The following is a 49,844-nucleotide window of genomic DNA, read 5'->3' as shown; positions in this document are numbered from 1 at the left end:
TCCGTCCAGGGGTTGGGGTGGCCGCGGGTCCAAACCAGTAATCTCCTTGCCGCGGCGCCCCCCGAAACCCCCCCCGCCCGGGCCCGGGACGCCAGGGCCCGTGAACTCGCCCGCCGGTACGGCGTCGGGCAGATCGTCGCCTGCCAGGAACGCGACCTCGAACGCGCGGCGGGACTGCGGCGCCACCTCGCGCTGCCCGGCCCCCGGCCCGACGAGGTGGAGCCCTTCCGCGACAAGTGGACGATGAAACGCCGGGCACGCCGGGCCGGAATCCCGGTCGCGGAGCACGCCCTGGTGACGAGCCCGGCCCGGCTGCGCGCCTTCGCCCGCCGCCACGGTCTGCCCGTGGTGGTCAAACCACGCCGCGGCGCGGGTTCGGCGGGGCTCCGCATCCTGGCCGACGACCGGCAGGTCGACGCCTTCGCCGCCTCCGGGGCGTGCGCGCACCGCGAACCCGCCTGGCTCGCGGAGTCCTTCGTCCCCGGCGCCATGTGTCACATAGACGGTCTGGTGACCGGGGGCAGGATCCGTTCGATATGGGCGTTCCAGTACCTGTACACGCTGGCCGCCTTCCGCGAGGACCACAAGGCCCGCCTCGACCTCCCGCTCGACCCCGACGACCCGCTCGCCCACCGGCTGATCGACTTCGGGCGCGGGACACTGCGGGCCCTTCGCGGACCGGAGCACTTCGCCTTCCACATCGAGGTGTTCCGCACCCCGCGGGACGACCTCGTGCTGTGCGAGGCGGCCTGCCGCGCGCCGGGGGCGGCCCTCAGGGACGTGCACCGGGCCATGTTCGGCTTCGACCCGGCGGAGGCCGCCGTCCGGGCCCAGCTCGGTCTGCCCCCGCCCCTTCCCCTGACCGCTGACACACCGGAAGACGCCCCCCTGCGCCCCCGTGTTCTGGCGGGCCAGATGCTCCTGATGAAGCGTCCCGGAACCGTACGCGGTCTGCCCGGGGGACTGGACACGGCTCCTGGCCTCTTCTGGCACCGGACCTATGTCCAGGTCGGCCGACGGATGACCGCGCCGACGTACTCGGCCGACGTGCTCGCCGCCTTCGTCGTCAGTGGCCCCACGCGCGCGGACTGCGAGCGCCGCATGCACGATCTGGACCTCCGCTACCGCGCCGGACTGGAGATCGACTCCGAAGAGGAACGACGTGAGCAGAGCGCTTCCTGACCGGCCGGCGAGCACCCAGCCGCCCGTACCTGCCCAGCCGCCCGTACCTGCCTCCTCGGCGCTGCGCCGGCCCGGCTTCCGGTTGCTGTTGGCCGCGGTGCTGGTGAACAACACCGGCGGCGAGATCACGTTGCTGGGGTATCCGCTGGTCGCCGTGGCGCTGCTGCACGCCACCCCCGGCCAGGTGGCTCTCCTGGCCGCCGCCGGCACGCTCGCGTTCCTGGTGATCGGCCTGCCGGCCGGCGTCTGGGTGGACCGCCTGGAGCGCCGCCGCGTCCTGATCGCCGCGGACATCAGCCGGTTCGCGCTGCTGGCCACGGTGCCCGTGGCGTGGTGGCTGGGCCGGCTCGGCATGGCGCAACTCGTGGCGGTGGCCTTCCTGACCGGGGTCTGCCGGGTGTTCTTCGACGTGGCGGCCCAGAGCTTCGTCCCGGGACTCGTCGGCCCGCAGGCCCTGATGTCGGCCAACGCCGCGCTGACCGGGGCGAATTCGGGCTCCCAGATCGCGGGACGGGCGCTGGGAGGGTTCCTGATCCAGGCGCTGACGGGACCCGTCGCCATGGGCGTGAACGCGCTGACCGCGCTCTGGTCGGCCGGCTGCGTCCTGTTCGTACGCGGTGGTGGCCGGCCACCGTCCGCGGCGCGAGCCGATGTCATTCCGCTGCACCGAGGGGTACGGGACGGACTGCGCCATGTCGTCCGGGACCCGGTGCTGGGGCCCGCCGCGCTTTCGAGCAGCCTGGGAAATCTGTTCATCAGCATCACCGTGACGATGCTGCCCGTGGTGCTGATCAGCGAGGTGGGCCTGTCCGAGGCGGACGTCGGCCTCTTCTTCGCCGTCGCGGGCGTCGGCTCCGTACTGGGCGCGATCGTCACCCCGGTGCTGACCCGCGGATTCGGACACGGACGGGTGCTGTGGCTGTCCGCCGCGCTCTGCGCCCCGCTGTACCTTCTGCTGCCCCTGGCCGGCCACGGCGCCCGGCTCGCGGTCGCCGCGCTGGCGTTCCTCGTGATGAACCTGCGGAACATGATCGGCAACATCATCCTGGTCAGCTACCGGCAGCGGGTGACGCCCGACGAGCTGCTCGGCCGGGTCAACGCCACCATGCGCTTCGCCCTGTGGGGGATGCTGCCGGTCGGCTCGGCGCTGTCCGGGCTGATCGCCACGTCCGCCGGCCCCAGGGCCGCGCTCTGGGTGGCCGCGGCCGGCACGTCACTGGCGTGGATACCCGTCGCCCTGTCCCCGATCGCCACCATGCGAGAACTGCCGCCACCACCGTCCCGCTGATCCCTCAGCGGCCATCCGGAGGACCGACCCGCCATGACCGTTCAGCACGACACCCGCACGCGTCCCGAACTCGCCGCCGCCCTGCGGGAGTCCGTCTATCTGCCCACCATGACCCTGGGCGCCTATCAGCGCCGGATCGCGGAGGCCGGCCCGCTCCTGCCGTCCCTCCTGGACTTCGAACGCCCGGGCGCCGACGCGGCCCTTCGCGCCCTGGCGGACACGGTCACCGAGTTCGACTCGGACGGCACCGGACGCGGCGACTCCTACCGCAGGGCGCAGCGCACCACGATGGTCCGCTGGACCGGGATGCGGCAGATCCTGCGCCTGGCCTCGCCGCCTGCGTCCTCTCACGCCGGCACGGTGCTCGACGTCCTGGGCGGGGACGGCACGATCGCCAGAGCGGTGAGCCGGGCGGCGGACGCGACGCTGGGGCACATGAGCGTCCTGACCGGTGACGTGTCCGGAACGATGGTGGAGCGCGCCCTGGAACAAGGGCTCCCGGCCGTGCGGCAGTCGGCCGACTTCCTCTTCCTGCGTGACGGAGCGGTGGACGCCACGCTCCTCGCCTACGGAACCCACCACATCGCCCCCCGGGACCGGCCGGCGGCCGTTGCCGAGGCCGTCCGGGTGACCCGTGCCGGCGGCCGGGTCCTGCTCCACGACTTCGACGAGTCCAGCCCGATGGCCCGCTTCTTCACCGAGGTGGTCCACCCGTGCTCGACAGCCGGCCACGACTACCGGCACTTCTCGCGCCCTTCGCTGACCGCGCTGTTCGACGGCGCGGGGATCCCGGCGAGCGTCCACGACCTCTACGATCCCCTGACGGTCACCGCGGACTCCGAGGAGCGGGCCCGCCAGGACATGTGCGACCACCTCCGGGACATGTACGGCATCCGCGCGTTCTTCGACGGGCACGAGGACATCCGGGACGCCTGGAACTCCTTGGTGCGGTACTTCGACCACACCGACTACCTCGCCGCGACCCGGCTCCGGGACCCGGAGTCCGTCCCGAGCGCGCCGGTCATCCGCCGGAGGGGGAACCGTTACGTGGCCGAGGTGCCCCGCGTCGCGCTGCTGGCCGTGGGCCGCACACCGCCCCGGACGTGACCGGAGCGGTTCGGGCTCTCCCCGATCATGACCGGAACCCTTCGGCCCGCCCCAGTCATCACCGGAGCAGTTCGGCCACACCCTGCGGACCGCGCCCGTCACCTTCCGTCACGCATGGGCGCCCGCACCGCGTACAGCCGCATGCTTCGGGGCGGATTCCGCCCCTTTGCGGGTCACTCCCGGTGGCTTCGCCGCCGCGCCGCGTCCCGCGGCCGTGTCGGGAAACGGACGTGCCGTACTGGAGGGCTGCTCGATATCCCTTCCCGCGGAACGGATCATGTGGCTAGCATCCAGTCGATCAGTGGCGCGGATTGGTGTTTCCCGGGGCAGTCACCGGAGATGAAGTCCGCGATTCTCAAGGTCGAGAGTCCCCGACGGGGATTCGGGGGAGCGGAGAGAAGAGACGTCGTGCCACCCAAGGTGAACATCGGAGTCTTTTCGCTCAGTTGGCCCATATTCCTGCAACTGACCCTCACCTATTGCATGGGGCTCGTCGACATCTGGGCACTCGGCCGGATATCCGATGCCGCCGCCGCTTCCGTCGGCTCCGTCAACACGGTCACCACATTCGTGCTCATGATGTTCTCCTTCATGGGACAGGGCGGCAGCCTCGTCTATTCCAGAATGATCGGACAGGGGAAACTCGAACGGGTCCGGGAGTGCTATTCGGTCGCCTTGATCCTGCACGTACTGCTGGGCGTGATCGCGAGCGTCGTCCTGCTCGTCGAGGGAGAGGCGATAGCTCAACTGCTCGGCCTGCACGGACAGCTTCTGAGCCACGGGACCACCTTTTTGCACATCGTGGGCGGAAGCTGCGCCCTCCACTCGCTCATGGCGATGCTCAGCGGCGTCATGGCGGCGAACGGATTCACCCGAGGCGGCATGTTCGCCGCCGTTCTCACGAACATCACGAACATCGCCCTGATCTACGTGCTGGTCCTGTCCTCGGCGGGACCCGGCTGGGGGGTACGCGGGATCGCGCTGTCCACGGCCCTGGCCACCGCGGCCGGTCTCCTCTTCAGCGCCTGGCTGGTCTTCTTCCGCATCCGCGTCCGATTTCGCCGGCCGTCCAGCCGACGGCAATGGCGTGAACAGGGCCTGCTGCTCATCACGTTCACCCTTCCCACCATGTTGGAGCCGGCCTTCTGGCAGGCCGCCCAGATCACCACCACCCGCATCATCACGGCCGTGGGCCCCGATGAACTGGCCGCCCGCATGTACACGCTGAGCATCACCAACATGATCGGCATGTTCGGCTCCGCCCTCTCGCAGGGGCTGCAGATCACCGTCGGCCATCTCGCCGGCGCCGGAGACATGGACCGGATCCGACGCGTCACCCGAACCACCCGACTGGCGGGCGTGGCGATCGCGGCCGCCCTCGCGCTCGTCGCCGGCCTCTCGGGCGGCTGGATCATGGACCAGTTCACGGACTCCGCGCAGGTCGCCGAGTCCGGACGGCTGCTCCTGTGGTGCGGGCTGCTCTACCTCCCGGGTTCCTCCCTGATCATGACCACGGCGAGCACCCTGCGCGCCGTCGGCCATGTCACCTATCCGGCCGCCGTCGGAATCCTCGTCCTGTGGGGGGTCTTCATCCCCCTGGCGTACGTCCTCTCGCTGCCCCTGGGCCTCGCCATCGGCGGCATCATGATCGCCATGGCGGTCGACGAGAACCTCCGGGCCCTTCTGCTCGGCATCCGCTGGCGGCGCGTCTCCGCGCGGCGGAAGGACCACCGCGGCGTGGAGCGGGCACAGCCGGCTCCCGTTGCGGAGAGCTGACAATCCGCTGTCACCACCATTGCGTCACGGGGGAGAATCGCATGAAAGCCAGTCTGGTCATTCCCACCTACAACTCCAGGGATCTCGTCGCCCCCTGCCTGATGTCCCTGAACCATCAACGGCTCGAAGAGAACGACACATTCGAGGTCGTCCTGGTCGACGACGGTTCCACGGACGGTACGGGAGAACTCGTCGACTCGCTGCCCCTCACTTATCCGATCCGGCGGATCCGTCTGCCGCGTACCGAAAGCTCCTGCCGTTCCGCCGCGCGAAACGCCGGAATCCGGGCGGCGGACGGAGAACTGATCGTCTTCGCCGACGGCGACCAGATCATCGACCCGTCGTTCATCCAGGAACACATACGGTGCCACCGTGACCGCGGCGATGTCGTCGCCATCGGATTCCGGGACTACCTGGAGCCGGGAACGGTCGATCTCGCCCTTCTCGAAAAAGACTTCACCCCGCAAGCCCTGCCCCCGGTCGCTGACCGCGACGAGCGGGCCCAGGTCACCGACGCCCTGTCGCAGAACATGGGAAATCTCGCCACGGGATGGCACTTCCTGTACGGCTGCAACGTCTCCGTGCGCAAGGAACACCTGCTGGCCGTGGGCGGGTTCGACGAGGCCATCAAAAGGTGGAGCTTCGAGGACGTCGAACTCGGCTATCGCCTCCACCGGCACGGCCTGACCCTCGTCCACAACCTGTACTCCCGCGTCTACCACCAGTTCCACCCGGAATCCGACCAGGAACGCTACGACGACTGGCGCGAGAACTTCGCCTACTTCACCGCGAAGCACCCGGAGCTCGAGGTGAGAAACCAGTGGGTGCTCGACGCCTACTTCGATCCGCACCGCGGGAGCCGCCCGAGCTGGTTCGAGGCCTACCTCCGCTTCGAGTTCGCCTGCCGCGCGATCGCGGGACGGCTGCCGCTCGGGCGCTCGTACGAACTCCTCGTCGTCGACACCGACGGCCTGGACACCGCTGAGGCGGAGATCGCCCGGGCCGGGACGGCGGGCGACCTGATCGTCGTCGACACCACGGACGACCGGGACCTGCCGACAGCCGTGCAGATGATGCGGACGGGACACGAACTGCTCTACTTCAAGCAGCCCGGCCCGGACCTGCTCAAGCAGACGGCGGGCTCCTTCGGGTGCGCGGCGCTCCTCGAACACGCGGCCGGAGCGTGACGATGACGACGACAACCCACCCGGCCGAGCCGTTCACCGGGGACAGCACCGGCATCCACCGGCTCGTCGGGGACGTGCTGCGCCATCGGATCCCGGCGTACGCGTGCTCCACCACCCTGGCCAACCAGGCCCTGGCGACCCTGGTCGCCCGGCAGCCGCAGCGGCTCGGCCCCGGGGCTGCGGGCTCCGTCTTCGCCGCGGACCCCCGCCGATCGGCCGGTGACCCGGTGCCCTTCCTGCCCAAGTCACGCCTGCTGACCCCCGACGAACAGCGCACGGCCGTCGAACGCTTCGCCCGTGCCGTGGCCGACGGCGCGCTGACGAGCGGACCCGCCGCGGCCGAGTTCGAGGACGCCCTGGCGGAATTCCTCGCCGTGCCGCACGCGGTGGCGACCAGCAGCGGCACGGACGCCCTGATCATCGCCCTGCGGGCCGTCGGAGTCGGCCCCGGCGACGAGGTCATCCTGCCCGCGAACAGCTTCGCGGCCACCGAGAACGCCGTCTGGGCCTGTGCGGCCACACCGGTCCTCGTGGACATCGACCCGGTACGCCTCACCCTCGATCCGGCGTTGGTCGAGGCCGCCATCACCCCAAGAACCCGAGCGGTTCTGCCCGTCCACCTCTACGGCCGCCTCGCCGACATGGCGGCACTCGCCGAGATCACCGGGCAGCACGGCGTGCACCTCGTGGAGGACGCGTGCCAGGCCATCGGCGTCACCGGCGTCGGACAGCACTCGGACGCCGCCGTGCTCAGCTTCAACCCGTACAAGAACTTCGGCCTGACCGGCAAGGCCGGCGCCGTGGTGATGCGTGACGGTGAACTCGCCGGAGCGGCCCGAAGACTGGCCTACCACGGCTTCGATCCCGAGCGGAAGAACGTCAAGCAGGAGACGTTCGGCCTGAACGCGAAAATCGACAACTCCACCGCCTCGGTCGCGCTGGGGCTGCTTCCCCGCCTGACCCTGAACAACTACCGCAGAGCCTTCCTGGCCAGGCGCTACCTCGACGGCCTGGCAGACCTCGCCGCGGACGGCGCGGCCGACCTGCCCGACTTCACACCCGACCACGCCTGGCACCTGTTCAGCGTACGGACGACCGCCGGAACGGCGGCCAGGGACGAGATCCGCCGGCACCTGCACACCACGGGCGCGGTGGAGACGGACATCTACTACCCCGTGCTCACCCACCAGCAGCAGACGCCGGTGCACCGCAAGCACTTCGCACACCTGACGCTGCCCCTGACCGAACAGGCGCACGCGACGGTCTTCCACCTGCCCCTGCACAACCAGATGTCCCTGTCCGAGCAGGACCGCGTGATCGAAGCCCTCCATGACGCATTCCGTGCCATCGCGCACTGACATCCCCCCGCTGCCCGCACTCGCCACTGTGCGGACCGTGGCCTTCTGCGACTTCGACGAGACCTACCTGGCGCACGAGAACACACCCGACCAGCAGCACTCCCGCCGGACGCTGGAGGACTATCTGGCCCGCGCCGGCGCGCGGCACGGGCTGCTCTTCGGCTGGGTGACCGGCAGCTCGCTGACCTCGGTACTGCACAAGGCCCGCGGCCACCGCCTGCGCTTCCTGCCGCACTTCATGGCCTGCTCACTGGGCACCGAGCTGTACGTGGCCGGCGACGCCGGGATGGTTCCGGAGCCGGGCTGGACCCAACGGCTCCCCGCCGCCGAACACATCAGGGGCCTGGCCCAGGAAGCCGTCCGGCAACTGCACGCCTTGGACGTGCCGCTGATCCCGCAGACCTGCCGAGCCCCGGACAGCCGCGTGGTCAGCTACTACTACGCCACGCGGGACCCCGAACGCGACGCCCGCCGGCTCGCCCTGATCGGACACATCGCGGACAGGTCACTCCTCGAGGTGAATCTGAGCCGCTGCAACCCGGCCGCCGGAGACCCCGAGGACTGCTACGACGTCGATTTCCTCCCCCGCGGCTGCGGCAAACGGAAGATCGTCGAACACATCTGCCGCCTGCACGGAGTGAACACGGCCCAGGCGTTCGCCTTCGGCGACAGCGGCAACGACCTGGAGATGCTCGCCTCCGTCGGGCGGGGCCTTCTGGTCGGGAACTGCACCGACGAGGCCCGCAGCCGCTATCCCCGCGTGTCCGGCAGCCGCCACACCGACGCGATCCTGTTCGAGTTAGAGGGAGCCCTGAAGTGATGCGAGTGGGAATCATCGGCGCCGGCGGCATCGGCCACATGCACGCCCGGGCGGTGGCGGCGAGCGACACCGCTTCACTGGCCGGCGTGTTCGATGTCGACCCCGCCAAGGCGCGGGCCCTGGCGCACGCCTCGGGAACGACGACGTTCGCCTCACCCGGCGACCTGTACGCGGCAGCCGACGGTGTCGTCATCGCCTCACCGAACCGCACCCACGCCGGCTACGCGCACGAGGCGATCGCATCCGGCCTGAGCGTGTTGTGCGAGAAACCCATGGCGATCTCCCTGGCCCAGGCCGTCGGCATGCGCACTCTCGCCACGGACGCGCCGGGGATCTGCGCGATGGGATTCAACTACCGCCACCTGCACGTGATCCGGGAAGCCCGCCGGCACATCGACGAGGGGACACTGGGCCGGATCCTGCACGTCGACGTCGCCTTCAAGCGGGCCAGCGCGCTCACACGCAAGCACTTCACGTGGCGCGACAGCGCGGAAGAACGCCTCACCAGCGGGGCACTCGGCGACCTGGGGGTCCACCTGATCGACCTGCTCCACTTCCTCTTCCAGCGGGCCGTCGATCCCGCCGCCTGCCAGGTCGCACTCCGGACGAAGGTCGCCCACAAGGGAAGCCGGGCCGTCGAGGTCGACGACCACACCTTCGTCAGCGGACGCCTCCGGACGGGGCCGTCCTTCACCCTGACCGCCTCGAAGGCATCGCAGCCCCACGAGACCGGTCTCACCCTGGCCCTCACCGGGACACGGGGCGAACTCACCCACGACTCCAAGGACGGGCCGGTCCTCCAGCTTCGGACCGGCGTCGACTGGGAACAGATCAAGCTCCTGGGGACCAGCAGGCTCGAGGACCCGCCCGGAGAGGTGACCGGCTGGGCGGACTCCTTCCTCGACCAGCTCCACGAGTGGACACGCGCCGCGAACGCGGCCCCAGGCCCCCGGACCCTGGCGGACTTCGAGGACGGCCACCGGGCCCAGCAGGTGCTGCAGGAGCTGCTGAGGATCGGAGAAGGCGGTTGACCTCACGGCCCCAAGGACACCGCCCCACACTGGAGGACGTGGCCCGGCGCTCCGGCGCGTCACGCTCCACCGTGTCCCGTGTGATCAATGGCTCGCCCCGGGTCAGCCCGGCCGTCGTCGCACGGGTCCGCAGCGCGGTCGCCGAACTCGGCTTCGTGCCCAACCAGGCCGCCCGAAGCCTGGTCACCCGGCGCAACGACGCGATCGCCGTCGTGGTGACCGAACCCCAGAACCGGCTCTTCGTCGACCCGTTCTTCGACCGACACCTGCGCGGTATCCGGCGGGAACTCGTCGAACAGGGAGCCCAGTTGGTGCTCCTGCTCATCGAAGAGCCGGACGACTACCCCCGGGTGGGCAACTTCCTGGCCGGCCGCCACGTGGACGGCGCACTGCTCTTCTCGCTGCGCGTCGACGACCCGCTGCCCGAGACGGTCGACCGGATGGGCCTGCCCGCCGTCTTCGGAGGCCGGCCCCTGCCCGGCCCGCGGGACCAGGGGCACGCCTACACCTACGTCGACGCCGACAACCGCGGCGGCGCCGCCGAAGCCGTCCGCCACCTGGTCGCCCAGGGACGCGGACACATCGCGACCATCACCGGCCCGCTCGACCAGGCCGCCGCGATCGACCGCCTCGACGGATACCGCGACGTACTGCCCGACAGCCCGCCCCACCTGATCACTGAAGGCGACTTCACCGTCCAGGGCGGAGCGGACGCCATGCGACGGCTGCTGGACCGCAACCCGGGCCTGGACGCGGTCTTCGCGGCATCGGACCTGATGGCCCGCGGAGCGTTGCGCACACTGCGGGAACACGGTCGCACCGTGCCCGACGACGTCGCCGTCATCGGCTTCGACGACCTGCCCCTGCCCGAGGAGAAGGACGAACCACTTCTGACGACCGTGCACCAGGACATCGAGGGGATGGGCCGCCTGATGGCACGCCTGCTGTTCCGGCGGATCCAGGAAACCGGCGACACGCGCGCCGGCAGCACCGACTCGGTCATCACCCCGACCCGCCTGATCCTGCGGGAGACGGCCTGAGCGACCGCGGCCGGCGCGGGGGCCTGCCAGGCGGGGTCGACGTCACCCGCGGGTGAGGACGCCACCGGCCGGGCGCCCCGCCGAGGTCAGTCGCACAGGGCCGCCACCACCAGGCTGTCGAAGACCAGGGTGCCGTCCTGGGTGGCGGTCACACGGACCGCCGTGTCCTCGGCAGCGTCCCGCTGGGGGAGCGGGGTCGCGGCGATGTGGCACGCGATGTCCAGCTCCACGGGGTGGTGGAAGGCGCTGCGCACCTCGATGGGAAGAACCCGGTACGGGGCGCAGACCGCCTGAGCCGCCTGGCGGGCGGCCTCGAGGAGCAGCATGGCGGGCACGTGGTCCACGGGATGGTCGAAGAGGGCCGGGTGACTGGGGTCGACCCGCAACTGCCAGGTGTGGCCGTCCCGGCCGGAGCGCGCGGCCGGGACGCCGAGCACCACGTCCCGCACGTCCAGGCGCCCCACGACGGGCGGCGGCAGGGCCTCGGGCAGCCGGGGCAGACCCGTCGGCGGCCCGAGACGCTCCCCGCGCAGCCGGGCGTACGCGGCGGGCGAGAGGACGTCGAGGCTGATGCGTCCGGCACCGACGAAGGCGTCGTCGTCGCGCAGCAGTTCGGCCTCCACGGTCATGACCGTCGCCGCGTGCGCACTCGCATGGGAGTCCGGCTCCGCACCCGCGCCGGGAGCCGAGTCCGGGTCGGGGGAGCGGGCCACCTCCAGCCGGATCTCGGCCGGCCGGCTGCCCAGGAGGAGCGCGGCCGGGGCGACCTCGATGTCGAGCTCGCCGATGATCCACTGGTGGCCGCGAGGGATCCCGTAGTAGGTCTGGCCGACCAGCAAGGACGCCTGTCTCAGGGATTCGGCCGCGAGCAGGGGGTCGTACCAGGTACCGGCGATCGGCGTGTAGAAGGCGTGGCCCCGGGGCCACTGGGCGCCGAGGAAGAAGGTGTCGGTGCCTGTCCGCTGCCAGTCGGTGATCAGCACGTCGGCGATGGCGCTGCGGTCGACGAGGTGACGGGGTGCGGTGCGCAGGTAGGAGAGTTCGCCCTGACCGGAACCGTGGTCCGGTGCCAGGAACGCGCGCGAGGGTTGGATCAAAGACACGCGGGTCTGCCCTTCTCGTGGCCGGTGGTGGGGCGGGCGTCGGCGGCCCGTGTCAGGCGACCAGTTCGGCGAAGCGTCCGGCGTGGAAGACCAGCGGGCCCTCGGTGTCGGTGACGGCGCCCTCGACGGCGTCGGCGATGACCAGTTCGTGGTCGCCGGCCTGGTGGATGGTGGCGATACGGCAGTCCAGCCAGGCCAGACCGTCCGCGGGTATGGGGTGACCGGCTCGGGTGGAGTCCCACTCGCCGCCGCCGAAGCGGTCGGCGCCCTTGGTGGCGAACGTCCGGCACAACTGCGCGTGCTGCCCGCCCAGGATGGTCACGGCGAAGCTTCCCGCCTCCCGGATCGCCGGCCAGGTGGTCGACGTGGACGCCGCGCACAGGGCGATCAACGGCGGGTCGAGGGAGACGGAGGTGAAGGAATTGACGGCCATGCCCACGGGGCCCGTCTCCGTCTGCGCGGTGATCAGGACGACCCCGGTGGTGAACCGGCCCAGGATGTCGCGAAAGGAACGCTGCTCCAGCATGTGATCTCCAAAGGTTGTCTGGTGGCCGGGCAGGGTCGGCGCGGGGGCGGAACTCGCCGCCCCCGCACCGTGTGACTGTCCCCGCACCGGGTGACTCGCCCCGCGCCGGGCGATCCGCCCCGCGCCGCGGGCGATGATCAGCGGCCGGCGCGGCTCGCGATGGCCCAGTCCACCGCTTCCTGGGGACGCGACGCGGAGCCGGTGATCTGCGGGGACACATACCGGGCCAGCAGTTCGAGGCTGAGGTTGGTCTTCTCGTACGAGGTCCAGTCGGCCACGTAGACCAGGAGCTTGCCGAAGCCGCCGGTCGCCTCCTGCATGCGCCGGATGCCCTGCACGACGTCCTCGACGGAACCGACGAGCGCGCCGCCGGCCTCGACCCGGGCCTCGAGCGCCCGCTCGCGCGGGGTGTCCGGGCTGATGACCTCGCGGCCGGCCGCCTTGCCGAAGTACTCGAACAGCCAGCGGTCGTAGCCCTCGCGGACATCGGCGAAGGCCTGGGCGCGCGTCTCCGCGACGTGGACCGGAAGCGCGATGCGCCAGTCCTCGCGCCGCAGGGTCCGGCCGTGCTCGTCCGCGGACTCCTCGGCGTACTTCCACTGCTGCGCCAGGCCTATGTGGTCCGGGGCGCCCGGCGTCATCAGCGCGAAGGGCAGCGCGAACGACGTCATGCTCAGGCCGTACTTGCCGACCAGGCGCGGGCTGGAGGAGGAGGTGCCGCTGGTGGCCATGGCCACCTCGATGCCGTCGGGGTTGAAACGGGGCAACTGGAGCTTCGCGTCCTGGAGTTCGTACCAGTCGGTCTTCTGCGTGATCCGGGAGTCGCCGTTGACGAGCTCCAGGACGGTCGGCAGCGCCTCGTCGAGGCGCCGGCGCTGGACGTCGGGCGCGAGGCCGAACATCTTGGCGTCGAAGGGGACGCCGGGGCCGACACCGAGGATGTAGCGGCCGCGGCTGAGGTGGTCGAGGTGGACGGCGCGGCTGGCGACATGGAAGGGGTGGTGCCCGGACAGCGGTACGACGCCGTGCGCCAGCTTGATCTGGCTGGTGCGCTGGGAGGCCGCGGCGATCATCGTCTCGGGGGCGCCGACCAGGCCCCAGCCCAGGGTGTGGTGTTCGCCGAACCACGCCTCGTCGAAGTTCAGGCGGTCCGCGTGCTCGACCAGGTCGAGGTTGCGGCGGACGGCGAGGTGCGGGTCCTGGCCGGTCTCGTGGACGGGGGACAGGAAGAGACCGATACGGCTGTGCACAGCATTCCTCCGAGGAGATATGAAGACGGATCTGAAGGTGAATCCGGATCTGAATCCGGTTCTGGTGCGGTTCTGGTGCGGGTCCGGCTGAAGGTGTGGGTGCGAAGACCCACGGAAGGCAGCCGGCTACGGCTGGGTTTGGGGCTGCGGGGCGACCCGGTAGACGGAGTCCTTGAGGCCGCGGACCTTCTCGTAGTCGGCGTCGAGCTGCGCCTCGTCGCGCGCCGTGAGGTAGACGCGCATGGAACTCGTGAGCAGGTCGGTGGTGGGGCGGATCCGGGAGCCGGGAGCCAGCTTCAGGCCGGCCAGGAACACGCTGTCGAGCCCGCGGATCTCGTCCACCGCCGCGCTGTCGACGCTCTCGACGACACCGTCCTGTTCGGTGGGGGTGTTGTAGACGACGCCGGGCCGCAGCCGGGTGTAGACGCGGCCGCCGTACTCCCGGCGGAACTCCTCCGGCCGGACGTACGCCCGGGCGGCGAGCCCCGCCTGGTTGTGGCCGAGGCACACGTCGTGGAAACCGGCGTGGATGTTGCCGTTGAGGCGGGTGCCGATCTCGACCAGCGCCGGGCCCTGCTCGGTCATGATGACCTCGGCGTGCGCGGGCCCCCAGCGGACGTCGAGAGCGGCCAGCACCTCGCGTACGTACGCCACCAGGGCCGGCACCGGACCGGCGTCCGGAGCGAGGAGGATGTCCCGGTTGTAGATGTTCTTGCCCGAGGGCAGGAGCGTCTTCTCGTACTGCCACACACCGCAGGCGTAGTGCTCGCCGTCACTGCTGACCGTGTCGACGATGTACTCGATGCCCTTGAGGTACGACTGGACAAGGATCTCGTTGTTGGCCGCGCCGAAGATGTCCTGCGAGGCCAGCCCGGCCGAGGCGGCGGCCGCCACTTCTTCGGCGTTGTCGCAGATGTACACGCCGTCCGAGGCCGCCGAACTGAGCGGCTTGACGACGACCGGGTACGCGCCCCGCTCCTCGGCCCAGCGGACCAGCTCCCGTACGTCGCCGCTCTTGAACTGGTCGGCGCACCGCACACCGGCTCGCCGCAGCGCCTCGATCATCTCGTACTTGTCCCGGCGGGCCGCCGAGAGACGGGTGCCGTTGGACGGGACGCCGAGCGCCTCGCTGAGACGGTCCGCCAGCGGTACGGCACCCTCCTGGCCGGCGACCACACAGGCCGGGGCGTACGGACGGAGCCGTTCCAGCAGCGCCTTCTCGTCGCCCTCGACGATGTTCTCCTCGTACTCCGACAGGCCGGGCGCGAGCATCGACGGGATGAGTTCCGGGGTGCTCTGCACGTGGACGACCCGTGCACCGGTCTCGGTGAAGGCCGCGGGGTAGAAGTTTCCGGCGGAGTAGCCGTCGACCACCACGACGGTGGGCCGCTGACTGCTGGTCTGGCTCATGGGCGTCCTTCTTCTGACGCGACGCGTGGTCGCTCGATCACCAGGGGGAGTGCACAGCGAGGGTGAGGAGGGCGCGGGGCTGTGAGGCCGCTGGGTGTAGGGGCCGTGAGATGTGCGGGCCGCTTGGTGTGCGGGGCCGCTGGTGTGCGGTGCGTACGGGTATGACGGGGTGCTACGCGCGCGGTGAATCCGCGATGAAGCGGGCCAGACGCGCGATGCCCTCGCGAATCGCCTCCGGCGCGAGGTTGCTGAAGCCGAGCCGGATCTGCCGTTCGCCGCCACCACCGATGTGGAACATGCTCATCGGCGCCCAGCTCACGCCGTAGTCACGGGCGCAGCGCTCCATCTCCGCCAGTCCGGCCTCGAACCCCACCTCCACGGTGAGGAAGAAGCCGCCGCGCGGGGTGTTCCAGCGCACCTGGTGCTCGGCGTACCGCTCGGGCGGGAAGTGCTCGGCGAGGCTGTCCAGCGTGGCCTGGAGCCGCTCCAGGTAGACGGCGGCCAACTCGCGGGTCGCGGGGCGCAGGGTGTGGCCGTTCTCGACGAGGATGCCGCCGACCACGGCCTGGGACAGGGAGGACGATCCGACACTGAACATGGCCTTGGCCCGGGACAGTTCCTGCGCCAGCGTGCGCGTGACGCCGTCGGCGGCGGTGACCGGCTGGTCGGCGACGAGGTAGCCCAGGCGGGCGCCGGGGAAGGCCGACTTGGCGAACGAACCGAGGTAGATGACCCGGCCCGCCGTGTCGAGCGACTTGAGGGTCGGCATCGACTCGCAGTCCCGTGCGAACAGCCCGTAGGGGTTGTCCTCCAGGATGACCAGGTCCTCCTCGGCCGCCACCTCCAGCAGACGCCGGCGGGCCTCGAGCGGCAGCACGGTTCCGGAGGGGTTGGAGAAGTCGGGGACGAGGTAGACCGCGACCGGCCGCCTGCCCCCGGCCCGTACGGCGCGCGCCGCCGCGGCCACCGCCTCGGGGTCGAGGCCGTCGGGGCCCTCGCCGATCCCCTCGACGGGGATGTCGAGCATCCGGGCCGCGCCACGGATGCCGACGTACGCGGGGGAGACGCTGAGCAGCACGTCGTCGGGGCCGGCGAACAGACCGCGCAGGGCGACCAGCGTGGCTTCCTGGAAGCCATGCGTGATCATGATGGCTTCGGCGGAGACGTCGATGTTCTCGTCCTGCCGCAGCATCTGTGCCACGTCGTCCTGGATGAAACCGTTCACCGGTCCGTACTGGAACAGCATCCGGGTGATGCGGTGCTGCGGGACGCCGCGCTCCTGGAGGTGCTTGACGTAGCGGTCGATGTGGAACGAGAGGTCCGCCAGGTCGTGGTTCCCGTCGTACGGCGCTCCCGAGGAGAAGGAGAGGGCGTCGGGGAACCTCATGGCGGTCTCGCTGAGGATCCGCATCGAGTCCATCGCGGGGTCGGCGATCCCGGCGTGCAGGGCCTCCTGACGCAGCGCCACCCAGCCGCTGTCCGCCGCCTCCGATGCCGGTGACGCGGGCGATGCGGGCGATGCGGGCAATGTCGTAGTGCTCAAGGTCAGATCTTTCCTTCCGTGATCCAGCTGCCCTTGCCGGGCGACCACTGGCGGATGCGGGTGGCGGCGACGATCCCGCCCTGTACGTAGGGCTCGGCGTCCAGCACCTTCTGGAGCTCGGCCCGGTCCTCGACCTCGTAGAGCAGCAGGCCGGCGTTCTCGTCGGCCAGTGGCCCGCCCAGCAGCAGCACGCCGCTCCGGGCGAGGCGGTGAAGGTTCTCGGCGTGCGCCGGGTGCAGTCCCTGGCGTCCCGCGCGGTCCACGTTGTACTCGAATTCGACGACGAACTTCGCCACGGTTGTCTCCTGTTCGCTCTTCCTGGTCCCGCCGGTCCTCTCGGGCCGCCGGGGGTTCCGGTCCTGCCGGATGCCGGCCCGCCGGTGGGTCCCGCTCCTGCAGGCCGGGTCCGGCGGGTCTCACATGTAGAGGCCGCCGTTGACGTCGATCACCGCGCCGGTGGAGTAGCCGGCGCTCTCGGAGCACAGGTGCAGAACGCTGCCGACCGCCTCGGCGACCGTGCCCATGCGTCGCATCGGCAGCTTCGAGAGCACCGCCTGCTTCTGCTCCGGGTCGCGGCGCTCCCAGGCGCCGGCCACCCGGTCCGTCGCGATGGGCCCGTGGGCGACGACGTTCACGACGACCCCGGCGGGGGCGAGCTCGTACGCCATCTGCTTGGTCATGCCGATCACGGCGGCCTTGGCACCGACGTAGGCGGCGTTGTTGAAGTGGCTGTAGGTGCGGCCGCCGGCCGAGGCGAAGTTGACGATGCGTCCGTAGCCGTCCTGCGCCATCCGCGGGGCACACGCCTTGATCGCGACGAACGTGCTGACAACGTTTTCCAGGTGGGACTGGCTGAAGTGTTCCTCGGTCAGGTCCGCGTACCCGATGACCCGGGTGTCGCCTCCCACCCCGTTGACCAGGATGGAGGGGGCGTGCCGGTCGACGATGTCGGCGAGCTGTGCCTCAGCTGCGGGGATGTCGGTGATGTCGCCGACCACCACGTCGACCTTGGTCTGTTCTGCCAGTTCGGAGGCGAGGCGGTTCACGGCCTCCTCGTTCTTGTCGAAGAGGACGAGGGTGTGCCCCTGGCGGGCCAGGCCGCGCGCCACGTCCTGAAGGATTCCGCCCGCCGCGCCGATCAGGAGGGCTGTGCGCGAGGTCTCTACGGTCATGTCGTTTCCCTGGGTTGGGGTTGGGCTTGGGATGTGGAGGGTTGGTCTTGAGGGGCCTGGGACCGGGGCTGGGGCGCGGTGGTCCTGCCCGGCGTCGTCGCGGGCTCGGGGGCCGGTGCGCCGGCGGCGGCCGACCGCTTCGCGGTGGTGACGGCGAAGTCCGAGATCCGGGTCATGGACCTGAAGCCGGCGGCGACGCCGAGGCCGAGGACCAGCAGACCGATCCACAGGAACGGGTATCCGTAGGCGTTCGCCACGGTGATCCCGATGGGGCCGCCGATGACGAAGGCGGCGTTCCAGGCGAAGAAGTAGGAGCCCTGGTAGGTGCTGACGCGTCCCTCGGGGGCCCGTACGGCGATGAAGGTCGCCGACATGGGCGCCCACAGGACCTCGCCGAGCGTCCAGACGACGGTCGCCACGGTGAACAGGACGATGTCGTCCGCCAGGGCGTTGAGGCCGAAGCCGACGGCCATCAGCGTGGCCGCCAGGACCAGCGGCGTCTCGTCGCTCATCCCCTTGACCGCCTTGGGCACCAGGGGGAGCAGGGCGATGGAGAGCACCGCGTTGATGGCCAGCACGATGCCGATGTCTCCCGGACTCAGCCCCGACCCGCGCATGTCCAGCGGCAGGGCGGAGTTGACCTGGAGGTAGACGCAGGCCAGCAGGAAGACGAGGGCGAGGAAGGCGACCAGGACCGGGGAGCGGTAGGGCTCGCCGATGCTGCGCGCCGCGCGCCGCAGGGCCGACGCGCCGGCTCCCTCGTGCTCCTCCGGGTGCATCTCGTCGGCGGGCAGGGCGCAGACCAGGAGCGCGTAGGCGGCGCTGCCGGCGGCCCAGACGAGGAACAGTGCGGGCGGGTAGAAGGAGAGCAGGAACCCGGAGATGACCGGGCTCAGCGACATTCCGACGTTGAAGCCGACGAGGAAGAGACTGTAGGCCTTCGAGAACTGCTCCGCCGGGACGATCTTGGCGATCAGCCCGGCGCCGGCCGGCCGGTCCACCGCCGACAGGAAGCCGGTCGCCAGTGACAGCAGGCCGAGGGCGTACACATCGGTGGTCACGAGGAAGAGCAGGGCCGTGACGGCCGCGAGTGGCTGGGCGGCGATGATCGTGCGCCGTGGCCCGATCATGTCGGCCACCGCGCCGCCCACCAGCCCTGAGGCGAGGATGCCGGCCCCGAACAGGCCCACCATGATCGGTGTGGTGTGCGCGTCGACGAGGTGGTCCTGCTCCAGGAAGAGGACCAGGAAGGCCGGGGCGAGGATGCCCAGCCGGCTGACGGTCTGTCCGGCCCAGAGCAGCCAGAAGGTTTTGGGAAGCGCCATCAGGTGCCGACCCTTCGTGTCGTGGTGAGACTGCTGTACGCGAAGGCGGCGGAGACCAGCGTCATGTGGTGGTGCCATCCGGGGTAGGACCGGCCTTCGAAGGCGCGCAGGCCGAAGTCGTCCTCCAACTGCCGTACGGTGTCGGCGGTTCCGGCGTGCAGAGCCGCGAGTTCGAGCAGCTCACCCGCGGGCCGGTTCACCAGGCTGGTGATCCAAGTTCGTCCGAGGCGGCGGGTGTCCGGATCCCATTCGGCGAACACGCGGTAGGTGGGCGGGTGTTCTGCGGCGCGGGAGGCGCGTGCCGCGCCCGGCTCCGGTTCGGGCAGCCTGACCAGGCCGGTCAGGACGTGCGCCGTACGTTCATCGCCCCGCCGGGTCCGTATCGTCACGAGGTGCGGCGCCGCGGCTTCGCGGCGGGTGAGGACCTGCCGTGCCGTCAGGGCCGCCAGCGCGGTTGCGTGCTCGGGGCGAGGGGGGCGGGCGCCCAACTGCGGGGCAGGGGCGGCCAGGACCGGCAGGGCGGCGGGCACCGCGACGACGAAGTGACGTCCACGGGAGCTCAGCGCGCGCACGATCTCCCCGGTGTCCGCGTAGCCGTCGAGGTCCGCGACCACCGGCACCTCGGCGAGCTGCCCGCCCGCCGGCAGGCTCTCGATCAGGTCGAGGGTCTGCGCCTCGGCGGAACGGTGCTCGGTGCTCTCGGGGATGCGGGCCCGGCGGCGCAGCGCCGGGTCGTTGGACCACTGGTCGGGCAGCAGCAGACGCCAGTCGACGGGCACGTCCTCGGTGTCCGTGGACAGGAAGGCGCCCACGCCGACCTGGCAGTTGAGGGTGCGGCCGGCCTGGGGCACGAAGCGGCGGTGCACACCGCAGGACCGGTCGCCCCGCTTGGGGACCACGGCCAGGCCGATGGTCCAGGCGCGGGGCGCGGTGTGCCGCTGCACCCAGCGGCTCAGCTCGGCGCGTACGGGTTCCCAGGCCCAGGGGCTGGCGTTGATGAACTGGTGCAGGGACTGGGGGGCCGTGCACGAGTCCGACACGGTCGCCGCCAGGCGCCGCACGGTCTTCTTGCCCGGCGTGGTCAGGAGCCCCTCCATGTAGGCGTGCGCCCACCGCCGCTGGTCGGCCCGGGGCAGCCGCCCGAAGAGCTCCTGCGTGAACGCGGAGACCGATGCCCGTGGCCGTGTAGCCGGCTTCGTCGCCATCGCTTGTGTCCCTCCCGCTGGTCCTGCTGGTCCCGGCTCCTGAGCGGCGCCACACGGAAAGAATAGAGAACGATCGCTTTGTTTTCGACATCGGGGTGGGGACTGCCGGATACTTTGCGAAGTCCGTCCGCGGAGCGAGCCGAGAAACACGACCTGACCTGCGCATACGCGAAAACGGCGCGCAGGTCAGGCAACGAGGTCCAGGGCGCGTGCGGTCAACTCCGCCGCGATCTCGGGTGCGTTGAGCCCCCCGTCGCCGGTGGAAGCACCTGCGCTCGCCCTCGCTTCCGGAGGGTCGGGCATCCCCAGCGACAGTGTGAGGGCGCCCTTGAAGCGGGACAGGTGCAGAACGCCGAACGGCCGGGGCGCCGCGCTGGGCACGGCCGTTCCGGGGGAGATCCCGTACGGGGTTCCGCAGCCGCTCCTCCCGTATCCGGGCTCATACGGGGTGGTGCCGTGCATGACCCCGTACGGGGATGTCCCGTGCACGGCCTTCTGCGAGGCGGTCGCGTAGGACGGGGTTCCCCAGGGGGTTGTCCCGAACTCGGCCCCGTACGAGGCGAGCCCGTACGAGACGGATCCGTACGACACGGTTCCGTACGGAGTCGTCCCGTACCGGGTCACCAGGGCCGCGTGGTGGCCGAGCGCGGTGTCCGCGCACCCCTCCTGCGTGACCCGGAAACCGAGCCCGCCGCCGGCGACGGCGGCCGCCGTCTCGGCCTCCACCGCACGCCGGATACGGGCATGGTCCTGCCGGACCGGGTGCCATGCGGCGTCCGCCTCCCGCACCGCCAGACCGTACGCGCGGGCGTGGTCCGCCAGCGCGCCACCGTCCCCGGCCCGTACGGTCGCCCGTACGACGTTGACGAAACAGCCCACCTCGGACACCCGGACACTCTCCGCGTACCGCCGACGCAGCGAGACCGCCGTCAGCAGTGCCACCTCCTCCTGGCCCACCGCCCGCGCGCACGAGTCGGCCAGCGCCGCCGCGAAGAACTCGCCCGCGGTGATGCGGTGGCGTCCGCACCACGCCGTCAGGCGCGCGCTCTGCCGGGCCGTCAGTGATATCGGCGCCACGCCCCCCGCGCCGATGGACGCAGCCACCGTCCCCGCCGAGTTCAGGGCCGGCCGGAGGTCCGAGGGCACCGGCGCTCCCGGGACCGGGGTCATGATGTTCGGCCCGGCCGAGTGGAGGCCGAGCGGGGCCCGCGGGGCCGGGATAGGTCCCTGTCCCCGTCCCGGCCCCGTGCCCAGGTACGGCGGTGGCGGCGGCTGATAGGTCAGCTCGTCCGCGTCGGGGGCCGGATCCTGCCGGTAGCCCACCCGGCCGCAGCCGGCCGGGCCCTCGCCGAGCAGGGCGTCCAGCAGCGCCCGCAGCAGCCGGGCCATGGACGGGCCGTCGCACAGCGCCGGGTGACAGGTCAACAGCAGATGCGTCGCGGCGGCGGCCGGATCGTGGCCGACCCCCAGCCGCCACAGCGGACCATCCGCCGTCAGGACGTCCCCGGCCCCGGACATCAGGACGTCCCCGGCCCGGGACACGGACTTCAGGACGTCCCCGGCCCGGGACACGGACTTCAGGCCGTCTCCGGCCCGGGACAACAGAACGTTTCCGGCCCCGAACGTCAGCACGTCATCGGCCCCGGGCGACGTGACGTCCCCGGCGCCGGCCCGACCGACACCGGGGACGGCCGCCGTGCACATCTCCTGGCGGAGCTGGTCCGGTGCGAATCCGGGCACCTCGTGGAACCACAGGCTCCCGCCCTCCTCCACGATCCGCAGGGACAGGGCACGAAATCCCCGCGCCCACCGCGCCACGGCCCGCTCCACGTACGCCGGGGAGAACACGGCGGCCACCGTCAGACGGGTGGCGGCCTGGGTCTGCCCGCCCGTCAGCGCGTGCCGGTAGGCGCAGGCGGCCTCGGTCCCGCTGAGCCTGCGCAGCACCCCGGCCGGCGTCATCCCGCGACTCGTCCCGGGACCGGCCGCGTCGCCCGCCCGCCGGGCCAGGAGACCGTGTTCGTGAGACTCACCCCGTGGCTGTTGAAGTCGAGCGTGACGCGGTCCTTGTCGGCCATCGTGAACCCGCCGTGGAAACTGCTGCGGTCGGCGCCGAGGTACACGTAGTGCACCCGCCCCGGATGCAGCAGCGCCCCGTGGGCGAACAGCCCGGACATCATGTCCTCCAGCCCGTAGTGCAGAGCCTTGGTGCCGGTGGTGAAGTCGCCTTCCCAGACCCGCGCACCGTCCCGCTCGATCGTGACGCGCCCGGTCACCGACCGCGGCGGCTCGTCCAGGAACAGCCAGGACGCCATCCCGGCGTCGCAGAGCTTGGCGTACGACAGATGCCCGGCGTGGCGCCGGAACCGGCCGATGTCGGTGAGGTCGTTGCCGAAGGTGTAACCGGCGTAGCGCGGGCTGCCGTGCTCGTCGGTGACGAACACCAGCACCACCTCCGCCTCCTCGCACAGCGCGACGGCGCCCGGCGGTACGGCCAGCGGTTCGCCGGAGACCTTCAGGACCTCCCCGAGCCCCTTGACGAACCAGTTGGGCTGCGCCTGCGTGGCGGCGTCGACCTTGACGTTGTGGGTCTGCATGAAACCGCTGACCATCGCGTCCCCGACGGACGCGGGCAGCAGCGGCGGCCGCGGCGCGAGGCCGTCGCGCCCGGCGGCCGTCACGACCACCTCCTCGCGGCCCGCGATGAGGGCCGCCCGCAGCGCGGCACCGTCACCGCCCGCCGCCGACACCGCGGCGACGACCGCTGCGCCCAGGTCCTCGCCGGGGCGCACCGGATAGAGACGGACGGCCTCGCCGTCCACGGGCAGGCCGAGGCCGAAGTGGCGCTCACCCTGGTAGGTGCATTCGAAGAACACGTTCATGGCAGAGATCTCCTTGAGGTCGGGGCATGACTGACAGGGATGTCAGGGCAGGGATGTCAGGGCAGGGATGGCAGGGCACGGTTGACAGGGATGTCAGGGCACGGCTGGTGGTGCGGCGCGCATGGTCCGGCGTCCGGCGTCCGGCATGCGGCGTCCGGCGTCCGGCGTCCGGCATGCGGCGTCCGGCGTCCGGCGTGCGGCGTGGGGCGTGCGGTGTCCGGCGTGCGGTGTCCGGGGTGCATGGTGCGACGTCCGGCGTGCGTGGTGCGTGGAGTTTGGTGCTCAGAGCGAGGCGCCGACGGCGGGTCGCGGGGCGGCGACGGGCCGCCAGGAGCCGCTCTCCTCGGTGAGGGCGAGCACGGCCCACGGCTCGGCCGCGTCGTTCAGCGTCAGCCCGAAGCCGGAACCCGGCGCGGGCGAGAGGGTGTTGGCGTGGCGGTCGACGACCGGGCGGGGCGAGACGATCATCTCGGGGAAGAAGCGGTCGCTCTGGCCCGCCTCGACGGTCAGCGCGTCACGGTGGCAGAAGGCCAGCGCCCGCCCCGCGTTGATGAGCGGGCCGACCTCGGCCACCTGGACACCGATCTGGAACGCGATGCCGTGCCGGCGGGCATGGCCGATGAGCCGGGCCGCGGGCAGCGGGCCGCCGTTCTTCGCGACCCGGATGTTGAACGCGTCGCACGCCCGCGCCTCGACCGCCGTCCGGGCGTCCTCAAGGGTGCACAGGGACTCGTCCAGCATGATCTTCAGCCCCGCCCGGCGGCGCAAGGCGCCCAGAGCGGCCCAGGAACCCTTGGGCAGCGGCTCCTCCACGTAATCCGCCCCGGCGTCCCGCAGCCGCCACGCGTGGGGAAGCGCGGTGGCCTCGGTCCAGCTCATGTTCGCGTCCACCATGACCGGCACGCCGTCACCCACGTGCGCGCGCACCGCCCGGACGCTGCGCGCGTCGCGCTCGATGTCGTCGGACGCCTTGATCTTGACGAAGTGGAACGGGCCGCGGGTGGCCAGGAACTCCTCGGCGGTGATGCTCAGGTCCAGCACCTGCGAGATGGGCAGGGGGGCGGCGGGCGGTGCACCACCCGCGGTCGGCCCGGCGCCGCCCGTCAACTCGGCGGCGCCGTCGACCAGTTCACTCGCGTCGCCCGTCAGTTCTGCCGTGCCTTCCATCAACTCCGCCGTGCCGCCGATCAGTTCCGCCGCGCCGAGCCCCAGCCGGCGGCCTAGCAGGTCCAGGACCGCCGTCTCCAGCAGGCACAGCAGGTTGTTCCCGCCGGTGATCCCGAAGACCCTCGCGAAGCCCTCGCGCCGCATCCGGTCGAGGAGTTCGGCCGGTTGCTCGCCGCGCAGGAGCGCGAAGATCCGTTCCAGAGACGTCCGGCGCAGGACCGCGAGGACGGAATCGGTGCTCTCGCCGGTCACGTACGTCCTGGGTGCGCACTCGCCGATACCGCTGACGCCCTCGCAGGTGAGCCGCAGGACCAGGCTGTCGGAGGCGGCACGGCGCGCCGCCGGGTGGTCGAAGCGGGCGTGCATGGGCTGGCGCACCCGGTGGAGCACAGCGGCCTCAGGCATCGCGGTCGAGCCCCTGGAGCAGGGTGTGGGTGGAGGTCCAGTCGACCAGGTCCGCCGTGACACCGGTGAAGAAGAGGTAGTGCTTGTCGGTGGGCAGCTTCATGATCGTCCCGCGGTCCGGCGCGATCGCGGCGAACACCCGGTGGGCGCTGTCGAGGTCGACGATGGGGTCGCTCATGCCCGACACGAAGGTGGCCGGGACCGCGGGGAGCGCCCGGTCGCCGGGTTCCAGGTAGCGCCGTTCGAGTTCCAGCAGGGTGCCCCGCGAGCGGCGGGTGATCAGGTGTACGGCGAGGTCGTCGTGGTCGATGAACTCCTGGTACTTGGGGTCGTCGGTGAAGTCCTGCGACTTCAGGCCCGCGTCCCACGGCTCGGTGCCGGTCTCGGCTGCCAGCGCCCGCAGTTGGTCATCCCCGAGAGTGGCGTGCATCCGCCCCAGCCAGGCGGAGCAGAAGACGGCCGCGTCGTAGCGGGTGGTGAAGTCCGGGTGGTGCATGAGGGCGGCCATGAAGGAGCCGCCCAGGCAGTGGCCGAAGAGCGACAGCGGCACGTCGTCGCCGATCATCTCCCGTACGTGGGCCAGCGCGGCGATGTAGTCACCGAGCAGCGTCTCGGCCCCGGGCAGGTCCCCGCGGTCGCCGGGGCTGATCCCGCTGCCCCGCCGGTCCAGGACGAAGAAGGCGATGTCGTTGTCGGCGAAGCGGGGGCCGACCTCCCACATCCAGCCGGCGTGGCTCTGGAGGCCGTGGAAGTAGAAGACGGCGCCCTTGACCCGCTGGGGCCGCCAGAGGTGCAGGGCCAGGTCGACGCCGCCGGACGGCAGGTCGATTATCTCGCGGCGGGTGTTCTGCGGAGGCCTCTTGGTCTCGATCATCTCGTTGTTCTCCTCAGCGTACGTAGCGGCCTGCGGTGGCGACCGCGGCGATGGTGGGTAGGGCGGGGGTGACCGACGTGTGGGCGGTCAAGGCGACCGGCGAGTCGACGGTGGTGATGACGGTGACGGCGGTGATGGCCGGTATGTCGGCGGTGGCCGTCGGGGTGTTGACCGGTGTGTCCGTGGTGAGGCCGTCGATGCCGGCCATGAAGTCGACGTCCTTCTGGAACGGCTTGTACTTGTACTGGGTGGCGTTGCCCGCCTGCCGGCGGGACTCGGCGTACGCGGTGATCGCGTCGATCGGCACGGTGCGCACCCTCAGCGGCCCGAGCCGGCCGCTGTCCCGCTTGGAGGCGTACTCGATGTTGACCTCGCACAGTTCCCGGTCCACGGCCTGGGAGAGGGAACGGTCGAGGTCCCGGCCCGGGACGGGCACCTCGGCGGCGACGACGTAGTACGGCGGCTCCGCCCACTGCGGCCCGCACATGTACAGGCCGGTGTCGAGACCGAGCCCGGCCATGCCCTGCTTGATGGCCTGCGTGACCTCGGCCTCGGTGATCTTCTCTCCGGTGAAGGAGTGGAAGATGCCGTCCCGGTGGACGAAGTGCAGCCACGGGGTGCCGTCGACGACCCTGTCGACGCGGTAGATGTCGCCGGTCCACAGCCGGTAGAGGCCGTTGCCCTGAGTCATGATCAGGTGGTAGTCGCGGCCCGCCTCGACCTCGTCGAACAGCAGCGTCCGCACCGGCTTCCCCGCGTCGACCAGCTCGCCCAGCGGTACGTCGGCGGGGACGAACTCGAAGAAGGCCTGGCCGACCGCGAGCGGCTGACTGTCCAGTGAGTCGTCCACCGGGATGGACGTCACGCCCTCGGTGCCGCAGCCCATGAACGGCAGCTTGCTGACTCCGGGCAGCACCGCGTCCAGCTTGGCGCGGTACAGCTCCGCGCTGGAGGACAGCCAGCAGCTGTACAGGGTCAGCGAGGGCCACACGTCCGTGAGGCTGAACTCGCCCTTGGCCAGCACCGATTCGAGGTGACGGGCCGCCGCCTCGTCCGGCTCGGACCACGGCAGGCCGTCGAGCGTGCCCTCGCGCAGATCGCGTACGAGCTCCTCACCGTGCTCGGCGACCAGGTCGCGCAGCGATATGAGCGTGCTCGGGTTGATGGCCGATATGTAGTGCAGGTCCTTGCCGACGAGGTGGCGGATGCGGTGGTACATCCGGCCCGCGTGAGTGGCGGGAGCCTGGGTGTTGAACCAGGGGGACTGGTACCACGGCGGGTTCCAGTCACGGCTGTTGATCTGCGGGTGCCGGTTGCTGATCGCCTGGTGCTCCACGCCGTGCACGAAGTCGTACACGTCCTCGCGGACCGTCTGGGTGTCGAGGGTGGCCCAGGGGTGGGCGAGCAGCTCGGGGTGGTGCAGGAGGTAGGTGCCCCACATGGCCTTCATGGCCGGGATGCGGTAGGTGAGCAGCCAGTGCAGGGTGTACGGGACTCGCTTGGGCACGCCGGTCGTACCGCTCGTCTTGAGCCAGCGCAGTACGGGGCTGCAGGAGAGCACACCTCCCTTGGTACGGGTCTCGCGCTCGATCTCCGGGAGGAAGTCGGCGTACCGCCTGATCGGCAGGACCGAGCGGAAGCGGGAGGGGTCCTCGGCCGTGACGTTGTAGCCCCGCGCCTTCCAGTGGAGGGAGTCGGCGCAGACGCCGATGATGTCGCGCAGCACCCGTTCCTGCGCGGACTTGGGGTCCTTGAGATCCGCGAGCAGGTCGTCGCGGGCCTGGAGGCACTCCTGCACGAACGGGTCACGCCGGTTGTTCCAGTGCTGCTGCCAGTCGGTGGTGTCCATCGGTGTCGTTTCTCCTTGCGGATAAATGTGGATAAAACGGTCACGTGGGGTATGGGGGTGCCCGTGGGTCAGGGCATCCGGGGGAGGAGGGGGAGGGGAGGAGAGAGGGAGGAATTCGACGGGGAGGGGCGTGGCCTGGGGCCCGAGGGTCGGCGGTCGGTAAGGCGGTGGCCGGGGGAGGGATGCCGGGAGACGGCCGAGGGAGGGCTGCCGGGGGAGGGCGGCCGAGTGGGGCGAATGGCCGCCCCTGTCCCGTCAGTTGTGAGGTTCGGGGCTACCGGCAGCCGGTGTCGATGGCGTGGCGGTGGCGGTGGCCGTAGGTGTGGGTGTGGGTGTGGCGGTGGATGTGGTCGTACGGGCGAGCTCGGTCAGCTCGTCGAGGTCGTACAGGGCGCGCCGCGCGGTCCCGTACCGGGTGATCTTGCCGCGCCGGGCCCACTGGCGGATCGTGACCTCCTGGACGCCGAGGACGAGTGCCGCGAGCTCGGTGGGCACTCGCCGGGCGCGGGCGGTCACGCCGCCTCCCGCAGGGCGAGCCACTGACGCGGGGTCAGAACGTGTCCCGCGGCGCAGACGGGTCCGCGCAGCAGCAGGCCCTCGCCGCCCCGCCGGGGCAGGAACACCTCGGCCGTGCAGTCGGGTTCGACGCAGGGCCCGAGGGGGACGAGATCGGCCGCCGGAGCGGTGTTCTCCCGGCGCAGTCCCGCCGTCGCCCGCCCCATCTCGTCGGCGAACCGGCCGGCTTCCGGATGGGCCGCCAGCCAGCCGGTGTACCGGCCGAGGAAGGCGGCCATGCCGGCCACCGTCCGGCGCGGCGGTGCCGCGTCCGCCACCCCGTCCACCACGAGCCGCGCCCAGGCGGACAGTACGGCGACCACGTCGTGGCGGGCGTCCAGGGCCGAGGACCGCACCGGCAGAGCGGCTTCCCGGCTGCCGGTGATGCGCTGCGTGGGAGCGCCGCCGGAGGGCCTGTTCCGCTCGGACTCGCTGTGCCCGTGCAGCTCCGGCAGAGCGGCCACATCACGCACGACGGCCCGTCGGCACAGGCCGCACAGGCGACTGCCGGGCTCCGCGCGCCGCCCGCGCGGGCGGCCGGCGTCGCCGTCCGCCCTGCGGCAGCGCGTCGAGATGCACAGGGACGTTTCGTCGGCCACGGCCAACTCCTAGCGTTTTCGGGGTCGGTGAACAAGAAAGCGCCGCACGAGGCGGCGCTTCGGGGAGAGGTGAGGAGCCGCCGTACGCGTGAACGGGCCTGTGGAGCGCGGCGGTTCGGGCGGTACGGGGAGCGTCCGGAAGAAGACATACGGGCTCGGGAAAGAGCGTTACACGGCTGCCTGCCAGCCACAAGTGCCGACCCCTTCCGGAGGCGAACTCCCCGTCTACTTCGGCAAGTCCGGCGCGTGGATGCCGTGGGGCGAGTGCCGGGGCTGTCCTGACGTGGTGGTGGGCCGGTGGGCCGGAAGGTGGGAGGCGGTGGGCCGGAAGGTGAGAGGGGGGCCCGGGGACTGAGGTCGGCTCGGGGGTTCTGTCTCCCCCGAACCCGCCCCGACCTATCTCTCCCCCCGACCTAGCTGTCCCCCGACCCACTCACCGGAACTACCTACCCCGCCGAACTACCCACCCCCGAACCGCCCACCCCCGAACCGCCCCGACCAGTCCAGCTCGGTCCTACGCAGGCTGCGGCACGCCCAGGAGCCGGTCACGCAGCACCGGGAACTCCTCGCGGGTCCGGGCGACCAGGCCAGGGTCCAGCTCCACTCGAAGCACCTGCTCCCCGGCACCCGCCTCGGCGACCACCTCGCCCCACGGGTCGACGACCACGCTGTACCCGGCCTGCTCGACCCCGGCGTGTGTGCCCGCGGTGTTGCAGGCCAGTACGTACGCCTGTGACTCCACCGCGCGGGCGCGCGCCAGCAGTGACCAGTGGGAGCGTCGCCGCGCGGGCCATCCGGCCGGGACGACCAGGAGATCGGCGCCGGCGTCGACCAGCAGCCGGAACTGCTCGGGGAATCGCAGGTCGTAGCAGGTGGCCAGGCCCGCTGTCAGCCCGGTGCCGGTCAGCGGGGCGGCGACGACCTCCTGCCCGGCGGCCATCAGGGCGGCCTCGCCGCGGTCGAAGCCGAAGCGGTGGATCTTCCGGTATGTGGCGTGCAGACGGCCGTCGGGTTCGAAGAGCAGCGAGGTGTTGCGCAAGGCCCCGTCCGGGCACCGCTCGACGATCGAACCGGCGTGCAGCCACACCCCGGCGTCGCGGGCGGCCGCCCCCATCGCCGTGGCCGTGGGACCGGCCAGCGGCTCGGCCTGGGCGTCGAATCGCCCGAAGTCGAAGGCGCCGACCGGCCACAGCTCGGGCAGCACCACCAAGTCCGCGCCGCGCTCCGCACGGACCAGCTCCGCGACACGCTCGCGGCGGTCACCGGCCGTCTCGCCGGGGTCTACATCGATCTGCAGGAGCGTCGCGCGCACCGCCGTACCGTCCATGGTCGAGTCCTTTTCCGTGTGAGGCGTGATGCGTGAGGTGTGAGGTCGGGTGCCGGGTCTCAGCGCAGGTGGGAGGCGCCGTTGAGGTCGAGCACGGCGCCGCCGGCCCACTCCGCCCGCTCGGACGCCAGCCAGGCCACGGCCGCGGCGATGTCCGAGGGGTTCGCGACCCGCCCGTACGGGCTCTGCGCGCGGATGGCGTCGCCGTCCGGTCCGGTGAGCATGGGCTCGGCCAGCTCCGTGGCGACGAAGCCCGGTGCGACGGCGGTGACCGTGATGCCGTGCGGGGCGAGGGACTGGGCGAGCGACTGGGTCAGGGCGTGCACGGCCGCCTTGCTCGCCCCGTAGGCGGGGGCGTCGGGCTCGCCCCGGTAGGCGCCGCGGGAGCCGATGTTGATGATCCGGGCGCCGCGCGGGCCCTGCGGCCGGTGCATCAGGTGGTCGACGAGGCACCAGGTGAGCTGGGCGGGGCCGTGCAGGTTGACGTCGATGACGCGCCGCCACGCGGCCTGCCAGTCGGCGTACGAAGTGCTGGTGATGGGCTGCTCGGTGTAGATCCCGGCGTTGTTCACCAGGACGTCGACGGTGCCCAGGGCGGTCACGGCGGCCGTCAGCACCGCCGCGGCCTGGTCGGGGTCGGCGAGGTCGCCGGACACGACGGTGTGGCCCTCGCCGGGCAGCGCGTCCGCGACGGCCCGCGCGGCGACGGTGTCCGCGTGGCAGTGCACGGCCACGGCATGGCCGGCGGCGGCCAGTTCGGCGGCGACGGCGGCTCCGATGCCGCGGGACGCACCGGTGACGAGCGCATGGCGTCGGACGGTGGTCAAGGGGACGCTCCTTGGGTAGGGCGGGCACGGGGGAGGAGACCGGTCGCGCGGATCGGCGGGGGAGCCGAGGCGCGCCGGTGGCGGCGGGAGGTGGGAGGGCCGGGCTGCACGGGCAGAGCGGTGCGAGACGCAACGGGACGCTCTGAAAAGGTAGTTGAGCGCGGCAGGGGGAGAGTGGAGACAGTCAGCGCGCCCCCTCCGAGTCCCCGGCGGAGGAGCTGTCGTTGGCCCGGACACCGTCCCCGGCGAGAGCACTGCCCTCGGTACCTCCTGCGCAGCCGGTTTCTCCCGTGAAGCCGGCCGCTCCTGTGAAACCGGGTTCTCCCTTAAAGCCGGCTGCTCCTGCGAAGCCGGAATTTTCCGCGAAGCCGGAATCTCTCGTGAGGGCGTCGTCTCCCGCGAGGACGTCGTCCCCCGTGAGGGTGTCATGGAGACCACCGCACGTCAGGAACGCCCACAAGCTGCGCAACTCCTGAGACACGCTGCCGCCTTCCGCCCCGGACCGGACCGATGCTTCGGCGCCGGCCATCAGGTAGGCCACCAGCAGTTCCATGTCCCGCAGATCCCGGTCGCACGGCACCGGGATCCCGTCCGCCTCGGCGCGGGCCCGTTCCAGCAGGTCCCGCAGCACGCGGACCCAGCCCGCGGGCCGCTGCGCCGGGTCGGCCGTCTGTTCCTGGACCAGCCGTCCGGCCGCGCGTACGGTGACGTCCCGCTCCAGCAGCCAGGCCAGCTCTATCGTCAGGTCGATGACCACCTGGACCCCGGGGCGCGGTACGGCGGCGATGGGGCGCAGGGCGGTGAGCGTGGCCGCGTCCCCGGCGGCGCGTACGGCCTCCGCCAGGTCGCCCTTGGTGGGGAAGTGAAAGGTCAGCGCGCCCATGGTGGTGCCGGCCGTCTTGCAGATACGGGACAGGGAGGTCCCGGCGTACCCGTGCCGGTCGAACTCCGCGGCGGCGGCCGCGATCAGCGCGTGGCGGGTCTGTTCGGCCCGCAACTGTCTCACCATCACAGGACCTCCGTGCCACGACGGCGCCGTTCCCGCGGGGCGGGGGCGGCCGCAGGGGGCGGCGGGGAAGGAGGGGTCCGCTGTTCTCGACCGGGCTGCACGTTTCCTCCGGGCTGCTAGAAGGCGTTGCGCCGGTCGGGTCGGAGCGGCCCGAGGTGTCCGGTGCCGTGCGCCGCACGGTGGAGGAGACGGTTCCGCGGCGGTCGGGCCAACGGCCATCGGTCCCTGGGCCACGCGTCCCCGGGCCACCGGTCCCCGATGCTCGGGCCACCGGTCCCCGACGGTCGGCGGGACGGGGATTTCCTCGGCCCTGTTCCGGCGGTGACCGGGGCCGCGGGCCGGCGGGCTCGGCAAGGACCCCCAGACCGTGCAACACGATGTCGGTGCTTCGGTGGCTGGAGCCTATAGCCGAGCGGGTCCGGTACCGCCCCGTTCGCACACTTGGCGAACGACTTTGGCACCTTGCGGGCATCCGTCGTACGACATCGGCGCGTCCCTCATCAGGCCGCCAGGTGAACGCGGTACCAGGACGCGGACTCGGCGAGACGGGCCAGCGGGCCGGGGCCCGCGGGGCAGCCGGTGATTCGCCAGATGTCGTCGCTGCGATACCAGTGGTCGCGGGCCAGCAGCGAGAACTGACGCTCGCTCATGCTTCCCGGCACCTCACGCAGTCGGCGCAGACAGGTTTCCCAGGGCCAGTCGTCGGTGACCGGGTCCATCAGTCCGCGTTCGGTCAGCGCTGCCATCAGGTCGCGGTTGCTGACGGGCACCGGATGGCTCGCGTGGTGCACCGCGGGGCCCGCCGGGGTGTTGGTCGCGGCGAGCGTGACGATCAGCCTGGCCAGGTCCGTGACGTCGACCACCGACAGCAGCCCGCCGCCGCCGTCCCAGTGGGCCGGGACTCTGGAGCGCAGCTCCGACAGCGCGGGCACCACCCAGCGGTCACCGGCGCCGAGGACGAGTCCGGGCCGCAGCACGATCGCCCCCGCCTCCAGGGCCAGGCGCTCCCCGGCGAGCCGGGTGGCGCTGGCGGGGGAGACGGGGGCCGGGGAGACCTCGTCCACCGCGATCCCGCGGTGCGGGCCGGGCCCGTAGACCGCGGCGGTGGACAGATGCACGATCCGGGCGACGCCGGCACGCCGGGCCTCGTCCAGGAGGGCGCGGGTGCCGTGCACGTTGACGGCCTCGCACGCCTCCGGGCTGCCGGAGACCCGGGAGGCGAGGTGGACCAGTACGTCCGTGTCGCGCACCGCGCCGCGCAGTGACGCCGGGTCGGACAGGTCCCCCGGCACCCAGGACAGGCCCGGCGTGCCCGGGCCGTCGGGCGGAGCGGTCCGCGCGAGGGCGCGGACGCTGATGTCGCGCCCACCGGCGCGCCCGCGCTGCAACGCGCGCAGGACCTCGGAACCGACGAAGCCGGTGGCGCCGGTGAGCAGGACTCTGAGAGGTGTCACGCGGAAGACTCCGTTTCGGCGGCGGCGGCAGCATCGGCATCGGTGGCGGCATCGGTGGCCGTGGCGGCGGTGGTGCTGGTGGTGCCGCTGTACAGGGACAGGTCCAGTTCCGCGATGACCTCGGCCGGCGCGAGTGCCGGCAGCAGACATCGCCACATCGACGCGATCCGCTCGGGCAGGTCGGCGCGGTTGGTGGAGATCTGGGACATGATCTGCGTGCCGGTGTACGCACCCACGAGGAGCCGGGCGAAGTCGGCCTCCTGGACCTCCGGCAGGATCTGCCCCATCTCGCGGGCGCGCTCCAGCTCCTGGCGGAACTGGTCGGCCCACCACTCGTAGATCGCGTAGTCCTGGAGCTCGGTGGCCCCCTGCTCCACGGCGAGCCGTACGCCCGCCCGGAAGAGGATGTTGCTCTGCATCTCGACCGCCAGGTACGCGGTCATGTCCAGGAGCTGTTGAAGTCCGCCCTCGCCCTCCGGAGGCCGCAGGTCGGCGGCCTGTTCCAGGATGACCGCACGGGCCAGTTCCTCCTTGGACTTGAAGTGGAAGTACATGGCCCCTGTGGTGGCGCCGGCCCGGTCGAGGATCTTGTTGATGCTCGCGCCGGAGTAACCGACTTCATCGAAGACCTCGGCGGCTGCGCGCACCAGTGTTTCCCGGGTCCTGACCGCACGCTCCTGCTGACGCGCCATCGATCGACCTCCTGAATCCCTCGACAAACAAAAAGAACGACCTCTATGTTATTCGAGTCGGGCCCGACGACCAAACGGGACCGGCTCCATCTCGTGCTGAACCCAGGGGGAGATTCAGTCATGCCGTCGAACGCTGTCCAGGAGCAGGTCACCACCGCCGTCCAGGAACACGTCACCACCGCTGTACGGGAGTACGCCACCGGCTCGCTCGCACCCGTACCGCAGAGCTACACGCACAAGACCAGGCAGGAGGAGGTGCTCCTCCGGGCCTGGGAGCGCACCGGTCCGGACGCCTTCACCGTCACCGCCGAGTGGCCCCGCGACCACCGCTTCTACCGCACCCGCGATGGCCTCCTCGATCCGATGCTGCTGAGCGAAACGATCCGCCAGACCCTGCCGCTGCTTTCCCACGGCGCCTACGCCGTACCGCTCGGCCACCAGCTCCTGTGGCAGGACCTCGACTGGCACATAGCGGCTCCGGCCCCGGCCCCGGAGATACCCACGGGCCTTGAAAGCCCTCTCGCCCTGTGCGCGGGCTCGGACTCCGCACCCACGACACCCACCGGCCTCGAAGGCCCCCTCGCCCTGCGGGCGGGCTCGGACCCCACTCCCGCCCTCGTCGAACTGCGCATCACGTGCCCGAAGGTCACCTACCGCCGCGACCGCGCCGCCGCGATCGCGCTGAGCGTCGAGGTCCTGTGCGACGGCGTTCCGTTCGCCACCGCGCACTCCCGCTTCACCATCCAGGACCGTGCCGTGTACGAGCGGCTGCGCGGCCGGTACGCCGACATCGCGGCGCTTCGTGTCCTGCCGCTGTCGCCCCCGGCGTCCCCGCGACCGGTGGGCCGGGACGGCTTCGAGGACGTGGTGCTGTCTCCCACCCACACCCCCGACCGCTGGCAGTTGAGGGCCGACACCACCCACCCGATCCTCTTCGACCACGTGGTCGACCACGCCCCCGGCATGCTGCTGCTCGAGGCGGCACGCCAGGCCGCCCAGGCCCTGGCCCACCCCACACCCACCGTCGCCGTCGGCATGGAGTCCGTCTTCACCCGCTACGCGGAACTCGACGCCCCGTGCTGGATCCTGGCCGACGCCCTCCCGACCGACTCTCTCGACCGCACCCGCGTCCGCGTCACCGCCCGCCAGAACGACCGCGACATCTTCACCTCGACGGTCACCCTCGCTCCGACCCCCACCCGTCCGTAACGTGACCGGCGCACTCCGGGTCGCCATGACACTGCCCCCAGGATCGACGGACGATCTGCGGGGTGATGCCAAAGGGCCCGGAGATGCCGCCGGAGACGCTGACCGAGCATCAAGTGCAAAGTTCCTTTGAGGCTCAAGAGGTTTGCCGGTGAGTCCCGCGGCATCACTCAGGTCAACGACGCCTGCGGAACTCTTGGTAGCGCCGCTCTACGTCGGGCCTGAACCATTCGGGCACTTCACCGGCTGACCGCAGGTGTCGGCGTTCGTCGGGTGAGAGCGTCTGCGCGGAGGCGTCCACAGCCACCGCGTAGCCGCTCATCCGGGCCGACGTGTCTTCGCGTCTGAGGTCTCCCTCGAAGAAGGCGCTGCTGGCCCGGTGGCCGCCGATGACGGCTCTGAGGCGTCCGAGAAAGCGCAACTTGCCGCTCCTCTGCCGGAGTTCGTCCCGCAGAATGAGCCAGCACAGCCGCTCGTCGGTCACGTTCGGGATTGATCCTGGCGCTGTCATGTATCCCCCAAGCAGCGGATCACCCGATCCGCCTCGAGGCAGGAGCATAGGGCGAGTGTCCGGCGGACAGCTCGCCAATTGATCTCCACGCGGCCTCAAGGAACAGGCCATGGGGAGTCGCCGGCACCTTCCTCCGCGACAGGGGCACCGCTGCGGACACATCGGCTGTCGACGCACAGGCCGCCGACCTCGCCGAGGACCTGCGCGGCGACTTGGAGTCCTCGTCCGCCGCGTCAGGCTTCGTACCTCTGTGGACAGCCCCGGCCGACGGGCAGAAGACCTGTGACATGAAGGGGGCCGAGACCGCCGCCGCGACCTTGTACGGGACCGATGCGGCGAAGGCGGGGTGATGTTCGCGCGATGACATCCGCGCGTCCCCGGAACCCCACGGTCGAATCGGCCCGCACTCGGGCAGGGGATCGCGGCCGGGCATGAGTTGGGTCGGGCCCTACTTGCTGTGCACGATCTGGATCAGGTTGCCGCAGGTGTCGTCCAGCACCGCGGTGGTGACCGGGCCCATCTCCAGAGGCTCCTGGGTGAAGGTCACCCCGAGATCGCGCAACCGGTCGAACTCCGCCTGCACGTCCTCCACGGCGAACGCGGTGGCCGGGATGCCGTCCTGGACCAGCGCCGTCCTGTACGGCTGCACCGCGGGATGACCGGAGGGCTCAAGCAGCAGTTCGGTCCCGTCGGGATCTTCCGGCGAGACCACGGTCAGCCACCGGTGCTCGCCCAGGGGGACGTCATGCTTCTTCACGAATCCCAGCACCTCGGTATAGAAGCGCAGGGCCTTCTCCTGGTCATCGACGAAGACGCTGGACAGGTGGATCCTCATTCGGTGCTCTCCGATGCGTCGGGCCTGAGCCATCGGGTCGCGATGCGCTCGAGGGGTTCGGTGTTGAGGTCGTGGAATTTGTACCGGCCCTGGCGCCGCGAAACGACCAGACCCGCGGATTCCAGGACGGCCAGATGCTGGCTGATCGCCTGACGGGACAGTCCCAGACCGTGCTTGGTCACCAGCCGAGCGCACAGCTCGAACAGGGTCTGCCCGTCCCGCTCCACCAACTCGTCAAGGATCCGCCGTCGAGTGGGGTCGGCCAGCGCCTTGAAGACATCCTCCGCCACGTGCATCACCATAGGCAAGCAACAACTTGCCTATCAAGTCGAGCTTCACCCGGTCGAAGAGACGGGACGAGACGAGACGAGACAGGGCGGGGCGGGGCGGGGCGGGGCGAGACGGAGGCAGAGGCAGAGGCAGAGGCAGAGGCAGAACAGGCCCTCGTCCGATGCGAACGCCGACTCGTCGGTACCCTGCGTCATCATGATGCGTGCTTGGATCCTGCCGATGCTGCTCGTGCTCTGCGGCTCGGCCGTCGCGACGGGGATGGTCCTCAAGGGGACCCCCACCACGGCCGCAGCGGTGCTGCTGGCGTTCCTGGCGCTCGCGGGCGTGAACTCGCCCCTGATCTTCCCGAGGTCGATCGGCGCGGGGGAGGCGCAGCGTCGCAGCGCGGTCGACGGCCGGCCCATCGTCTACTGGCGTCCCGGTTGCACGTACTGCATACGCCTGCGCCTCCGGCTGGGCCGTCACGCCCGCCGCCTGCACTGGGTCAACATCTGGCGCGACCCGGCAGGAGCCGCGGAGGTGAGGGTGGCCAACGACGGCAACGAGACCGTGCCGACCGTCATCGTGGCGGGCCGGCCACACACCAACCCCGATCCTGCTTGGGTACGCGAAAACCTCTCCAGCCGCCCCAGGTGATGCGCTCCGCCCTTGTACCCATACTGTGCGGCCATGGCAGTGATGGATGTTCGCAACGAAAACAAGGGCTGGCTGGTTCTGTGGCTGGAGCCACTGGGAGAGGATCGCTGGCTGAAGCCTGGCGAGACCTTCCGTGTCCGATCCGACTACGACGGCGATGAGTTGGCCTTCTCGATCACGTTTTGGGTGAACGAGGCGGACCGGGCCGCCGGGATCGAGAACGTGACGGTCTGGATCGCTGCCGGTGATTGCTACGCACAGGTGACCGATGACGTGGGCAACATCATCGAGTGCGGCCACCAACGGCCAGAGGAGATCGCCAGGAAATGGACCAAGCTGGCATCAGTGCGCGCAGGCGCTTGACCGAGCTCGCGGCCCGACGGAACCCTGTGTCGGAGCCTGTGCCGCACGGTACCGGCCCGAGGGCAGCGCCAGGACTCGGTCTCCTTCCTACAAAACCAGTCGTCACCGCCGTACGAAGCGGGCTGGAGCCGGCTGGAGCCGAAGGCCAGGTTCAGGATCGGGTCTCGTCATGCTCCGGGCTGCGGTCCGCCGGATCGGCGATCCGTGCGAGGCCCGTCTCGGCTCTCTCGACCATCCATCGCTGGTGGATCCTGGTGCCGATCTCCAGGGCGTGCGCATAGTGCTCGCCCGCCTGCGACAAGTCGCCGGAGTGCTCCGCGCACTGGGCGACGTGAATCCGGCTCCAGCCCGCCAGATGCGGGTTGTCACCGGCCGACCCGACCCGCGCGGCGGCTTCGTAGTGCTCCCGCTCCCGGCGGGTGTCCCCGTCGTCGCGGGCCAGCTCGGCCAACTGGTGGTGGGTCCATCCGGCGGCCGTGTGGCACTGATGGATGTCCGACACCGCCAGGGACCGCTCGAAGAAGTCCTTGGCCGCCGTCACGTTGTGGTGTTCGCGCTGGTACGTGCCGAAGTTGTGCAGGCTCCAGGCTTTCAGGAGTGCGTCGCCCGTCTCGTCGGCGAGACGGTCGGCACGGGTGAAGAACTTCAGAGCCGTTTCGAAGTCCCTGGCTCGCCACCGGCAGGAGCCGAGTCCGTCCCAGGCCCAGCCCTGCTGCCTTCTGGTTCCGTGTTCTATCGCGAGGTCCAGAGCCGACCAGTAGCGGTCCTCCGCCTGGTCGAGCGCGTCCGCGTCCCGTTCCTGCATCGCCTGCTCGAGCAGCCTGTCGATGTCCGCCGATCCTGGATCGGTCTTCGCGAGGAGTCCGGCGGCCTCACCCGCCGTGGCGGCCGCGGCTGCCACGGCGCGGCTGTCGTCGTCAGTCAGGAGCCGTAGCCGCTCCGCCGCGCGAGCACGGACCCTGTTGTTGCCGATCCGGTACAGGTGGGCGAGTTGTTGCACTCCGCCGAGCCGGTCCGTGACGAGAGGGCTCAGCAAGGCGTGCTGGAGCGGCGCGGGAAGATCCCAGCCGACGTTCTGGGCGATCACAGTGCGGCCCTCGACGTTCTCCTGCTTCTTGGGCCGCTGTTGCGGCATCTCGGCGACGACTTTGTCATGGACGTAGCTATACAGCTCGTCGAGAGTGATGTCGCCGTCGCCGTCGAGGTCGGCGCTGCCGTCGCGCAGTCCCTGCACCAGATGCCCGGTGAAGACGGACCGGGGCGCGCGGCCGTGCAGGCGGTCTCCCTCGAAGGAGTACTGCGTGGCATCGGACGCGGTGAGCACCGTGCGGCCGTTGCCCTGGAACCGCTCCAGCGTGTGTACGTCGTCATCCGACTTGGCGACCAGGCCCGCGGGAAAGGCACCGCTGTAGCAGCAGTCGAGGATCAGCACCTGCCGCCGCGCTGCGCAGGTGCGCATCGCCTGGTCGATCCGCTCCGCGGCCAGGGAGGTGAACATGAGGTTGGAGCGGCGGGTGTCCGTCGCGGCCAGATGAAGCCGGCCCTCCTCGTCCTTGAGACCGTGTCCCGTGAAGTACAGCAACGTGAGATCGTCGTGGCGGCGGTCGCGGAAGAATTCGCCGAGGACCGCGCCGATTCGGTGCTGCGGTTCGTTCACGAGGATCGTCACCTCGAACCCGGCGATCTCCGGATCGCGCAACACCTCGGCCAGTGCCTCGGCGTCGTGGCCGGGCGCGGTCATTGCGCCAGCCCCTCGTCCTCGTAGTCGTGGGTGGCGATCAGTAAGGCGAATCGGCGTCCCACGGCTACTCCCCACCCACTCCATGGCGGCGCACGAACGCGTCGAGCAGTTGCCGCCGTTCCTCCGGAGTCGCATGCTCCACGTCCACCGTGTCGCCGTCGATGGTGACCGAGACCCGATGCCGGGCGGACTGCCGGCCGAGCCAGTCCTGCAGCAGACCGACCAATGAGGTCAGCACTCCGCCAGGAGCGCTCAGCGCCAGGACCACCGCACCCGCGGTGAGCGCGTCGACCCCCTTGGCGCCCTCGGGCGGAACACCGTCCGCGAACACCTGCGACGTGTGGATGTGACGCTCGCGGAGTTCGGCGCGGAGTCGCAGCGCCAGCCGCTCGGTCTCCACCGCGTTCGCGGCCTCGTCCGGCACCAGCCCCAGCAGCACATCCATGGCACGCCCCCGATCGGCCATGGATCCGCCCGTCCCACCGTCCCATGGCGCAGTGACCAGTGTGGCAAGTCGGACTGCTCCACGGAGGCGAATCGAGGAAGCCGGAAAAGCCCCTGTGCCCAGCCCCGGAGAACCTGGCCTGCGCGATGCCAGGCAACTCGCGGGTCGGGCATCCCCAGAGCAGTCTGGCCACCGCGCCTGCCGACGTCGCACTGGTCGAGGTGCCTCCCAAGCGGGGCATTCGAGGTTCTACGATCTTCGGATGACGTCGAATCGAGCGGTGGCGGGCGGGATCGGTCTTGCGCGGGTGATGGCGCACTGTGGCGGCAGCCCCGCTGCGGCCGTCCACCATGTCGCCGGCGCCATCGCCGCCGCACCCGAGGATCCGGAACCGTACGCGGTGCTCGCCGCACTGTGGGCGGAGCAGCGGGCGGACCTGGCCGAGCTCCTTGAAGGCGCCGACTCGTTGCGGTCCGTGCTGGCGTGGTCGTACGTCAGCTTCATCGAGAACGACATGGATACCGCGGTGATGGCGATCGGATCGGTCACGGGCGCGAAGCCCACCATCGCCTGGGCCAACGCCCCCTGGTTCAGGGACGTACGGTTCCTGGAGGCGGTGACCGCCAACGCCCTGGCCGAAGCCGTCATGCGGACGACGGACCACGCCCGCGCTCTGGATGCCCCCGGCACCCGGGAGAAGCTTCGCCCCTGGTTCGGCCTGATCGAAGTGGTCTGTGCCCGAGAGCCGGTGCCCGAGGCGATGGCCAAGATGGCGATCTTCCTGCGGGCCTGCGGTCTCACCGACGCGTCGTTCGCCCTCTGCGACCGGGCGGATGCCATGGAACGGATCATGCTGACGGAAGTCGTACGGGCGGGGACATGGCGGAAACTGGGGGATCCCGAGCAGACCGCGGCGGCGTTCGAACGCGCTCTGGCCCTGGACCCGACCAACTGGTCGCTGTATCTCGACCTGGCCGACCTCCGCGCCGAACAAGGCGACTTCGCCGCCGCTGTCCAGCTCACAAGGCAGGCGCTGGAGCACGAACCGGACGACGTCACGCTTCGCGCGGCCGGCGCCGCCTACCGCGCGCGGCTCACGGGCTCACCCGACGACCTGCGTGACTTCACAGGACTGGCACCGCACCTGCCGGACAGCCCGTACCGCGACCTGCTCATCGACCACGCCTGTTCCGGTCCTGCCCTGTCCCCAGAACTCGTGGCCGAGGCTCGCCGCTTCCAGAGCGGCTGAGGCCGCGCAGGAGGGTGGCAATAGCCGGACGCCGTCGGCTGTGCGACGCGAGAGATCTGTCGGGATGCATCTCCTGTGCGAAGGAGGGGACTGACAGCGGTGCCGTTTTGCCGTCCGCTCGGCCGAATCACCGAAGGCCGACGGTTCGGCCGTGCTGTAGATCTTCTTCTTGCATGATGGTGGCAATTGCAAGTCATGTTCAATAAGATGGATGCGTGTGGATGCGCGTCCTGGTCAGCCACACGCATCCATTACCTGTGCCGGGGGGCGTCTTGCGGTACCTGAACACGGCCGAGGCCATACACGCATGGACTCACGGGTGGGCCGTTTCGCGCGGCGCGGCCCAACCCGTCCCCGCCGCCTGGGGGTTCACCGTTGACGTCGGGCTGCGTGGGCACGTCATACGCCACGTGCTGTCGGCCGGCGACGAAACGGTCGTCCGTAAGATCACCGAGAACACTGCCGCACCCGGTGTCTGGCTGAAGACGCCCACGCCACCGGAGGCGGTCGAATCCTGGCTCGGGCCCGGCTGGTCCCTCGCCGGCGGCCCCGGCTTCCTGATGGCCGCTCCTTCGCGTCCCATCCAGGCCGAAGCCCCGCCGGCAATCACCGAAGGCTACCGGCTGGACACCTGGACCCGGGCCGGCCTCACCCGCGCCCTGGTCCGTTCCGCCGACGGCGCCTTCGCCGCGCGCGGTCAGGTCGCCGTCACGGGCTCCGCCTATGTCGTCGACCAGGTCGAGACCGACCCCGCTCATCAACGCCGGGGTCTGGGCCGCCTGTTGATGCGCACGCTCGCCGAGGCCGCGGCCGGGCAGGGGGCCACGACAGGTGTGCTGGTCGCGACGCCTGAGGGCCGGGCTTTGTACGAGACGTTGGGGTGGCACGTAATGTCCCCGCTGACCAGCGCCGTACGGAACTGAGCCCTGCTCGACACCTCGGTGCCGGCCCGGGAGCACGGGAAGCTCGACCGGGGATCCGGCCGAGCTTCCTGCCTCAATCGCCTATGCCCCTGATCAGGGAACGAGCTTCAGCAGCTTGTTCGGGGAGCCCGAACCGATACCGCTGAGGACTCCACTGGTCGCGCCGTTGACCAGCGCGCTGCCGACGGTCGCGGGGGAAGCGCCCGGGTGGGCCGTCAGGTAGAGGGCGGCGGCCCCGGAGACGTGCGGGGCGGCGAACGACGTGCCGTTGCCCGTGTACGTGGCCGAGTCGGAGGTGTTCCAGGCCGCCGTGATTCCGGAGCCGGGGGCGAAGAGGTCGACCCTGGAGCCGTAGTTGGAGTAGGTCGCCCGTGCGTCGGTGCTGGTCGTCGCGCCGACGGTCAGCGCTTCCGTGACCCGGGCGGGGGAGTAGTTCGACGCCAGGGCGCCCGAGTTGCCCGCCGCGATGGAGTACGTCACCCCAGAGGCGATGGAGTTCTTCACCGCGTTGTCCAGCGAGGTGCTGGCGCCGCCGCCGAGGGAGACGTTGGCGACGGAGTTGGCCACATGGTTGGCGGTGATCCAGTCCACGCCCGCGATGACCCCGGCGGTCGTGCCGGAGCCGTCGTTGCCGAGGACCCGTACGGCGACGACCTTCGCCTTCTTGGCCACGCCGTAGGTGGTTCCGGCGGCGACGGTCGCGACGAACGTACCGTGGCCGTAGCCGTCCTGCGCGGTGGCGTCGTTGTCGACGAAGTCCCACCCGTAGGAGGCGCGGCCCGCGATGTCCTGGTGGGTGATCCGCACGCCGGTGTCCAGTACGTACACGGTCGACCCGCTGCCCCCGTCGTCGGGAGAGGTGTACGTGCCGCTCAGCGGAAGGTTCGTCTGGTCGATCCGGTCCAGACCCCAGGGAGCGTTGGTCTGGGTGCCGAGGGTGTGGACGACCTGGTCCTGTTCGACCGAGGCGACGTCGGGGTCGGCCGCCAGCCTTCTGGCCTGGGCGCCGGTGAGGTGGGCGGCGTAGCCGTTGAGCGCCGCGGTGAACGTCCGCCTGACGGTGCCTCCGTACTCGGCCACCAGGCTCTTCCCGTGCGGGGCGGTGGCCTTGAAGCCGACGTTCTTCTTGAGCGTGACGATGTAGCTGCCGGGAACGGCGTCGGAGGAATGCGCCCCTAAGACGGTTCCCTCGGCCGGCGTGGCCTGGGCGGGGAGGGCGGAAAGGGCGCCGACTGCGGTCGCCGCGGCGGCCGTTGTGGCGATCGCCGCCGCGATGCGCCGCTTCATGGTGCGTACTGCTGCCATGTGAGGAGGTCCTTTGCGATCGGGCGCGGAATCCTGGTGCGGATCCCCGCCGAACCATGCGTGGCACTCGGGTCGGTGCCACACAGCGACCATGGGTTCCGGGTCCGGCGATCGAAAAGGCATTACATGCACACGTCATGAATCTGTCACGCGCGGCCATCCTGTGCAGCACTGCGGCCACAGGAGGCCACAGGAGGCCACAGGAGGCCACGTCACCGCGGCGAGAGGGGCTACGACCGCCGCACGCCGACGGCTGTGGATCGCCGTCCGCCGTCAGGTGGCCGCCAGGGCCGCCGTCGCCGGCAGGCAGTCGCAGGGCCGCCGTCACCGGCAGGCAGTCGCCAGGGCCGCTTGTGCGTCGGTGCGTCGGCAGGCGTCGTCCGGACCGCCGCACGTCCCCGATCGTCAGGCCACCGGCCCCTGACCCCCGCGGACCAGCCGCCAGGCTTCCGTGAACAACGCGGGAAGCGTGTCCGGCAGGAGCTCGAAGGCCCGCACCTCGTCCCCGGAGAAGTGCAACTGCGCCCCGATCAGCGGTACTTTCCAGGTCTCCATCGGTGGCAGAGGCTTCTTGGCGTGCGCCCACGGTCCGGGCAGGAAGAGGGTGCGCCCCGCGCGCGGTCTGCGGTCCTCGACCACCAGAGCACGCGCTGTCAGCTCTGCCGCGGCCGCCTTGTGGCGGGTCGGGGTCCATGCGTTCCAGCGCCGTACGTTGCGGTCCGACGGGGCCGGGAGCAGCAGGAGTTGGAGATAGAGGGCGGCGGCGTCCTCGGACAGACCGAGGGTGGCGACGACGTCGGCGACGATGTCCGGGACACAGGCGCGCGGGTCGGACTCGTAGCGGCCCGGGGGCAGATCGCCGGCGGCGACGCGGGCGGTGATGCGGTCGCCGGTGCCGTCCGTGAGCCAGTCGGAGCGCCGGTTCCCAAGGCTGTAGCGGGCCATGCTCTCGTTGAGCAGCCTGGCCGCAGCGTCGCCTGCGGCGAGCAACTCGCGCAGATGGCGCACGACTTCGGGCATCCCCTCGCGCACGGGGTCTCCGGCGGGGAGGTCCGGGTACGCCCACACCAGGCCGGCGAAGACGGCGTCCACGAGCAAGTCCGCCTCGTACCGGCGCGTGATATCCCACGGGGTCCTCGGGACGGGCTGCTCGGGCGGGCCGGGCCGGACCCGCGGGCGGAAGCCCGGTGGCACAGTGGAGTCCGTCGGGTCGAGGAACAGATGGCACAGGTGGGCCGCCGGCATCCGGCTCTCCAGGGCGACCGCGGCCTGCCAGGTGCTCCACGGCGGGGTCGGGCGGGCTCCGTGCTGCTGTGCCCAGGCCGCGGCGGCGCGCTCCGCGACGCGGGCCGGGCTGCCCGGCTCCCACAGGTCCGCGGGGTCCTCGGGCATCACGTCGGCGAGCAGGGCGTTCCGCCCCGAGTCACCCAGCATCGCCAACTCTTCGCGCGCCGAGTCGAGTTCGCCGTTCTTGAAGCCGAACACGGTACGTTCGTGCTGGTCGAGGAAGGGCTTGTAGTAGCTGCCCGCGCCGGGGTTGCCGGCCAGGACGAGGGCCGCGGCGGGGCGGCTCAGCCCGGTCGCCTCGCTCAGGGCGAGTACCGCGTCCGCGTCCCAGGTGACCGGGCCGCGCTCCCGGACGAGCTCCACCAGGCGTCGTAGCTGCGAGGGAGTGCCCCAGCCGTGCCGGCAGTCCACGACGTGCAGCGGCTCCTCGGGGCGCGGGGCTGCTTCGCCACCGGGCAGAACGGCCTCGAAGTAGAGCGTTCTGCGCGCACCCGGCAGATGCAGGCCGAAGGAGACCCCCTGGTGGTCGCGGGCGTTGAACGAGATCGGCCCGGCGAGCCGGCCCACGCGGAAGCGGTAGGCCGGATCGGCGAACGGCGTGCCCGCCCACATCTCCAGGAAGCGGAGCACCACTTCGCGGCGCTCCGGCCTGGTCGCGGGGGACGCCGCGCGCATGGCGAGCCCGCCCGTGCGTCCTACGACGTCCGTCCAGGTGCCCGATCCGGGAAGCCGGACTTTCCGTCCGCTCGGATCGGGCGCCCAACTGGCAATGACTTCCGGCCAGGTGCCCTCCGGCGACAGGTGGACCTCCTGTTCGCCCGGATCGAGTGCCCGACTGCCTTCGACGTAGCGTCCGATGCGCTCGATGTCCTCGAAGGTACCGAAGCTCCAGCCTTCCGGGACATGGACGAGACCCCCCAGGGCGCCGCCTATCGCGTGGCTGTCCCGCATGCGGGAAGGCAGAGGCGGAGCCGTCTCGATGTCGTTCATGGGTCAGATCATGGCGGACGGCACTGACATCGGGCCGTAGGGGTGTATGGCGAGAGGGGCGTATGTTGAGAGGGGCGTAGGGCGAGCGTCTCGACATGGAGCGCTGCCCACTTTCCCGCAGGATGAAGGCGTGGTCCCAGCGGGCGGTCTCATCGAGGATGCACGCGGGGGCGAGATCGAGTCCGGCCACGGCGCGAACCCGCTCGAACAGTCCAGGTGCCGCCGAGAGGACCGGTGACGTCACCCCTCCGGTGCGGGTACAGGTGCAGACGGCCGTGCCGCACGGCGCGGTGGTTGCGACTCCTCGACACACTCGATACTGAGGGTCGATTCGAGGAGAGGACCGCTGTTGCCGCCGTTCAACGAGGGTGCCGCAGAACAGGTCGAGGCGGAGCAGGTTCACGTGGCCGCCATGTACGGGCTGCTCGACGAGCGGTTGGCGGATGTACGGGCACAGTTGGCGGATGTGCTGAGGTCGCCGGCCGACAGCCCCGGCGAGGTGTACGAGCGCGATGCGGCCGCGGAGCGACTGGCACGCGGCCTCCGCCGGCTGGAGGGAGCCGAGGAGGGGCTGGCGTTCGGCCGGATCGACGGTGCGGAGGGAACCGCCCTGCACATCGGACGAGTCGGGCTGCACGTGGATGACCGCGATGTACCGCTGCTCGTCGACTGGCGGGCGGACGCGGCGCGGCCCTTCTACGAGGCGACGGCCGTCCATCCGATGGGGCTGCGGCGGCGCCGTCATCTTCGCGTCGAGGACCGTGCCGTACGGACGGTGAGCGACGAGCTCCTGGACGGATCCGCGGCCGCGGCCGATGACGTCGTCGGCGACAGTCCCTTGACCGAGGCGCTGGAGGCACGGCGCACGGGACGGATGCGTTCGGCGGTGGCGACGCTCCAGGCGGAGCAGGACGCCATCGTCCGATCCCCGCACCGGGGGGTCACGGTGGTGCAGGGCGGCCCCGGCACGGGCAAGACCGTGGTCGCGCTGCACCGGGCGGCGTACGTGCTGTACGCGTTCCCGGGCGCCGCCGCCCGGGGTGTGCTGGTCCTCGGGCCGAACACGCGGTTCCTCGACTACGTGTCCCAGGTGCTGCCCTCTCTTGGGGAGAACGACGTGCTCCTGGCGACCTGCGAGGAACTGGCCGGGGTGGTGCCCGGGGCCGCGGAACCGTTCGACGTCGCGCGCCTCAAGGGGAGCTCCGCGCTGGCCGAGGCTCTCGCGGACCTGGTGCGTTCCCGGCAGGCCCCTGGCAGCGGCTTCACGGTGCGCGTCGGGCAGGAGCAGGTCCGCTTGGAGAGCGTGGATGTCGCCGCGGCGCGGGAGGCCGCGACGGCGAGCGGCCTGGCGCACAACCGTGCCCGGGAGGTGTTCAAGGAGCACCTGATCGGCACGGTCACGCGTGCCCTGGAGCGCGGCGCCGTCGAGGCCCTGGAACACATCGACGCCGAGATCGCCGAGAGCACGGGCATGAATCTCGACGCCGCGGCCGCGTCCGACCTGCGAGCTCTCGGCTTCGACGACGCTCCGGCCGGCGACCCGGCCGAGGAGGTGTTCGACGCCGGCGCCGCCCGCGCGAACCTCATGGGCGACGCCCACGTCGACCACGCGGTGGAAGCCCTCTGGCCGCGACTGACGCCCGAAGGGCTCGTACGGACCCTGCTGGTGGACCCCCGCATGATGGCCAGGCACCTGGCGTCCCTCACCGGCGACGAACGTTCCCGGCTGGTACGTCCTCCTGACGCCCCGTGGACCGATGCCGATCTGCCCCTGCTGGACGAGGCGGCAGCCCTGGTGGACGGGCCGCCGGAGCAGTCGTACGGGCACGTCGTGGTCGACGAGGCACAGGAGCTGACCGCCATGCAGTGGCGGATGGTGATGCGCCGATGCCCGGCCAGGTCGATGACGCTGGTGGGCGACTTCGCCCAGGCGGGCGCCCTGACCGTGGCCAGCGACTGGTCCCAGGCGCTGGGCCCGCATCTCGGCGGCCGGTTCGCCCTGCACACACTGACCGTCAGCTACCGCACGACGCAGGAGATCCTGGCGACCACCCACGGCCTCCTGTCCCGGATCGCCCCCGGACAGACACCGAGCCGTTCGATCCGCCATGGTGAGCCTCCGCGGCGGCTCACCGCGACACCGCACACCATCAGCACCACCGTGGCCGAGGAACTCCGGGCGCAGACCGAGGCCCACCCGAGTGAACTGCTCGCCGTGATCTGCGCGGACGACCGGGTCGAGGAGCTGGCATCCGCGGGTGTGGCCCGGTGGGCACGCCTCGTACCGGCCTCCGAGGCCCGCGGCCTGGAGTTCGACGCGGTCGTCATCGTCGCCCCGGAGGAGATCGCCACAGCCCGCCCCAGCGGCGAGCGCGACCTGTACGTCGCCCTCACGCGCGCCACCAAGAGACTGTGCACGATCGCCGTCGACGCGACATCGTGATCGAGCCCCGTCAGGCGTCCTTGATCGCGGAGATCTCGAACTCGAGCTGGATCTTCTCGCTCACCAGGACACCGCCGGTCTCCAGCGCCGCGTTCCAGATGACGCCGTAGTCCTTGCGGTTGATGGAGAGCGAGCCTTCCAGGCCGACCCGAACGTTGCCGAACGGGTCGGTGGCGGTGCCCTCGTAGATGAAGGGGATCGTCACCGACTTGGTGACGTCCTTGATGGTGAGATCCCCGGTGACGTCGAAACTGCTGTCGCCGCTGCGGTGGACGGCCGTGGAGACGAACGTGATCTGCGGGTACTCGTCCATGTTGAAGAAGTCGTTGCTGCGCAGGTGCTTGTCGCGATCGGCGTTGCGGGTGTCGACGCTCTTGGCCTCGATGGTCACCTTGCCCCCCGACCTGGACGGGTCGGAGCCGTCGAAGGACGCGCTGCCCTCGAACTCGGTGAACGCGCCGCGGACCTTGGTGACCATCGCGTGCCGGGCAATGAAGCCGATACGGCTGTGCGCGGCGTCGATGGTGTAGCGGCCGGTCAAGGGGGACAGATCGGTGGGGAACGAGGTCATCGCGGGACTCCTCGGGTCAGCACGCCATGAGGTGCACAACGGACATGGAAAACCTAACGGTCATGCTGTGCGCGCGCCCGTCGGCACGGCACGGCACCACGCGGCCGCCCGGCCGGATCCACGGTCCGGAACACCCGAAGAGCCCGCCGCCTTCCGGGTGAACCCGTCCCGCCTGGCCGTCGCCGCACCACGGCCGCGACTCCCTCATCCGACTTCCCCGGCATGGTCAGGCCGAAGTGGTGAAACGTCCTCGGCGGCGGGCATCGCCTGAAATGATCGAACCGGCTCATCGCGACGCAACCGACCGCTCACAATCACCAGCCGGGAGGCTCCGATGGATGTAGTGCTGCGAGAGGTGAGAGACACCGACCTGCCAGTGTTCTTCACTCACATGAACGATGCCGAGGGGATCCGTATGGCAGCGTTCACTGCCAAGGACCCGTCGGACGCCGACCATTTCCAATCCCACTGGGCACGGATCCGCCAGGATCCAGCCGTCGTCAATCGCACCGTCGTCGGCGAAAGCGGTGAGGTCGTCGGGCACGTGGCCGTCTACGGCCCGCCCGAGGAACGCGAGGTCACGTACTGGATCGGGCGGCAGTACTGGGGCCGAGGAGCCGCGACCGCCGCGCTGCGCGGGCTCCTCGCCATCGCGGTCACGCGCCCGCTGCACGCCCGCGCGGCTGCGGACAACGCCGGTTCCATCCGGGTCCTGGAGAAGTGCGGATTCGTGGTCACCGGCAATGACCGGGGCTTCGCGAACGGGCGAGGCGAGGAAGTCGACGAGGTGCTCCTCACATTGCACGGCTGATTCAGCTCGGCTGAAGGAGATCCGGTCGGGAACTGCTCCACGGATCACTCGACGCTGTGGTCCGCACATGGACACGGCTGCCTCACCACGCGTCCTTGTCATCGGTCTGGATCCGTATCGGGTTCAACAGCACCCCGGCCACGATGTACGAGGCTGCCGCCCGATGGATCGAGTGACAGCAGCCGGGGGGGCGGCGGGGGGGGGGGGGGGGCCCCGGGGGCCCCCCCGGGGGGTGGGGGGGGAGAGTGTAAGTGGGGAGGGGGGCAAAAAACAC

The 49,844-nt window shown here is 71.0% G+C and carries 45 protein-coding genes; 16 read left to right on the top strand and 29 right to left on the bottom strand.

The annotated features are described in order from the left end of the window. From ACFXGX_RS07420 to ACFXGX_RS07380, 9 genes are all read left to right on the top strand, one after another. On the top strand, nucleotides 1-1,182 hold a 1,182-nt coding region (locus ACFXGX_RS07420; RefSeq protein ID WP_384785995.1), incomplete at its 5' end, for an acetyl-CoA carboxylase biotin carboxylase subunit family protein. After that, nucleotides 1,163-2,470 (top strand): MFS transporter, encoded by a 1,308-nt coding sequence (locus tag ACFXGX_RS07415; protein WP_384785992.1) that lies wholly within the window; start codon nucleotides 1,163-1,165, stop codon nucleotides 2,468-2,470. The genes ACFXGX_RS07420 and ACFXGX_RS07415, both read left to right, overlap by 20 nt. Nucleotides 2,471-2,503: 33 nt before the next feature. Next, nucleotides 2,504-3,577, top strand: a complete 1,074-nt coding sequence (locus ACFXGX_RS07410) for a class I SAM-dependent methyltransferase (protein ID WP_384785989.1) — start codon at nucleotides 2,504-2,506, stop codon at nucleotides 3,575-3,577. Between the two features lie 408 nt (nucleotides 3,578-3,985). Next, nucleotides 3,986-5,353 (top strand): MATE family efflux transporter, encoded by a 1,368-nt coding sequence (locus ACFXGX_RS07405; RefSeq protein WP_384785987.1) that lies wholly within the window; start codon nucleotides 3,986-3,988, stop codon nucleotides 5,351-5,353. Nucleotides 5,354-5,394: 41 nt separating this feature from the next. Continuing rightward, nucleotides 5,395-6,540, top strand: a complete 1,146-nt coding sequence (locus ACFXGX_RS07400; RefSeq protein ID WP_384785985.1) for a glycosyltransferase — start codon at nucleotides 5,395-5,397, stop codon at nucleotides 6,538-6,540. A gap of 2 nt (nucleotides 6,541-6,542) precedes the next feature. Next, nucleotides 6,543-7,898, top strand: coding sequence for a DegT/DnrJ/EryC1/StrS family aminotransferase (locus ACFXGX_RS07395; protein WP_384785982.1), 1,356 nt, complete (start codon nucleotides 6,543-6,545; stop codon nucleotides 7,896-7,898). Further along, nucleotides 7,882-8,718 carry an HAD-IIB family hydrolase gene (locus ACFXGX_RS07390; protein WP_384785979.1) on the top strand — a complete coding sequence of 279 codons (837 nt, stop codon included), beginning with the start codon at nucleotides 7,882-7,884 and terminating at the stop codon, nucleotides 8,716-8,718. The genes ACFXGX_RS07395 and ACFXGX_RS07390 overlap by 17 nt, the downstream gene beginning before the upstream one ends. Next, on the top strand, nucleotides 8,718-9,749 hold the full coding sequence (locus ACFXGX_RS07385; RefSeq protein WP_384786163.1) for a Gfo/Idh/MocA family protein: 1,032 nt from the start codon (nucleotides 8,718-8,720) through the stop codon (nucleotides 9,747-9,749). The genes ACFXGX_RS07390 and ACFXGX_RS07385 overlap by 1 nt, the downstream gene beginning before the upstream one ends. Beyond that, nucleotides 9,746-10,789 carry a LacI family DNA-binding transcriptional regulator gene (locus tag ACFXGX_RS07380; RefSeq protein WP_384785975.1) on the top strand — a complete coding sequence of 348 codons (1,044 nt, stop codon included), beginning with the start codon at nucleotides 9,746-9,748 and terminating at the stop codon, nucleotides 10,787-10,789. Before ACFXGX_RS07385 ends, ACFXGX_RS07380 begins: the two co-directional genes overlap by 4 nt. An 86-nt stretch (nucleotides 10,790-10,875) precedes the next feature. Here ACFXGX_RS07380 and ACFXGX_RS07375 read toward each other — a convergent pair whose 3' ends face one another. The 21 genes from ACFXGX_RS07375 to ACFXGX_RS07275 form a co-directional block, all read right to left on the bottom strand. After that, on the bottom strand, nucleotides 10,876-11,892 hold the full coding sequence (locus tag ACFXGX_RS07375) for a ScbA/BarX family gamma-butyrolactone biosynthesis protein (protein ID WP_384785972.1): 1,017 nt from the start codon (nucleotides 11,890-11,892) through the stop codon (nucleotides 10,876-10,878). A gap of 52 nt (nucleotides 11,893-11,944) precedes the next feature. Further along, a complete protein-coding gene (locus tag ACFXGX_RS07370) occupies nucleotides 11,945-12,418 on the bottom strand; it encodes a flavin reductase family protein (RefSeq protein ID WP_384785969.1) in 474 nt (157 codons plus the stop codon). A gap of 137 nt (nucleotides 12,419-12,555) precedes the next feature. Then, complete coding sequence (locus ACFXGX_RS07365; RefSeq protein WP_384785966.1) at nucleotides 12,556-13,668, bottom strand: LLM class flavin-dependent oxidoreductase; 1,113 nt, start codon at nucleotides 13,666-13,668, stop codon at nucleotides 12,556-12,558. 126 nt (nucleotides 13,669-13,794) lie between these two features. After that, complete coding sequence (locus ACFXGX_RS07360) at nucleotides 13,795-15,078, bottom strand: ATP-grasp domain-containing protein (RefSeq protein WP_384785962.1); 1,284 nt, start codon at nucleotides 15,076-15,078, stop codon at nucleotides 13,795-13,797. 172 nt (nucleotides 15,079-15,250) lie between these two features. After that, on the bottom strand, nucleotides 15,251-16,621 hold the full coding sequence (locus tag ACFXGX_RS07355; protein ID WP_384785959.1) for a PLP-dependent aminotransferase family protein: 1,371 nt from the start codon (nucleotides 16,619-16,621) through the stop codon (nucleotides 15,251-15,253). 2 nt (nucleotides 16,622-16,623) lie between these two features. Further along, nucleotides 16,624-16,917 carry a YciI family protein gene (locus tag ACFXGX_RS07350; RefSeq protein WP_384785956.1) on the bottom strand — a complete coding sequence of 98 codons (294 nt, stop codon included), beginning with the start codon at nucleotides 16,915-16,917 and terminating at the stop codon, nucleotides 16,624-16,626. A 120-nt stretch (nucleotides 16,918-17,037) separates the two neighbouring features. After that, on the bottom strand, nucleotides 17,038-17,793 hold the full coding sequence (locus tag ACFXGX_RS07345) for an SDR family NAD(P)-dependent oxidoreductase (RefSeq protein ID WP_384785953.1): 756 nt from the start codon (nucleotides 17,791-17,793) through the stop codon (nucleotides 17,038-17,040). Next, on the bottom strand, nucleotides 17,790-19,118 hold the full coding sequence (locus ACFXGX_RS07340) for an MFS transporter (RefSeq protein WP_384785950.1): 1,329 nt from the start codon (nucleotides 19,116-19,118) through the stop codon (nucleotides 17,790-17,792). Before ACFXGX_RS07340 ends, ACFXGX_RS07345 begins: the two co-directional genes overlap by 4 nt. Next, entirely contained in the window at nucleotides 19,118-20,323 is a 1,206-nt protein-coding gene (locus tag ACFXGX_RS07335) for an IS701 family transposase (protein ID WP_384785947.1), read from the bottom strand. The genes ACFXGX_RS07340 and ACFXGX_RS07335 overlap by 1 nt, the downstream gene beginning before the upstream one ends. 186 nt (nucleotides 20,324-20,509) lie before the next feature. Further along, nucleotides 20,510-22,285: a hypothetical protein gene (locus ACFXGX_RS07330; protein ID WP_384785944.1), complete on the bottom strand. Its 1,776-nt coding sequence runs from the start codon at nucleotides 22,283-22,285 to the stop codon at nucleotides 20,510-20,512. Continuing rightward, the gene (locus tag ACFXGX_RS07325) at nucleotides 22,282-23,205 is read right to left on the bottom strand and encodes an FAH family protein (protein WP_384785941.1); all 924 of its coding nucleotides are present in this window, start codon (nucleotides 23,203-23,205) and stop codon (nucleotides 22,282-22,284) included. The genes ACFXGX_RS07330 and ACFXGX_RS07325 overlap by 4 nt, the downstream gene beginning before the upstream one ends. 282 nt (nucleotides 23,206-23,487) lie before the next feature. Beyond that, nucleotides 23,488-24,777 carry a mandelate racemase/muconate lactonizing enzyme family protein gene (locus tag ACFXGX_RS07320; protein WP_384785938.1) on the bottom strand — a complete coding sequence of 430 codons (1,290 nt, stop codon included), beginning with the start codon at nucleotides 24,775-24,777 and terminating at the stop codon, nucleotides 23,488-23,490. Continuing rightward, nucleotides 24,770-25,651, bottom strand: coding sequence for an alpha/beta fold hydrolase (locus ACFXGX_RS07315; protein ID WP_384785935.1), 882 nt, complete (start codon nucleotides 25,649-25,651; stop codon nucleotides 24,770-24,772). The genes ACFXGX_RS07320 and ACFXGX_RS07315 overlap by 8 nt, the downstream gene beginning before the upstream one ends. A gap of 13 nt (nucleotides 25,652-25,664) precedes the next feature. Then, the gene (locus ACFXGX_RS07310) at nucleotides 25,665-27,500 is read right to left on the bottom strand and encodes a GH3 auxin-responsive promoter family protein (protein ID WP_384785932.1); all 1,836 of its coding nucleotides are present in this window, start codon (nucleotides 27,498-27,500) and stop codon (nucleotides 25,665-25,667) included. A gap of 255 nt (nucleotides 27,501-27,755) precedes the next feature. After that, on the bottom strand, nucleotides 27,756-28,016 hold the full coding sequence (locus ACFXGX_RS07305) for a transcriptional regulator (RefSeq protein WP_384785930.1): 261 nt from the start codon (nucleotides 28,014-28,016) through the stop codon (nucleotides 27,756-27,758). Further along, nucleotides 28,013-28,654, bottom strand: coding sequence for a hypothetical protein (locus ACFXGX_RS07300; protein WP_384785927.1), 642 nt, complete (start codon nucleotides 28,652-28,654; stop codon nucleotides 28,013-28,015). Before ACFXGX_RS07300 ends, ACFXGX_RS07305 begins: the two co-directional genes overlap by 4 nt. A gap of 514 nt (nucleotides 28,655-29,168) precedes the next feature. Further along, nucleotides 29,169-29,966, bottom strand: coding sequence for a carbon-nitrogen family hydrolase (locus ACFXGX_RS07295; protein ID WP_384786160.1), 798 nt, complete (start codon nucleotides 29,964-29,966; stop codon nucleotides 29,169-29,171). A gap of 74 nt (nucleotides 29,967-30,040) precedes the next feature. Next, the gene (locus ACFXGX_RS07290; RefSeq protein WP_384785924.1) at nucleotides 30,041-30,808 is read right to left on the bottom strand and encodes an SDR family NAD(P)-dependent oxidoreductase; all 768 of its coding nucleotides are present in this window, start codon (nucleotides 30,806-30,808) and stop codon (nucleotides 30,041-30,043) included. Nucleotides 30,809-30,992: 184 nt separating this feature from the next. Then, nucleotides 30,993-31,817 carry a TetR family transcriptional regulator gene (locus ACFXGX_RS07285; RefSeq protein ID WP_384785921.1) on the bottom strand — a complete coding sequence of 275 codons (825 nt, stop codon included), beginning with the start codon at nucleotides 31,815-31,817 and terminating at the stop codon, nucleotides 30,993-30,995. 500 nt (nucleotides 31,818-32,317) lie between these two features. Beyond that, entirely contained in the window at nucleotides 32,318-33,271 is a 954-nt protein-coding gene (locus ACFXGX_RS07280) for an NAD-dependent epimerase/dehydratase family protein (protein WP_384785918.1), read from the bottom strand. Further along, nucleotides 33,268-33,963 carry a ScbR family autoregulator-binding transcription factor gene (locus ACFXGX_RS07275; protein ID WP_384785915.1) on the bottom strand — a complete coding sequence of 232 codons (696 nt, stop codon included), beginning with the start codon at nucleotides 33,961-33,963 and terminating at the stop codon, nucleotides 33,268-33,270. Before ACFXGX_RS07275 ends, ACFXGX_RS07280 begins: the two co-directional genes overlap by 4 nt. A 120-nt stretch (nucleotides 33,964-34,083) precedes the next feature. On the opposite strand from ACFXGX_RS07275, the gene ACFXGX_RS07270 reads away from it, so the two are divergent. Further along, a complete protein-coding gene (locus ACFXGX_RS07270) occupies nucleotides 34,084-35,172 on the top strand; it encodes a ScbA/BarX family gamma-butyrolactone biosynthesis protein (RefSeq protein WP_384785912.1) in 1,089 nt (362 codons plus the stop codon). Between the two features lie 172 nt (nucleotides 35,173-35,344). Here ACFXGX_RS07270 and ACFXGX_RS07265 read toward each other — a convergent pair whose 3' ends face one another. The 3 genes from ACFXGX_RS07265 to ACFXGX_RS07255 form a co-directional block, all read right to left on the bottom strand. Next, nucleotides 35,345-35,653 (bottom strand): hypothetical protein, encoded by a 309-nt coding sequence (locus tag ACFXGX_RS07265; RefSeq protein ID WP_384785909.1) that lies wholly within the window; start codon nucleotides 35,651-35,653, stop codon nucleotides 35,345-35,347. A 475-nt stretch (nucleotides 35,654-36,128) separates the two neighbouring features. Then, complete coding sequence (locus ACFXGX_RS07260) at nucleotides 36,129-36,515, bottom strand: VOC family protein (protein ID WP_384785906.1); 387 nt, start codon at nucleotides 36,513-36,515, stop codon at nucleotides 36,129-36,131. Next, nucleotides 36,512-36,805, bottom strand: coding sequence for an ArsR/SmtB family transcription factor (locus ACFXGX_RS07255; protein WP_384785903.1), 294 nt, complete (start codon nucleotides 36,803-36,805; stop codon nucleotides 36,512-36,514). Before ACFXGX_RS07255 ends, ACFXGX_RS07260 begins: the two co-directional genes overlap by 4 nt. 196 nt (nucleotides 36,806-37,001) lie before the next feature. Between ACFXGX_RS07255 and ACFXGX_RS07250 the strand changes: the two genes are divergently transcribed. Further along, nucleotides 37,002-37,442, top strand: coding sequence for a glutaredoxin domain-containing protein (locus tag ACFXGX_RS07250; RefSeq protein ID WP_384785900.1), 441 nt, complete (start codon nucleotides 37,002-37,004; stop codon nucleotides 37,440-37,442). 33 nt (nucleotides 37,443-37,475) lie between these two features. Then, on the top strand, nucleotides 37,476-37,805 hold the full coding sequence (locus ACFXGX_RS07245; RefSeq protein ID WP_384785897.1) for a hypothetical protein: 330 nt from the start codon (nucleotides 37,476-37,478) through the stop codon (nucleotides 37,803-37,805). 151 nt (nucleotides 37,806-37,956) lie between these two features. Here the strand turns inward: ACFXGX_RS07245 and ACFXGX_RS07240 are convergent, their stop codons facing one another. Together ACFXGX_RS07240 and ACFXGX_RS07235 are read right to left on the bottom strand one after the other, a co-directional pair. After that, entirely contained in the window at nucleotides 37,957-39,546 is a 1,590-nt protein-coding gene (locus tag ACFXGX_RS07240; RefSeq protein WP_384785894.1) for a caspase family protein, read from the bottom strand. Nucleotides 39,547-39,610: 64 nt separating this feature from the next. Then, nucleotides 39,611-39,991 (bottom strand): hypothetical protein, encoded by a 381-nt coding sequence (locus ACFXGX_RS07235; RefSeq protein ID WP_384785891.1) that lies wholly within the window; start codon nucleotides 39,989-39,991, stop codon nucleotides 39,611-39,613. Nucleotides 39,992-40,253: 262 nt separating this feature from the next. Here ACFXGX_RS07235 and ACFXGX_RS07230 point away from each other — a divergent pair, with 262 nt between their 5' ends. Next, nucleotides 40,254-41,240 (top strand): tetratricopeptide repeat protein, encoded by a 987-nt coding sequence (locus ACFXGX_RS07230; RefSeq protein WP_384785888.1) that lies wholly within the window; start codon nucleotides 40,254-40,256, stop codon nucleotides 41,238-41,240. A gap of 410 nt (nucleotides 41,241-41,650) precedes the next feature. Beyond that, nucleotides 41,651-42,163: a GNAT family N-acetyltransferase gene (locus tag ACFXGX_RS07225; protein WP_384785885.1), complete on the top strand. Its 513-nt coding sequence runs from the start codon at nucleotides 41,651-41,653 to the stop codon at nucleotides 42,161-42,163. Nucleotides 42,164-42,256: 93 nt separating this feature from the next. Here the strand turns inward: ACFXGX_RS07225 and ACFXGX_RS07220 are convergent, their stop codons facing one another. After that, entirely contained in the window at nucleotides 42,257-43,468 is a 1,212-nt protein-coding gene (locus ACFXGX_RS07220) for a S8 family peptidase (RefSeq protein ID WP_384785882.1), read from the bottom strand. A 405-nt stretch (nucleotides 43,469-43,873) separates the two neighbouring features. Next, on the bottom strand, nucleotides 43,874-45,745 hold the full coding sequence (locus ACFXGX_RS07215) for a hypothetical protein (protein ID WP_384785879.1): 1,872 nt from the start codon (nucleotides 45,743-45,745) through the stop codon (nucleotides 43,874-43,876). A gap of 412 nt (nucleotides 45,746-46,157) precedes the next feature. Here ACFXGX_RS07215 and ACFXGX_RS07210 point away from each other — a divergent pair, with 412 nt between their 5' ends. Then, nucleotides 46,158-48,188, top strand: a complete 2,031-nt coding sequence (locus ACFXGX_RS07210) for a HelD family protein (RefSeq protein ID WP_384786157.1) — start codon at nucleotides 46,158-46,160, stop codon at nucleotides 48,186-48,188. A gap of 10 nt (nucleotides 48,189-48,198) precedes the next feature. Here ACFXGX_RS07210 and ACFXGX_RS07205 read toward each other — a convergent pair whose 3' ends face one another. Beyond that, on the bottom strand, nucleotides 48,199-48,759 hold the full coding sequence (locus tag ACFXGX_RS07205) for a YceI family protein (RefSeq protein ID WP_384785876.1): 561 nt from the start codon (nucleotides 48,757-48,759) through the stop codon (nucleotides 48,199-48,201). A 334-nt stretch (nucleotides 48,760-49,093) separates the two neighbouring features. On the opposite strand from ACFXGX_RS07205, the gene ACFXGX_RS07200 reads away from it, so the two are divergent. After that, nucleotides 49,094-49,570: a GNAT family N-acetyltransferase gene (locus ACFXGX_RS07200; RefSeq protein WP_384785872.1), complete on the top strand. Its 477-nt coding sequence runs from the start codon at nucleotides 49,094-49,096 to the stop codon at nucleotides 49,568-49,570. Nucleotides 49,571-49,844 lie beyond the last annotated feature (274 nt).

The sequence above is a fragment of the Streptomyces sp. NPDC059371 genome (genome assembly GCF_042751995.1).
Classification (GTDB): domain Bacteria; phylum Actinomycetota; class Actinomycetes; order Streptomycetales; family Streptomycetaceae; genus Streptomyces.
This window is presented reverse-complemented; position numbering and strand designations above follow the sequence as displayed.

Bases quoted from the DNA above. Each gene is read 5' to 3' on its own strand.
- ACFXGX_RS07410 (WP_384785989.1), top strand. From the start codon at position 2,504: ATGACCGTTCAGCACGACACCCGCACGCGTCCCGAACTCGCCGCCGCC.
- ACFXGX_RS07400 (WP_384785985.1), top strand. From the start codon at position 5,395: ATGAAAGCCAGTCTGGTCATTCCCACCTACAACTCCAGGGATCTCGTC.
- ACFXGX_RS07395 (WP_384785982.1), top strand. From the start codon at position 6,543: ATGACGACGACAACCCACCCGGCCGAGCCGTTCACCGGGGACAGCACC.
- ACFXGX_RS07385 (WP_384786163.1), top strand. From the start codon at position 8,718: ATGCGAGTGGGAATCATCGGCGCCGGCGGCATCGGCCACATGCACGCC.
- ACFXGX_RS07370 (WP_384785969.1), bottom strand. From the start codon at position 12,418: ATGCTGGAGCAGCGTTCCTTTCGCGACATCCTGGGCCGGTTCACCACC.
- ACFXGX_RS07360 (WP_384785962.1), bottom strand. From the start codon at position 15,078: ATGAGCCAGACCAGCAGTCAGCGGCCCACCGTCGTGGTGGTCGACGGC.
- ACFXGX_RS07345 (WP_384785953.1), bottom strand. From the start codon at position 17,793: ATGACCGTAGAGACCTCGCGCACAGCCCTCCTGATCGGCGCGGCGGGC.
- ACFXGX_RS07340 (WP_384785950.1), bottom strand. From the start codon at position 19,118: ATGGCGCTTCCCAAAACCTTCTGGCTGCTCTGGGCCGGACAGACCGTC.
- ACFXGX_RS07335 (WP_384785947.1), bottom strand. From the start codon at position 20,323: ATGGCGACGAAGCCGGCTACACGGCCACGGGCATCGGTCTCCGCGTTC.
- ACFXGX_RS07330 (WP_384785944.1), bottom strand. From the start codon at position 22,285: ATGACGCCGGCCGGGGTGCTGCGCAGGCTCAGCGGGACCGAGGCCGCC.
- ACFXGX_RS07325 (WP_384785941.1), bottom strand. From the start codon at position 23,205: ATGAACGTGTTCTTCGAATGCACCTACCAGGGTGAGCGCCACTTCGGC.
- ACFXGX_RS07320 (WP_384785938.1), bottom strand. From the start codon at position 24,777: ATGCCTGAGGCCGCTGTGCTCCACCGGGTGCGCCAGCCCATGCACGCC.
- ACFXGX_RS07315 (WP_384785935.1), bottom strand. From the start codon at position 25,651: ATGATCGAGACCAAGAGGCCTCCGCAGAACACCCGCCGCGAGATAATC.
- ACFXGX_RS07310 (WP_384785932.1), bottom strand. From the start codon at position 27,500: ATGGACACCACCGACTGGCAGCAGCACTGGAACAACCGGCGTGACCCG.
- ACFXGX_RS07285 (WP_384785921.1), bottom strand. From the start codon at position 31,817: ATGGTGAGACAGTTGCGGGCCGAACAGACCCGCCACGCGCTGATCGCG.
- ACFXGX_RS07275 (WP_384785915.1), bottom strand. From the start codon at position 33,963: ATGGCGCGTCAGCAGGAGCGTGCGGTCAGGACCCGGGAAACACTGGTG.
- ACFXGX_RS07270 (WP_384785912.1), top strand. From the start codon at position 34,084: ATGCCGTCGAACGCTGTCCAGGAGCAGGTCACCACCGCCGTCCAGGAA.
- ACFXGX_RS07260 (WP_384785906.1), bottom strand. From the start codon at position 36,515: ATGAGGATCCACCTGTCCAGCGTCTTCGTCGATGACCAGGAGAAGGCC.
- ACFXGX_RS07250 (WP_384785900.1), top strand. From the start codon at position 37,002: ATGATGCGTGCTTGGATCCTGCCGATGCTGCTCGTGCTCTGCGGCTCG.
- ACFXGX_RS07245 (WP_384785897.1), top strand. From the start codon at position 37,476: ATGGCAGTGATGGATGTTCGCAACGAAAACAAGGGCTGGCTGGTTCTG.
- ACFXGX_RS07240 (WP_384785894.1), bottom strand. From the start codon at position 39,546: ATGACCGCGCCCGGCCACGACGCCGAGGCACTGGCCGAGGTGTTGCGC.
- ACFXGX_RS07235 (WP_384785891.1), bottom strand. From the start codon at position 39,991: ATGGATGTGCTGCTGGGGCTGGTGCCGGACGAGGCCGCGAACGCGGTG.
- ACFXGX_RS07230 (WP_384785888.1), top strand. From the start codon at position 40,254: ATGACGTCGAATCGAGCGGTGGCGGGCGGGATCGGTCTTGCGCGGGTG.
- ACFXGX_RS07220 (WP_384785882.1), bottom strand. From the start codon at position 43,468: ATGGCAGCAGTACGCACCATGAAGCGGCGCATCGCGGCGGCGATCGCC.
- ACFXGX_RS07215 (WP_384785879.1), bottom strand. From the start codon at position 45,745: ATGAACGACATCGAGACGGCTCCGCCTCTGCCTTCCCGCATGCGGGAC.
- ACFXGX_RS07210 (WP_384786157.1), top strand. From the start codon at position 46,158: ATGTACGGGCTGCTCGACGAGCGGTTGGCGGATGTACGGGCACAGTTG.
- ACFXGX_RS07205 (WP_384785876.1), bottom strand. From the start codon at position 48,759: ATGACCTCGTTCCCCACCGATCTGTCCCCCTTGACCGGCCGCTACACC.
- ACFXGX_RS07200 (WP_384785872.1), top strand. From the start codon at position 49,094: ATGGATGTAGTGCTGCGAGAGGTGAGAGACACCGACCTGCCAGTGTTC.